Below are 56,219 nucleotides of genomic sequence, written 5' to 3'. Positions count from 1 at the left end.
ATTCCGGGAGTGACGCATGAGCCAGAGCACCGACCCCGCCGTTCCCGCGGACCCGGCGGACCCGGCCGGAGCTATCGCGGCGGGGTACGCCTTCACCGGGCCCGCGCTCGATCTGGGCGCGCTGATCTGGGACGGAGCCTGCCTGCCGGACCGGCGGATCCGCATCCCGTTGGGGATGCTCAACCGGCACGGGCTCGTCGCGGGCGCGACCGGCACCGGCAAGACGAAGACCCTCCAGCTCATCGCCGAGCAGCTGTCCGCGAACGGGGTGCCCGTCTTCCTCGCCGACATCAAGGGGGACGTCTCGGGGATCTCGGCGCCCGGCGCGGACACCGAGAAGGTCAGGGCGCGGGCGGCGGAGGTCGGCCAGGAGTGGCGGGCCACCGGCTGCCCCGGCGAGTTCTACTCCCTGGGCGGGATCGGCCCCGGCATCCCGCTGCGGGCGACGGTGACCTCGTTCGGCCCGGTCCTGCTGTCGAAGGTGCTCCAGCTGAACCAGACGCAGGAGCAGTCCCTCGGCCTGATCTTCCACTACGCCGACTCCAAGGGCCTGGAGCTGTTCGACCTCAAGGACTTGCGCGCGGTCGTCGCGTTCCTCGTATCGGAGCGCGGCAAGGCGGAGCTGAGGGGGATCGGCGGGCTCTCGACGGTGACCGCCGGGGTGATCCTGCGGGCGCTGACCGCATTCGAGCAGCAAGGCGCCTCGGAATTCTTCGGTGAGCCCGAATTCGACACGAGTGAATTCCTGCGGACGGCCGCGGACGGGCGCGGAACGGTTTCCGTACTGGAACTCCCGGCGGTTCAGGACAAACCGCAACTCTTCTCGACCTTTTTGATGTGGCTGCTCGCCGACCTCTACGCCGAACTCCCGGAAGTCGGCGATCTGGAACGGCCCAAGTTGGTCTTCTTCTTCGACGAGGCGCACCTCCTCTTCAACGGGGCCTCGAAGGCCTTCCTGGATTCCCTCACCCGGACGGTCCGGCTGATCCGTTCCAAGGGGATCGGCGTCTTCTTCGTGACCCAGACGCCGAAGGACGTCCCGGCCGACGTGCTGGCGCAGCTCGGCAACCGGGTGCAGCACGCGCTGCGCGCCTTCACCCCGGACGACGCGAAGGCGCTGAAGGCCACCGTGAAGACCTTCCCCCATTCCGCTTACGACCTGGAGGAGTTGCTCACCGGTCTCGGTACGGGAGAGGCGGTGATCACGGTGCTCAGTGAGAACGGCGCCCCGACACCGGTCGCCGCGACCCGGCTGCGCGCCCCGCAGTCCCTGATGGGGCCGGTCGACGCGGCCGAACTGGACCGGGCGGTGAAGGCGTCGCCGCTGTACTCGCGCTACGCCGAGGCCGTGGACCGCGAGTCGGCGTACGAGAAGATCAGCGCCGAACAGGCGGCGGCCGAGGCGGCCGCGGAGGCGGCGGCGGCCGCGGCCGAGGCGGAGAAGCAGGCGGAGAAGGAGGCCAAGGAGGCCCAGAAGTCGGCCCGGAGGGCGCCGAAGCCGGATCCGTCGCTGGCCGAACAGGTGGTGGGCAGCGTCATCTTCCGCTCGTTGGCCCGCTCCGTCGGCACCTCGTTGGGCCGGGAGATCTCCCGCTCCCTCTTCGGAACGGCCCGCCGCAGGCGCTGACCTGACGGAGCGTCGGTCCACCTCGCGGGCGCCCGGCCCCCCGGTCCAGTCGGATTCGAGTGCACCGGGTGCCGCTGGGGCCGTCGGCGCTGACAGACTCGGGGGCATGCGGACCGAACTCACCGACACCACGTCCAGCAAGGTCGTCCGGGCCTTGCTCGAAGCGCGCCGAGCCGTCGGCAGCCCGGCCATGGGGCTGGTGCTGACCCTCGTCGTGGTCACCGACGAGGAGAACGCCTACGACGCCGTGCGCGCCGCCTCCGAGGCCTCCCGAGAGCATCCGTGCCGCATCATCGCGGTGATCAAGCGGACGGCCCGGGGCCCCCAGCGGCTGCGCCAGACCCGGCTCGACGCCGAGTTGCGCGTCGGCACCGACGCCGGCTCCGGCGAGATCGTGCTGCTGCGGCTGCACGGCGAGCTCACCGGGCAGGCGGGTTCCGTCGTGCTCCCGCTGCTGGTGCCCGACGCGCCGGTGGTGGCCTGGTGGCCGTCCGAGGCGCCGGCCGATCCGGCCCGCGACCAGCTGGGCGCGCTGGCACAGCGCCGGATCACCGACGCGCAGGCGGCGCCCGACCCGGTCGGCGTGCTGGACCAGCGGGCCGCCTCGTACGCCGCCGGCGACACCGACCTGGCCTGGACCCGGCTGACGCCGTGGCGCTCCCTGCTGGCCGCCGCCTTCGACCACAAGCCGCTGCCGGTGACCGGCGCGGCCGTGGAGAGCGAGCCGGACAACGCGAGCGCCGAGCTGTTGGCGCGCTGGCTGGAGGACCGGTTGCAGGTCCGCGTGGACCGGGTGGCCACCGAGGGTCCGGTGATCACCCGGGTCCGGCTGGAGACCAGCGCCGGGGAGATACGGGTGGACCGGCCCGCCGGCGTGCTGGCGACGCTGCTGTTGCCCGGCTGGCCGGACCGCAAGGTGGCCCTCAAGATCCGCAGCACGGCCGAGCTGCTCGCGGAGGAACTGCGGCGCCTGGACGCCGATGTGGTCTACGCCTCGGCGTTGCGCAGCCGGCCCGCCCAGGCCTCGCTCTCCGCGTAGTGGTTGTCGTACACCGGTGAGCTGTCCTTGATGTCCTGGACGGTCGCCTCGCCGGCGCGGACGCGGCCGAGGAGCCGGTAGTAGTCGAAGCGGGCCATGCCCGGGGTGAAGCCGACGAAGACCTCGGCCGTGTGGCCCGCGGCCGGGGCGAAGGCGTGCTTCACGCCGGGCGGGACGGTGAGGAAGTCGCCCTTGCCGAGGGTGTGGACCTCGTCGCCCACCAGGACGTCGAGGCGCCCGTCGGTGACGTGGAAGAACTCGGTCGCCTTCGTGTGGAAGTGCACGGGCGCGCCGGCCGCCCCGACCTCGAAGCTCGCGGTGTTGCAGGTGAGCTCGTCGGTGTCGGTGAGCAGGGTGATGACGCTGCCGGGCCCGTCGGAGATGCTCTCGGCGGTCGCGGCGCGGGTGAGGTTTTCGATCATGCAATCGACCCTAGGGCAGGAACGGCCGCCTCCGGTCGGTGGCGGTACGGCGGGCCGCGCCGACGCCGCTCGGGCTACGCCGACCCCTTGGCCTTCGCGGCGGCCTTCATCTCCTGCTTGTGCGCGCGGACCTTCGCCAGGGACTCCGGGCCGGTGATGTCGGCGGCGGAGCGGTGGATGTTCGCCGGGCCGTAGCCGCCCGCGGCCTCCCGCCAGCCCTTGGGGCGCACCCCGTACCGCTTGCCGAGCAGCGCCAGGAAGATCTGCGCCTTCTGCTCCCCGAAGCCCGGCAGCGCCTTGAGCCGCTCCAGCAGCTCCTGACCGGTGGCGGCGTCGGCCCAGACGGCGGCGGCGTCCCCGTCGTAGTGCTCGACCAGGTACGCGCACAGCTGCTGGATCCGCTTCGCCATCGACCCGGGGTAACGGTGCACGGCGGGCTTCTGCGAGAGCAGCGCGGCGAAGGCGTCGGGGTCGTGAGCGGCGATGGCGTGCGCGTCGAGGTCGTCGGCGCCGAGCCGCTGCGCGATCGTCCAGGGCCCGGAGAACGCCCACTCCATCGGCACCTGCTGGTCGAGCAGCATGCCGGTGAGGGCGGCGAGCGGGCTGCGGCCGAGCAGGGCGTCGGCCTCGGGCTGCTGGGCCAGCCGGATGGTGATGTCCATGGCTCCAGCCTCCCCCGCGCGCGGGCCGAGCGCGCGGTCGGCGCGCGGTCGGCGCGCGGTTGCGGGACCCCCCGCCTAGCGTGGGAACGACACACGCGGACGCGGACACGACGACACGGGAGTCGATCGACCATGGCTGAGTTCCAGGAAGGCGCGCCCTGCTGGGTGGACGCGATGTTCACCGATGTGGAGGGCGCCAAGGAGTTCTACGCGGACGTGCTCGGCTGGACCTTCGGCGAGTCCAGCAGCGAGTACGGCAACTACACGCAGGCGTACTCCGACGGGAAGGCCGTCGCGGCCGTCGTCCCGCCGATGCCGGGCGCCGACGCGCCGTCGCAGTGGTGTCTGTACTTCGCCTCGCCGGACGCGGCGGCGACGGCGGAGAAGATCAAGGCGGCGGGCGGCGAACTGCTCATGGAGCCGATGCAGGTCGGCGGGCAGGGCACGATGCTGATCGCGAAGGAGCCGGGCGGCGCGGTCTTCGGCGTCTGGCAGTCCGGCGAGCACAAGGGCTTCGAGAAGACGGGCGAGGCGGGCGCGTACGCCTGGGCGGAGGTCTTCAGCCGGGACGTCGCGAAGCCGGACGCGTTCCTGCCGACGGTGTTCGGGTACGAGGCCGAGCAGATGGAGACGGGCGACGACCCGGAGATCGCCGGGATGGACTTCAAGGTGTTCAGCCTGGGCGGCAGGAGCAACCCGGTGCTCGGCCGGATGGCGATGGGCGACGAGTTCCCGCCCGAGGTTCCCTCCTACATCCAGGTCTACTTCGCGGTCCCCGACTGCGACGAGGCGGTCGCGAAGACGAAGAAGCACGGCGGGCAGCTGCACTTCGGCCCGATGGACAGCCCCTTCGGCCGCTTCGCGGCGGTCGCGGACCCGCAGGGCGCGGCGTTCGCGGTGATCGACCTGACGACGACGGTCGGGGAGATGCCCTCGTTCGAGTAACGGGTACGCGCCGCCCCCTGGCGTACGGACGCCGAGGGGCCCCACCGCCCCGAAGCCGGGCGTCCGCTCAACTCGTGCCGTGCGGTGGGGACATGCGACCGGCGAGGGTCCCCGCTCGCCGCGCGTCGCCTCGCGTCACCAGCGCGGCGATCGTGAGGCCGAGGCAGGCGGCGAGCATGAGGACGCCCAGCATGCCCAGGGCGCAGACGAGGACGAAGCCGTCGGAGGAGTCGGCTACCTTCGCGCGGACGTTCGTCGCGAGGACGGTGCCCTGCTCCTCTCCCATCGGATCCATGGCCGAGTCACGGGAGTTGAGCCGGTGGTCGCCCATCACGAAGATCCGGCCGTCGGGGACGGTCACGTCGAAGTCGAAGGCCGAGGGGCGGTCGGCGTCCCGTAGGTAGGGCTCGACGAGCGGCTCGCCGTTGAGGGTGAGCGTGGTCGCGCCCGCGGTGGAGGAGACGCGGTCGCCGCCCACCGCCACCACGCGGGTCAGCAGGTCGCCGTCGGGTACCCACGGAACGGGAATGCGGACGACGTCCCCGCGCTCGACCGCCCCGACCGGGCCCTGTTCGAAGTGGACCCGCCGGTCGAGGGGCAGGGTGGGCGTCATCGAGTCGCTCACGGCGGTGACCGGCCGGACCACCCCCAGGGCGAACCCCGCCACGAGAGCCGCTCCGACCACCGCCAGAACGGCGGCGGCCATGCCGCGCCTGCGCCCCGGCCGTCTGATGCGCCGCGCCATGTGAGCCCCCCGGGTCGACCGTGTGGCCGGAATTCTACGAGGGCTCCGCGCAGCCGCGGCACCGGCCGGGGGTGGGGCTGCGGAAGGCGAGTCCGCAGGTCGTGCAGTTCTGGAAGGGGTCCGGGGGGACGTGGGCGGGCCGTCTGAACTCGGCCGCCAGGGCGGGCGGGACCTGTGTTCGGAGCCGGTGGGCGATGAACCCGGCCGGGTTGGTCAGCAGGTCGGGCAGGCGGGCCACCAGGACGCTGGTGATCGCCTCGATGCTGCCGCCGCGCTCCAACCAGACCTCGGCCGGGCCCGCGAGGCGCTCGATGTCCCGTTGCCCGAGGAGCAACCGGTGGTCGACGCGGCGCAACCGCGCGAGCAGGGCCATGGCCGCGAGGCGGCGCGGCGAGGGCGGGTCGGGCTCGGGGGCGGGGGCGGGTTCGGGGCGGTGCTGCGGCTCCGGCTCCGGGCCGGGCCGCTGTACGGCCGTCGGCTCCGGGTCCGGTGCGGGCTCCGGGTCGGGCTCCTGTAGGGCCGTCGGCTCGGGCTCGGGCTCCGGCTCGGGCTCCGGCTCCGGCTCGGGGGTCGGCCTCGGGGCCGGCCTCGGGGCCGGTTGCGGGTTCGGTGGTGGCGGGGGCGTCGCCCGCGTCATCGGCCGGGGTCGGTTCCAGGACATCGTCCGGGTGACGCACCGCCCGTCGGGCAGCCGGTCCACGGTCCGTTGCAGGTACCCGTGGGCCTCCAGCTCGCGCAGGGCCCCCGCGATCCGGCCCCTGCCCTCCGGGACCCGTCTGGCCAGGTCCTTGATGCCGATGGGCGTTCCGGCCGGGAGGGATTGGATGTACGCGCCGAGTCCGCGCGCGAACAGCGTCATCCGCGGGTTCTGGAGCAGGTGGTTCCCGATCACGGTGAACCGGGTCGTGAGTCGGACGTTCGCGTGGCGAACGCCGTACGGCGCGGGTGAGGGCGCGGTAGCCTGCGGAGAAGCCATGGGAAGCGTCTACTTCCTGCTTGGTGAGGCCCTCGTCCGGGATTGCCGTCCCGGCGGGGGCCGTCTTCGTTTGCGGGGTGGTCGGGGCGAGCATATGCCCCGCAACCCGTGCGAAATCCAGCTGAGTTGGACCTGTTCACCCGTGTGAGTGACAGCGTTCCCGGGGAGGCTGGTGGGGTGGGGAAGGTTGTTTCTCCCGGTTCTTTCCACCCAAAGAAAGGTCCGGGCCGACCGGGTCCCGGTTGGCCGGGTCCCGGACGACCGGGACCCGGTCCCACCTCAGCGAACGGTGAGTTGGTCGTACGTCCGGTAGGTGTACTCCCCGGCCAGAGTGATCTTGTTGCCGGTGGTCGCCGGGAGGCCGAGACGGTCGTTCACGAGCCGGGTCATCGGGCCGCATCCGGTGGCCGCCGGAACACCGAACTCGGTGTCGGTCGCCGCGTACTTGATCACCGGAGGGTTCTTGGACACCCGCTCGGAGTCGCCCACCCGCTTCAGTCGGATCTCGATGGGGGCGTCACCGGCGCCGATGACGCAGCCGGCGGGCAGGAGCGGGCTGACGGCGCGGTAGCGCAGGGTGAAGAAGCCCATGCTGTCGCCGACGGAGTAGAAGTCGGACCGGCCGCCGTACTCGGGTTGCAGGGACAGGCCGAGCAGCGGGCTCCGGTCGGCGGCGGCGGTGCCGAGCAGTCCGCCGGGGACGACGGAGGGGGCGCCGCGCAGGGATCCCCAGGCCTGGCCGTTGCTGCCGTCGGGCATCGGTCCCTCGGCGAAGGTGAGGGTCATCGGGGCCAGTGCGGGGATTTCGCGGTTGCCGAGGCGGAGCGACCCGGAGGCGGTGTGCAACTCGCACTTCCAGCGCGCCGCGTCGACCCCGGCGGGGAGGGCGGGGCAGTCGGAGAAGTCGTAGGCGGGAGCGGCGGCGGGCGCGGGGGCGACGGGCGTGACGGACCCGGGGTCCGCCGACGCGCCGGCCGTACCGGTGACCGTGAGGGCGAGCGCGGCGGCGAGGGCGAGCGCGGCGGCGGTGGTGATCTTCATGCCCCTACGGTGCCGCCGGGCGCCCACCGGCCGCACCGGGGAGACCCCCGGCCCGCCCCTGACGCGTCCCCGAGTCGGCGTCAGGGCCAAGTGCCGTCCCCCGCAAGGGCGGTTCCGCCCGAACGGGCTGCCGCAGAGCCGGGCCCCGGGGCGGAGTCCTCGACGGGCGCCCCCGGGGTTGCGGTGGCTCGACGGCCCGCCGGCCGGGGGTTCGCGCAGGGGCCGGCCGGGTGGGTGGTTCCGGCCGGCGGATGCGAGGGGTGCGGAGCGGGGCGGCGCGACGGCTCGTACGGTCGATCTTGTGCGGATCCCCCGATCCGCACGAGTCGATGACGTAAGAGGTCGAAGCGCCATGAGCCTGAGCATCCGCAACCAGATCGCCGGAACCGTCACCGCCGTCACCACCGGTGAGGCCATGGCGACGGTCAAGGTGCGCCTCGACGGCGGTCAGGACATCACCGCCGCCATCACCGCCGACGCGGTCAAGGACCTCGGTCTCGCCACCGGATCCGCCGTGAAGGCCCTGGTCAAGGCGACCGAGGTGGCGCTCGCGACCGGGCCCGTCGAGGGGCTGTCCATCCGGAACCGGATCGCCGGGACCGTCGTCGACGTCGTCACCGGTCCGGCCATGGCCTCCGTGAAGGTCGACGTGAACGGGGGCGGGCTGACCGCCGCCATCACCGCCGACGCCGTCGAGGCGCTGGGCTTGGCCGCCGGTACCTCCGTCGTCGCGCTGATCAAGGCGACCGAGGTCTCCCTGCAAGTCGCGTAAGGCCGCGGGCTCCCGGAGCCGCCGTCAGACCCCCACCGCCACCGGGGCCGGCAGCGCCGGCGCGACCGGCGCGGCCGGAACCGGCTGCGGTCCCTGCGGCGCCGGCCGTCCAGATCGGGACAGGCCCGGCTGACCACGTCCCGCAGCAGCCGCCCGGCGAGGTGGCGGGCTTTCGCTCGCACGGTTGCGAACACTGTACGCATCAGCGTACGTTGTGCACATCGACAGCGTGCGAACGGTGTACGCATCAAGCGGCGCAAGGGGAGAGGTCGTCATCATGGGCGGAATCGCGGGGGGCAGCGGTGCGGGTGGTGCGGGTGGTGCACGTGGTACTGGGGGTGCTGGAGGTACGGGGGATACGACCGGCACCGGGGCCAAGGGCGTCGCGGGGGCCGAGGGCGCGGCGCCCGGACGGGACCCGCGCCGCTGGCTCATCCTGATCGTGCTCTGCCTCAGCACGCTCGTGCTGGTCGTCGACAACATGGTGCTCACCGTGTCCATCCCGCCGATCGCCGAGGACCTCGGCGCCAGCGCCGAAGCCATCCAGTGGATCATCGAGTCGTACATCCTGGTCTTCGCCGGCCTCCTGCTCACCGCCGGTAGCCTCTCCGACCGGTTCGGCCGCCGCCGCGTGATGATCATCGGGCTCGCGCTGTTCGGGATCGCCTCCCTGCTCGCCGCGTACGCCGAATCCCCCGCCCAACTCATCGCGGGACGCGTGGTCATGGGCATCGGCGGCGCCCTCGTGATGCCGAGCACGCTCTCGATCCTGATCACCGTCTTCGACGAGGAGGAACGCCGCAAGGCCATCTCCGCCTGGGGCGCGGCCGCCGTCGTCGGCCTCGTCGGCGGCCCGGCGGTCGGCGGGATCCTGATCGCCCACTTCTGGTGGGGCGCCGTCTTCCTGATGAACGTGCCGATCGTGCTGCTCGCCATCGCCGCCGCGCTGGTCCTGATGCCGGAGTCCAAGGGCCCTTGGCGCAAGCCCGACTTCGCGGGCATGGCCCTGTCCGTCACCGGTATGACCGCCCTGATCTGGACGATCATCTCCCTCCCGAAGGACGGCCTCACCGACCCCTCGACGCTGGTCTGTCTCACCCTCGCCGTCGGCGCGCTGACGGGCTTCGTCGTCCACGAGGTTCGTACCGCACACCCGATGGTCCCGATGTCCCTCTTCCGCGACCGGATGTTCAGCGGGGCGAGCTTCTCGCTGGTGCTGCTGACCTTCGCCAACGGCGGCCTGATGCTGGTGCTGACCCAGTACCTCCAGTTCGTCGCCGGCTACAGCCCCACCGAGGCCGGGCTCGCCTTCACCCCGCTCGCCGTCGCCACCCTGCTCTTCAACGGCCTCGGCGCCGGCCTCGGCAACCGGATCGGCAACCGGATCATGACCGCCGTCGGCCTCGCCGTGATCGCCGCCGGCTTCGCGGTCCTCGCCACGCTGGAGGCCGGCGACGGCTTCACCCCGCTCGGCGTCGCCATGACGGTGATGGGCATCGGCGGCGGCCTGGCGATGCCCGCGGCCACCGCGGCCCTGATGGGCGCCGTCCCCGAGGAGCACGCCGGCGTCGGATCCGCCCTCAACGACACCGTCCAGCAGGCCGGCGCCGCCCTCGGCGTGGCCGTCCTCGGGGCCCTGCTCACCTCGGTCTACTCCGGGGCGATGCCCGCCGGTACGCCGGACGCCGCCCGGCACTCCGTGGCCGCGGCGCTGTCCGACCCGGCGCTGGCCGGAGCCGCCCGCGACGCCTTCACCTCCGCCATGTCGGCCACCTTCACCGCGGCGGCGGCGGGCGTCCTGGCCGCGGCCGGCCTCGCCCTGGTCCTGATGCGGGACCGGGGGCGGGCCGCGCACCCCGAGCCGCGGACGACCCTGGCGGCGTAGCGCGGGGGCGCTGCGGTGGGGGCGCTGCGGTGGGGGACCCCTCACCGCCTCCCCGCGGTTCGGGTCCTCGCGGCCCGTGGCCGTGGCTCACCAGTCGCCGGTGGCGGCGTCCCCCTCGACCGGCGCACCGACGGCCCGGCCGTCCCGCTCGACGCCGACCACCGCGGGGTGCGCGCGCAGGGCGGCCAGCTGCGCCGCGTCGAGGTCGGCGGCGAAGCCCCGTACGGTGCTGCGGTACACGTACCGGGCCTTCGTCACCCCCGTCTCGTCCATCACCCGCTGAGGGTCGGCGTCCGGAGCGAGGGTGACGATGTACGGCTCGGTCCGCGCCTCGTCGCCCGGACGTACGGATTCCACCACCTGCGCCGCGTACGCGACGGGCACCCCCGCGAGCGGGACGACGAGAACGGCGGCGGCCACCAGCACGGGCCGCAGGATCGGACGGCGCAGGCCCACACCCGGGATCGAACGCATACGGAACTCCCTCTCAAAAATCGACCACCCCCACCTTCGGCCCCCACCCCACCCACCTTGAACCGGGCGCCCCACCCCGGCGCCCGCGGTCGCGGCGGAAGCCGGTGCGCGCCGTACGACTCGCGCGGGTCGGTGATCGCGTCGGACCGGCGGAGGCGGCCTCGGTGGCCTGTCGAGACGTTGTCGTCGCGTTCATGGTCAAGGCATCGGACCGTGACACAGCGTCAGGATCGGGCCAGGGGTGAGCGTTCCGAGTCACGACCCCTCCGGGGAGCCTACGTGGAGGCGTGCGCACCGGCCGTGGACGGCGCGCGTAGCCCTGGCAGGTACGGCGACGGTCGGAGGTGGGGGGCCTCGGCCCCACGAATGGAGCCGCGTACGGGGCTCGACCGAGTTGGTCGAGGTCCCGCAAGTCGCTCCTAGCCGGGAATCCCGAGCTCCTTCAGATACGTGAGCCGGGCGTTTATCGCCGCTGAGAAGTGTCGCCAGTCAAGGCTCTCCACCAACTCGATGGGCTTGGGCTCCTCGGCCGATGACGTGACGTAGCAAGCGGCGTCGTACAACTGCTCGGCCACGAGGCGCTCACAAAAGATCCCGAAGCGGTCCTGGTAGGAGGTTCCGCGCCAGGGTGAGTCGACAGGCAGAGCGCCTTTCGCGATCCTGACCGGCTTCCGGGACTTCTGGTGGTCTTCCATGATGAAGAAGTAGCCGAGCCAGGGCTTCTCCTTCGGATACAGGTCGGCAAGGGCAGCTCGCCGCAGATCGACCGCGCTGCCGAGCGCTTCCTCGACCCTGTTGTTGTAGTTGTTGCCGAAGGAGGGGGCACCCAACGCCTTGAGTTCGAAGGCGGCGACAAGTACGCCCTCATGGACGACCACCAGGTCCCACTGCTTCTGAGGGCGGTAGTGGCCGGGGAGTTCGAGCCCTTGCTTCTTGGTGACCCGGATGCTGTCGGGCGGATAGCCGGCCTCCAGGAAGAACTTCGCCAAGAGGATCGCGATCGCATCGAAGTGCTTACCGCCGCGCACCGATCCGGCTGTGCCGGCGCCGACCGCAGCCTTGATCGCGGACTGTTCGCGCTGGAGCTTCTTGGCACCCCAGTAGGTGGCTATCGCGTCTTCGAAATCCTGGCGGGTGACCGTCAAGATCCGTCCTCCTAGTCAGGCAGTTCGACAAGTCCGTAGACGCGCAGGGCGGCCTCGGTGGCTGCCCTCACGTCTCGCTTGTCGAAGGCTGCCGCCAGGGCGTCCCGGTCACGCTCATTGATCGCTTCCGGGTGAGGTACCCGGATCTTACGGAGGTACTGCGCCTGGAAGCGAAGGGTCCCCCCTCGCATCTTGACCGCGTACGCCTCCACGAAGGCTTCTGCGACCTTGGAGAGCAGCAGACCACCCAGAACGCGCATGTCCCAGACATCCGAGACGATGAAGTACAGGTTGTGGTGAGGGTACAGTCCGCCCTCGTCGAGTACCGGATGGATCGTCAGCTTCATGTCCGGGAACAGCAGCTTGGGCCGCCGGGTCAGCGCGTGATCGACCTTGTCGATGGTCTTGTACCAGCGGTGGGGCTGCTTTACCGCCACGTAGCGCCGGCGCAACGCTGCTCCGTGTTCATCGAGATACCTGGAAAGTCGCGGATAGGCCGCGAGGTCGACCAGGTCGCCGCCGGCCGTCCAGGGATTCACCAAGTAGGTGCCGTTCCAGTTCAAGGTCCCGCTCGTGGTGTCGCGGACCATGGCCATCGGCAGGAGACGGTCATCCTCGATCAACTTGCCGTCGTTGGTGAGGAAGACCTTGTCCGCGCCGGTGGCGATCCCGATGCCGACCCGGGTGCCGGTGCCCTTGTTCTCAAGCAGTTGGAAGCGCTCCGTCAGCTCCTCGAGTACGGCCAGCCGGGCGGGAGAGGCGCTTGGCCAAGAGTCCTCCTCCGGGAACCAGTGCGGCATGCGCGCGGCCTGGAAGGATTCCGTCGCGACCCTTTCAGTCCGACCGCTCGCGTACCAGCGCGCGAAGTCGGTGGCTTGGGCAGCACCGAAGGCTCGCGTGGTGTCCGCTGCTACGGCGGTTCCCTGGCTCCGCTTGCTGATGAGCGTGATGGCCGGGTAGGCGGAAACCTGCTCGTCGAACGCGTCGACGTCGTGCATGACCAGGACCAGGTCCATGCTGAAGCTCTTCGTAACCAGTTGCCGCAGTCGCCGGCCGTACTGGTTGCGCATCCAGCGGTCCGCGCAGATGAAGCCCAGCCGACCTCCTGACCCGAGGCTTCGGAGCGCTACTTCGAAGAAGCCGACGTAGATGTCTGCACGGCCGCCCATGGTGGGGCACGCGTGACGGTAGACCGCCATCCGGTCCGCGGGTACGTCCTCCAGGCGGATGTAGGGCGGGTTGCCGACCGCGTAGTCCGCGTACTGGGTCGCTTCCGGCTGGAGCAGGTAATCACCCTGTTCGACCCAGGATGCCGCCACCAGCTGGGCGTCCTCCGGGTCCCAGCCGTCGCCGACCAACTGCTTCTCAACGACGTCGCGGCTGCTCTGGACGTTGCGGTCCAGCAGATCGAGCGCTCGTACGGCCCCACGCGCGTCGCTGATGGGACGCTTCTGCTCGCGGCAGGACGCGCTGATCCGTGATGCCACAGCCCCCAGGAACGCTCCCGAGCCGCAGGCCGGCTCCACGAGCTTAAGGTCGCAGAGGGCTTTGTCCGAGGTGTAGCCCACGAGGTCGAGGATCAGGTCGACGACCCAACGTCGCGTGAACACCTCGCCGTGCTCCACGGCCTCCGCGGGTACCGAGGGGAGGGTGTGGAGGGTGGTGTCGAAGAACAGGGGAGTGGCCACGTCTTGACACTACTAGGGACGATTTCGGCCACGAGAGTTATCCACAGGCAAGCTCTGTGGTCTGCTGCGGTCCTGCCACGATCTCGGACAGGGCGGCGATGACAGTTTCCTGGTGGTCGCCGGTGCCCAGCACCTGGGCGGCACGGCGGAGCAGAACGGCATCCACGTTGACCGAGTGGCTCGACTGCGGCGCGGAAGGGGTGGTCGGCTCAGGGGCTGGCCTGGCCTTGCGGCGGGGTACGGATGGTGCCGGAGCGGGCGTGGGCTCGGCCGATGGCGGCGGTTCGGGCGCAATGGTGTCGGGGCTGCCGAGTACCGTGACCACCGGCTTTCGGTAGCAGACGCTCCTGCCCGTCTTGGTCGTATAGACGACGAGCTCCATGGTGAGGTCGCAGACGGCCGGGCCGTCGACACGTTCCAGCGCCTCCAGCAGGTCGGATAGCTGTGCGGCCATCTGCCATGAGGTCGTCACGAAGTGGAACGGGCCCAGCACAGGTGTCGCTGCGATCCGGAAAGTGATGTCGATGGACGGCATCGGGCCGCGGCCATTTTTGGCCGCCAGCTTCTTGTTCTCAAGCAGCGGCGGGCAGCCGCAGGGCTGGCCCTTCTTCTCTTCCGGTGACAGGAACTCCACGCCGTCGCACTCGTGGATGATGCCCTTACCGCCCCGGAGGACCATACGAGCCGCCACCGCGGCATGCCCATCCAGCAGAATGCGTACGCTCTCGCGGCTCGTCAGCACTTCGTAGGCAAGACCGCCTCCTCCCCCTTCGTTCGGTTGAGGTTCGCCACCCAGGAAGCTGGCGACACGCGCGGCCACATCGGCATCGTCTGTGGTGACACGCCAGGAGTCCAGGGCCTGCGGCCGCCCCTCGGACAAGCGCCCCATGTGGAAGCGTCCGGCTCGGGCGGCTGAGCTCTGTGTCATTCGCTACCTTCGATGGAGGGGACGGCAGTTGATCTTCGCCACGTACCGATGCCGCGGTGCACGCGACGTGTCACGAAACCGGCTACAGGGCGGCGCTCCCCATTGTGTCCAGCCCGACAGCTTCGTTCAGCTGGTTCCAACCAAAGGGGCGTTGCTGTCGCTGGCAGACGGCGGCTGCCGGACACAGCTGGCGGCGACTCGGCGGACGGGTCCCGTCAAAGCTCGGATTCGGGTCGTTTCCGACCCTCTCCAGGACAGCCCGGCCTAGGGTGGTCTTCAGGCATGAGCCCGTGACCACAGCGTGGAGGAGCCGATCATGAGCACTGCCCCGAATCTGCCGCTCCCGCCGCGCAGACCCGAGGAGTCGCATCCTCAATCCCATCCGCTACGGACGATCCGGGAGATCCGGGAGTCCCTGCCACAGCATCAGCTTGGGCACTTCGATGCCGAGCTCGCCGACACCGACATCGATGCCTTGCCTGACATGCTTCACCGCTGGGCGACGCTGGGCAGCGACGGGTTCCTTGAGCGACTTACGGCGGCCCCGTTCGAGGGTCTGGAGTTCGGGCAGCGGTCCTATGACGATGCGGCGGACGGCGAGTGATCCATCTGCTCGACACCAATGTGGTCGCCGAGATCACCACCCGGCCGAAGCCTGCCCCTGCCGTCGTCGCCTGGGCTCGCTCGGTTCCGTCTCCTGCCCTCTACCTGAGCGTCATCACGGTCGCGGAGATCGAAGCAGGCATTGCCGGAACACTTGATCCGGTGCGGCGTACGGCTTTCGAGCAGGCGCTCACGGACCTCCGTGATCAATACCGCGACCGGATCGCCGCCGTCGGCGAGCGGGAGGCACTTGCCTACCTCGCTCTTCACCGGAGGCTCAAAAATGCCGGAACCAGCATCGATCCACCCGATGCGCTGATCGCCGCCACTGCCCTGGCGAACGGCTGGACGCTCGTGAGCCGCAACATCAAGCATCTGGCGCGATCAGGCGCACTGCTGCTGAACCCTTGGGAGTACGAGGGATAGGCCTAGGCCATCGAGGCGGGAACGCGGGGAAGGTCCGGTTTTGAGGCAAATAAACGAGACTGCGACTGAGACCACGGAACGCAGAAGGCCCCGGCCGGTTTCCCGGTCGGGGCCTTCAAGTGCCCGGTGAGGCACTGGCGGAGGATACGAGATTCGAACTCGTGAGGGGTTGCCCCCAACACGCTTTCCAAGCGTGCGCCCTAGGCCACTAGGCGAATCCTCCGCCGCAAACAATACAAGACGTTGAGGGGTGCTCGCGAACACGATCCGGATCACGGGTTCGGAAGTCCTCCCTGATCGGTCCTTGATCCCCGCCGGCCCTGCTCCGGGTCGGGTCGGAGCCGGACGGGATCCGACGTCGACCCCCGATCGGGATCGGGGTCCGGACGCCCGCCACCACCCGCTCGGGGTCGGCAGCAGGCCCGGGGCCCGTCGCCCCGGATCCGGTCGCCGAAGCGGTACGGGTCGTCGTCCCGGCTCGGGGCAGCGGCGTCAGGGGTGTCCCGCGCGGACCCCCGTCCCGGCTCCGGAAGCGGCGTCAGGGGCGGTCCCGCGCGGACCCGAGGTGGGGCGCAGGGGACCCGGCAGCCCGGGCCGAGGATCGCCAGCCCGGCTGACCGCCCGGCCGGCCCGGGGTCACCGACCGGTCGGCCCGGGTTCGGGCGCCGACCCCGAGCCGAGGCCCGCTGAGGCCTTGGGCCCGTGAGCCCGTAGCCCGGCGCGACCCGACCCGACCCCGCCCCGCCCCCGCCCCCGCAGTCCGCCTCCCGCGACCCCTCCCCGGCCGTCGGAATGCGGCCCGTGCGGGTCCGGGTCGATAGCGGGGGTCGGTATCCGCTAGGGTGGGGCCCAGCCCCTCACGTGGCGCTATCTCACCCAACTCCCCCAGGGCCGGAAGGCAGCAAGGGTAAGTGGGCTCTGGCGGGTGCGTGGGGGGCGCTTTGCGTTCCGGGCCGGGTCGCCGCGGCGGGTCCGGGGCGTCGGCGGGCCGCCGTTGTCGGCGGGCCCGGATAACCTCGTAGACGTGTCGTCCCTTGCGCTGTACCGCCGCTACCGCCCCGAGTCGTTCGCCGAGGTCATCGGGCAGGAGCATGTCACTGCCCCGCTGATGCAGGCCCTGCGCAACAACCGGGTCAATCACGCGTACCTGTTCAGCGGTCCGCGCGGCTGCGGGAAGACCACCAGCGCGCGCATCCTCGCCCGCTGCCTGAACTGCGAGAAGGGCCCCACGCCCGACCCGTGCGGGGAGTGCCAGTCCTGCCGCGACCTCGCCCGGAACGGCCCGGGCTCGATCGACGTCATCGAGATCGACGCCGCCTCGCACGGTGGTGTGGACGACGCCCGTGACCTGCGGGAAAAGGCGTTCTTCGGGCCGGCGTCGAGCCGCTACAAGATCTACATCATCGACGAGGCCCACATGGTCACCTCGGCGGGCTTCAACGCCCTGCTGAAGGTGGTCGAGGAGCCGCCGGAGCACCTCAAGTTCATCTTCGCCACGACCGAGCCCGAGAAGGTCATCGGCACCATCCGGTCGCGCACGCACCACTACCCCTTCCGGCTCGTCCCGCCCGGCACCCTGCGCGACTACCTCGGCGAGGTCTGCGGCCGTGAGGGCGCCACCGTCGAGGACGGCGTGCTGCCGCTGGTGGTGCGCGCCGGCGCCGGGTCGGTGCGTGACTCGATGTCCGTGATGGACCAACTCCTCGCCGGCGCCGCCGATGACGGTGTGACGTACGCCATGGCGACCTCCCTGCTCGGCTACACCGAAGCCTCCCTGCTCGACTCCGTCATCGACGCCTTCGCCGCCGGCGACGGGGCCGCCGCCTTCGAGGTCGTGGACCGCGTCGTGGAGGGCGGGAACGACCCGCGCCGCTTCGTCGCCGACCTGCTGGAGCGGCTGCGCGACCTGGTGATCCTGGCCGCCGTGCCCGACGCCGGGGAGAAGGGCCTCATCGACGCCCCGGCCGACGTCGTGGAGCGGATGCAGGCCCAGGCCTCCGTGTTCGGGGCCGCCGAGCTGTCGCGCGCCGCCGACCTGGTCAACACCGGCCTCACCGAGATGCGCGGGGCGACCTCGCCGCGGCTCCAGCTGGAGTTGATCTGCGCCCGGGTGCTGCTGCCGGCCGCCTTCGACGACGAACGGTCCTTCCAGGCCCGCCTCGACCGGCTGGAGCGCAGCGGACCCCCGGCCGGGGCGGCCGCCGCGTTCGCGGCCCCGCCCGCGATGGCCTACGTACCGGCTCCAGAGGCGCACGGCATGGCTCCGGCCGGTCCCGGCGGGGGCGTGGCCGCCGCGCGCGCCGCCGTACGCGCCGAGGAAGCGCCCGCTCCGGCCCCCGCGCAGGCCGCCCAGGCCCCCGCACCGCCCGCCGCAGCCCCCCAGGCCCCCCAGGCCCCTCAGGCCCCTCAGGCCCCCGCCGCCTCCACCCCGGCCCCCGGCGCCTGGCCCGGCGCCGCCCAGCCCGGCAGCGGGGCCCCCGGGGCCTGGCCCGGCGCCGCCGGCCCGGCCGCGCCCCCCGCAGCCGCCCCCGCAGCCGCTCAGGCCCCGGCCCCGGCTGCCGGTGCCTGGCCCAGCGCCGCCGCCCCCGGCAGCGGCGCGCAGCCGCCCGCCCCGGCCCCGTCCGCCCCCGCGTCCCGGTCGGCCGCCGCCGCCCCGGCCGCGCCCTCCCCCGGCATGGCCGCCGGCGCGGGTCAGGTCCAGGCGATGTGGCCCGGCGTCCTGGAGGCCGTCAAGAACCGGCGCCGCTTCACCTGGATCCTGCTCAGCCAGAACGCCCAGGTCACCGGCTTCGACGGGACCACCCTCCAGCTCGGCTTCCCCAACCCCGGCGCCCGCGACAACTTCGCGAGCAGCGGCAGCGAGGAGGTCCTGAAGGCGGTCCTGGCGGAGCAGTTCCAGGTCAACTGGAGGATCGAGGCCGTCATCGGCCAGGCCGGCGCCCCCACCCCCGTGGCGCAGGGCTCGTACGCGGGCCCGCCCGCCCCGGCCCACAACCCGCCGCCCGCGCAGCAGCCGCAGGCCCCCGCCGGGCCGCAGCAGTCGTACGAGCAGTCCCACCGGCCGACCCCCGAGCAGCAGCCCCCCGCGCACCAGGCGCCCCCGCCGGTGGCCCCCGAGGACGACGTCGCGGAGGCGGACGATCCGGACCTCGTGGAGAGCGCGCTGTCCGGCCACGACCTGATCGTGCGCGAGCTCGGAGCCACCGTTGTGGAGGAATACACGAATGAGTAGCGCCCCGTAGTTGGGTGGCCGCACGAAACCGGCCGCGCCGTCCGGGCTACCCTGGGCGGCGTGAAGGTCCTCGTCATCGGCGGCGGCGCCCGCGAACACGCCCTGTGCCGCTCTCTGTCCCTCGACCCCGACGTCAACGCGCTGTACTGCGCTCCCGGCAACGCCGGCATCGCCGAGGTGGCGGAGCTGCGCCCGGTCGACGCCCTCGACGGCGACGCCGTCGCCCGGCTCGCCGGCGAACTCGGCGCCGACCTGGTCGTCGTCGGCCCGGAGGCCCCGCTGGTCGCCGGCGTCGGCGACGCCGTCCGCGCGGCCGGCATCCCCGTCTTCGGCCCGTCCGCCGCGGCCGCCCGGCTGGAGGGGTCCAAGGCCTTCGCCAAGGACGTCATGGCCGCCGCCGGGGTCCCGACCGCGCGCAGCCACGTCTGCGCCACCCCGGACGAGGTGGACGAGGCCCTCGACGCCTTCGGCCCCCCGTACGTGGTCAAGGACGACGGCCTCGCCGCCGGCAAGGGCGTCGTCGTCACCGACGACCTGGCCACCGCCCGCGCCCATGCGCTGGCCTGCGACCGCGTCGTCATCGAGGAGTTCCTCGACGGCCCCGAGGTGTCCCTCTTCGCCATCACCGACGGCGTCACCGTGCTGCCGCTCCAGCCCGCGCAGGACTTCAAGCGCGCGCTCGACGGCGACGAGGGCCCCAACACCGGCGGCATGGGTGCCTACTCGCCGCTCCCGTGGGCCGACCCGAAGCTCGTCGACGAGGTGATGGAGCTGGTGCTCCAGCCCACCGTCGACGAACTGCGCCGTCGCGGCACCCCCTTCTCCGGACTGCTCTACGCGGGCCTGGCCCTCACCGGCCGCGGCACCCGGGTCATCGAGTTCAACGCCCGCTTCGGCGACCCCGAGACCCAGGTGGTCCTCGCCCGGCTGCGCACCCCGCTGGCGGGCGTCCTGCTCAACGCCGCCAACGGCACCCTGGACGCCGGATCCCCGCTCGCCTGGAGCGACGAGGCGGCCGTCACGGTCGTCATCGCCTCGCACAACTACCCGGAGACCCCGCGCACCGGCGACCCCATCGAGGGCCTGGCCGAGGTCGCGGAGCAGGACGGCCCCGACGCCTACGTGCTGCACGCCGGCACCCGGAGCGAGGGCGACGCGGTCCTCAGCGCGGGCGGTCGCGTGCTCTCCGTGACGGCGACCGGAACCGATCTGGCGCAGGCCCGCGAGAAGGCGTATAAGGCCGTCGCGCGCATCCGGCTCGACGGATCGCAGCACCGTACGGACATTGCGGCCAAGGCGGCCGAAGGCCGCTGACCGGCACGACAGCGACAAGGCGGGCCCGGGGCGCGAACGGTGCGCTCCGGGCCCGCGCGCATGTCCGCGTGCGACTGCATCCGGCCGCGTTCGAACGCACCCACCTTTACCCAAAGCCATTCCATCGGGTGATCGTCACTCGGACTGCCTGACGGCCGCCCCCGCCCCAACTAGGGTGCGGCGCAAGCATTCCGGCACATGGCCCACCGGCATTGCGATGTCGGTGGCGGGTGTCACAGTGGGGGAGTGAGCTACGCCGCCGTAGGGCAGAGGGGGTGAGGTCCGGCGTGTCCGGAACAGGTTCGATCGCAGAAGTGGGCGCGCCCTCCGCGCGTTCACGGGCCCTCGCCGTGCTGCGGGTCCGCAGCAGGGCGCTGGCCGCCGTGCTGCTGCCCGCCGCCCTCGCGGTGGTCCTGGTGAGCGCCCGGATGACGGGCCGGCTGGTCGGGGATCCCTGGCCCGCTGTGACCCTGGTCGTCTGCGCGGTCGCCGTGCTGGTGCTGCTCGTGGGCGGGATCTTCGCCGCGGTGGTGCTGCGCGCCGGCCCCGCCGTGACACCGACGGTGCCCCTCTCCGAGGCCGCCGCGCCCGACCTCTACCGGCTCGTGCGCGATCTGGCCGACCGGATGGACGTGCCGGCGCCCTCGGCCATAGCCCTCACCCCGGACTGCGACAGCTGGCTGGAGGACCGTACGCACCCGGCCCACCGCCGCGCCGCCCCGGCTGCCGGACCCGAATCCGCGCCGGGCGCCGCTCCCGTGCTGGTGATCGGCTCCCCGTTCCTGTGGTGGATGCGCGTCGCCGAACTGCGCGCCGTCCTCGCCCCGGTCGTCGCCGGTACGGGCCCCTCCGCGCACCCGGACATAGCCGACGCGCGCGGCTTCGTCCGCGGGCTCGACGCCGCGGTGGACGTGGGCGGGCGTCGCGGCCTCGGCTGGATCGCGCCTCCCGCCCGGCTGCTGCTGCGGCTGTGCCGCACGGACGCCGCCGAGATGGAACGCGGCGTGGCCGCGGCCGCCTCCGACCGCGCCCACGGTGTGGACTACGGGCTGCGCATCATCGCCCAGGAACAGGTCGGCCTCGCCTACGCGGGCTGGGACCGGCTGCTGACCCGCGTCGCCCTGCCCGCCTGGCGGATGGGTCGCTGGCCGGCGCACCTCGACGCCGGGGTGGTCTCGGCCCTGACCGAACTGTCCCGCCGGGACCGGCTGGCCGACGGCTTCACCTCGCGCCTCGGCGACCGGCCCGCCTGCGACCTGCTGGAACAGCCCGGCGCGATCGACGAGGCCACCTCGCTGTTGGCCGCCCGGCTCTTCCACGGCGGCCCCGCCGAGACCGGCCCGGACTGGTCGCCGGTGGACTGGACGGCGTACCCGGAGGAGGTCGTGGACCGCAAGTGGCGTACGGAGGCGGCCCGACTGCACACCGCGTTGGACTCCCTGTCCGTCCCCGCGGGCCCGCCCACGGGCACGCCGCCCACCGACTCCCGGCACCCCGCCGAACCCCGTCCCGCCGAGCCCCGTCTCGCCGAGCCCCGTCCCGTGAGCCCCGCCGCCCCGGTCGGCGTGCCCGCCGGGGCGACCGCGGCCGCCTCCGCCGCCCCGAAGGCGTACGCCTCCGCGACCGCCCCACCGGCGGCCCCGCCGGCCTCCGCCGCCCCCGCCCCGACCCCGACCGGCGACGCCTTCGACGGCCCCACCCTCGAACGGGTCCTGGGCCACCTGACCGACCCGGCCGGCGACTGCGTCGCCGCCGAGGCCCTCGCCGGCCGGCTCAGCGGCGACCTGGCCCGCGAGGAGCACGCCGCGGGCAGCCGCGTCGCGGACGCCGCCAAGGTCCGGGGCGCCGACACGGTGCCGCTGTTCCCGCTCCAGCCGCCGCGCAGCGGCCGGGACCTGCTCGCCGACCACGTCACGGCCCTGGTCTGCTGCGCCGCAGTGGACTCGGCCGGCGCCGGCCCGGGCCTGGACTGGCTGGACGGCCCGGTCCTGCTGGTCGGCGGCGAACGCCGCTCCGACCTCGCCCCCCGGGTGCTGTCCCTCGTGGAGGACGGCGATCCCGGCCCCCTGCGCGACTGGCTCGCCGAACTCGGCGTCCGCCCGGACAAGCCGGTCCGCCTGGTCTGACCCGTGCCCGGCGAACCGCCCCCGGGCCCTGCCCGGCACGGCCCTGCCCGGCCCGGCACGGCCCGCCCTGCCCGGCACGGCCCCGCCCTGCCCGGCACGCCCCTGCCCGGCACGCCCCTGCCCGGCCCGGCCCGGCACCCGGATCCGTACGACGACGACGTCCCGACGCAGGCCAGAAACCGCCATCGGCCCCCGCGCACCCCGCGCCCGAGCCCGCCGCGTCCCGCCCGCCGGCGCCCCCCGAAAGCCACCCCGACCACCCCAATCCGACCCACCCAAGCGGGGGCAGCCCTTCCACTCCTGCTTTCGAGCCCGTCAATTCGCGACGAACGGTGACGGGCTGCGTGCGTAATGTGATGTGCTGGGACCGGTACCGGCAGGTGTCCGAAAGCTGTCGTGCACCGAAGCGAGGGAAGACGCGTTCGGGGGAGCGAGGGAGGGGAGCGGAATGGGTGCGGACCAGATCCGGCGTTGGGAGTCAGGTGCGCTCGCGCACGCGGTGAACGACCCCTTCGGGCAGGGCCCCCTGCCCTGGTTCCGGGGCAGCGAGCTCTACTACGACGACTCCGGCCAGGTCGTCCCCTGGTACGTCGACCCGGCCGTCGCCGCCGGCCAGATCCCGCGCGCCCGCTCCGGCGGCCCCCGTACCGCCGACGACGTGCACCGCCAGATCAAGGGCTTCGCCTCCACCGGAGCCGTCTCCCCCGGCGAGGCCATCGACTTCCACATCACCGTCGACCCGCCCCAGCAGTTCTCGGTCGACGTGTACCGGATCGGCCACTACGCCGGCGACGGCGCCTTCAAGATCACCACGAGCCCGCGGCTGTCCGGCATCGTCCAGCCGCCCCCGCTCGCCGCGGACCGCACGGTCTCCTGCCACCACTGGTGGCTGTCGTGGCGGCTCCAGGTCCCCTCGTACTGGACGGTCGGGGCCTACGTCGCCGTCCTCACCACCGCCGACGGCTACCGCTCGCACATCCCCTTCACGGTCCGCGACGACCACCCCGCCGACCTCCTGCTCCTGCTGCCCGACATCACCTGGCAGGCCTACAACCTCTACCCCGAGGACGGCCGCAACGGCGCCAGCCTCTACCACGCCTGGGACGAGGAGGGCCGGCTGCTCGGCGAGCGCGACGCCGCCGTCACCGTCTCCTTCGACCGCCCCTACGCGGGCGCCGGCCTGCCCCTGCACGTCGGTCACGCCTACGACTTCATCCGCTGGGCCGAGCGCTACGGCTACGACCTCGCCTACGCCGACACCCGCGACCTGCACGCCGGCCGCGTCGACCCCACCCGCTACCGCGGCCTGGTCTTCCCCGGCCACGACGAGTACTGGTCGGCGCCCATGCGCCGCACCGTCGAGCGGGCCCGCGACCACGGCACCTCCCTCGTCTTCCTGTCCGCCAACACCATGTACTGGCAGGTCGAGCTCGGCCCCTCGCCCTCCGGCGTGGCCGACCGGCTCCTGACCTGCCGCAAGCGCCGGGGCCCGGGCCGGCCCAGCCTCTGGCGCGAGGTGGACCGCCCCGAACAGCAACTGCTCGGCATCCAGTACGCGGGCCGCGTGCCCGAGCCGGCGCCGCTGATCGTCCGCAATTCCACGCACTGGCTGTGGGACTCGACCGGAGCCGTTGAGAACGACGAGCTGGCCGGCCTCGTGGCGGGCGAGGCCGACCGGTACTTCCCGCGCACCCAACTCCCCGAGCACCAGGCCCGGATCCTGCTCGCGCACTCCCCGTACCTGGACACCGAGGGTGCCAAGCGCCACCAGGAGACCTCCCTCTACCGGGCGCCCAGCGGGGCCCTGGTCTTCGCCTCCGGCACCTTCGCCTGGTCCCCGGCCCTGGACCGCCCCGGCCACGTCGACGAGCGCGTCCAGCGCGCCACCGCCAACCTCCTCGACCGGATCTGCAAGCGCGACTGACCCCGCGCCGCGAGCGCGACGGAGCCCGCGCCGCACAGCGCGACCGACACCGGGCCGCAGAGCGCCACCGACCCCGCCGGTGGCCCCCTGGGCCGGGCACGGGGCCCGGTGCGGGAGAATGGGCAGGCGCTCGTACAGAACCACAGGGAGACCCCGTGTCCGGATTCGTCGAAAAGCCCGAGCCGGTCCAGGTGCCCGGCCTCGTCCACCTCCACACCGGCAAGGTCCGCGACCTCTACCGCGACGAGGACGGCCGGCTCGTCATGGTCGCCAGCGACCGCATCTCCGCCTTCGACTGGGTGCTGCCTTCCGAGATCCCGGACAAGGGCCGCGTCCTGACCCGGCTGTCCCTGTGGTGGTTCGACCAGCTCGCGGACCTCGTCCCGAACCACGTGATCAGCACCGAGCTGCCCGCCGGCGCCCCCGCCGACTGGGCCGGCCGCACCCTGATCTGCCAGAACCTCGACATGGTCCCGGTCGAGTGCGTGGCCCGCGGCTACCTCACCGGCTCCGGCCTCGCCGAGTACGAGCAGACCCGCACCGTCTGCGGACTCGCCCTCCCCGAGGGCCTCGTCGACGGCTCCGAGCTGCCCGCCCCGATCTTCACCCCGGCCGCCAAGGCCGAGGTCGGCCAGCACGACGAGAACGTCTCCTACGAGGAGGTCGCCCGCACCACCGGTCCCGAGACGGCCGCGCTGCTGCGCCAGGCCACCCTGGCCGTGTACGGACGGGCCCGCGACATCGCCCGCGAGCGCGGCATCCTCCTCGCGGACACCAAGTTCGAGTTCGGCTTTGACGCCGACGGCGTCCTGGTCGCGGCCGACGAGGTCCTCACCCCGGACTCGTCCCGCTTCTGGCCCGCCGACCTGTGGGAGCCGGGCCGCGCGCAGCCGTCCTTCGACAAGCAGTTCGTCCGCGACTGGCTGAAGTCCCCCGCCTCCGGCTGGGACCCCAAGGGCGAACTCCCGCCGCCCGCGCTGCCGCAGGAGGTCGTCGACCGGACCCGCGCCAAGTACGTCGAGGCGTACGAGCGGCTCACCGGCCTGTCCTGGACCTGACCCCTGCTCCCGGACCCGGGCGGAGCCCCGGGTCCGGGCCCGGGGGAGCGCCAAAGGCCCCGAGTACGCCAAGGGCCCCGGGGTACGAGGAAAGCCCCGATCGATGATCGGGGCCTTCGTCAACTGAGCGGACAACGCGACTCGAACGCGCGACATCCACCTTGGCAAGGTGGTGCTCTACCAACTGAGCTATGTCCGCCTGTGCGCCGTGGCGCGAGGACAACTATACCCAACCCCGCTCGCGTGCGAGACGCACGGCCGTGTGCCGGTTCTCGGCTCCCAGCTTCGTCGCCGCCGAGGACAGGTAGTTCCGTACGGTCCCCTGCGAGAGCGAGGCCCGCTCCGCGATCTCGGCGATCGGCGCCCCGTCCGCCGCGAACTCCAGCACCTCGGCCTCCCGGGCCGTCAGCGGCGAGTCCCCCGCGCTGATCGCGTCGGCCGCCAACTCCGGATCCACGTAACGCCCTCCGCCGTGCACGGTGCGGATCAGCTCGGCCAGCCGCTGCGCCGACACCGTCTTCGGCGCGAAGGCGCGCACCCCGGCCGCCAGGGCCCGCTTCAGGTGCCCGGGCCGGCCGTGACTGGTCACGATCATGGTCTTGCAGTCGGGGAGTTCGGACCGCAGCGCTGTGGCCACGCTCACACCGTCCGCCCCCGGCATCTGGAGGTCCAGGACCGCCACGTCGGGCCGGTGCGCCCGCGCCATGGCCAGCGCCTCCGGTCCCGAAGCCGCCTCGGCGACGACCACCAGGTCGTCCTCCAGACCCAGCAGCGCGGCCAGCGCGCCCCGGATCAGGTGCTCGTCGTCCGCCAGCAGTACTCGTACGGGGTTCACGCCCGCGCCTCCACTCGTCGCGCTTCCGGGCCGGGAACCTCGGCCCGCAGTCGGAACAGGCCGCCGCCGGCCGGTCCCGCCAACAGGGTCCCGCCCACCGCCGCGAGCCGCTCGCGCAGCCCGGCGAGGCCGGAGCCGGGCGGCCCGGCCGGGGTGTCGGGCGCCCCGTCGTTCTCCACCAGCAGGGTCACCGGGCCCGCGCCCTCCGGAACCGTCAGCCGGATCAGGCAGCTGCGCGCGTCCCCGTGCCGCAGCACGTTCGTCGTCGCCTCGCGGACCACCCAGCCCAACGCCGACTGCACCTCGCCCGGCAGCGTCCGCCCCCGCGGCCCCAACTCGACGCGGCAGTCCATGCCGGCCGCGCTGAGCACCCCGCGCGCGCCCTCCAGCTCCACCGCGAGGTCCGCCTCCCGGTAGCCGCGCACGACGTCGCGGACCTCCCGCTGGGACTCGCGGGCGATCCGCTGCACCTCGATCATCTGGTCCACCGCCTCCGGGCGCTCCCGCCGCGCCAACTGCACCGCGAGCTCGCTCTTCAGGGCGATCACCGCAAGGTTGCGGCCCATCACGTCGTGCAGGTCCCGGCCGAACCGCAGCCGCTCCTCGGCGACCGCCAGCTGGGCCTGGAGCTCCCGGGCGTGGTCCAGTTCGTAGACGGTCTTCAGCAGCCACCGGGAGAACCCGCAGGTGAAGGTCAGCAACAGGCTGACGATCAGGTACCCGACGGCCAACCCGAAGGAGTCCGGCACCGGTTGCCCGGTCGCCAGACCCATGGCGGCCACCGCGACCCCGCCGGCGGGCGCCAGCAGCAGCATGTGGCGGACCTTGACCAGCGTCAGCGTCAGCGCACCGGAGGCGAAGGCCATCGTGTTGATCACGAGGGTGGGGACGACGTTCTCGTGGGTGATCAGCCCGGCGGACCGCAGGGCCATCATGGCCACGCAGATCGCGGCGGTGAGCGCCACCAGCGCCACCGTGATCCGCAGCGGGCGGTTCCGGCGGCCCAACGCCCAGTCCAGGGCGCGCGAGGACAGCAGTCCGCACAGCGCGACCTGCGCGGCCAGCGGCAGCGCCAACACGGCGGTGAGTGTCCCGCCGCCCTGGGGCGCGAGCCCCATCAGCACCGCGAAGGCCTCGACCGCCATGAAGAAGTGGAACGACCAGCGCGTGTACAGCTCGACCTTCGCCGCGCTGCTGCGGTCCTTCCACCATCCGGTCAGCTTCGACACGTCGTCCCCACGTCCCCCGTCGTACGCGCTAGCGGCGCGGTTCCCAACGGAACCACCGCTGGACAGCAAACACGGTCACCATGATCCAGGCCACCGTGACGGCCGCGGCCGTCAGGAGGTCCCCGCCCGTCGCGCCGGCGTCCCAACCGGCTCGTACGAGGGTCATCACCCCGCTGAGCGGCAGCAGTTCGCACACCGTGGCCATCGCGTCGGGCAGCGAGTCCAGCGGGACGAACAGCCCCGAGCCGAGCGCGGTCAGCAGGAACAGCGGCAGCGTCGTGATTCCGGCGGTCTCGACGTTGCGGGTGACGGCACTGGTGGCGGCGGCCATCCCGGCGAGCAGCGGCAGCGCGGCGAGCACGCCCACGACCAGCGGCAACGGGCGGTCCGGCGCGGGCGCGTCGAGCACGGCCGCCCCGGCCAGGGCGAGGGCGCCGATCTGCGCGAGGGCGATGACGGCGGCGGGCAGCGCGGTCCCGGCGAGGATCTCCAGGTCGCCGGCCTCGCCGGTGCGCAGCCGCTTCAGGACGAGCTCCTCGCGCCGGGCGACGTAGGCGGAGACCAGGTTCATGTAGACGACGAGCAGCAGCACCATCCCGATGCCGCCGGTCAGCGTGGCCACGGCCACCGAGCCCACGGTGTCGGCGCTCAGGGTCGAACGCAGGACGAAGACCATCATCACCGGCATGAGCAGGGCCACGCTCAGGGCGGCCCGGTTGCGCACCAGCAGCGTCAGTTCGGAGCGGCCGAGCGCGGTCAGCCGGCCGGGGTTCAGGGTCGGCGTGCTCATCGGGTCCCCGCCATCAGGTCGTCGTGGTTGTGGCCGTGGTTGTGGCCGTGGTCGTCGCCGGCGCCGCCGGCGGAGAACGCCCCGGCCTCGCGCCGGCTCCGTGCGATGTCCAGGAAGGCCTCCTCCAGGGAGGCGGAGCGGGCGTCGAGCCCGCCCAGTTCGACCCCGGAGTCGTGCGCCCAGCGCAGCAGTTCGCCGAGCGCCCCCTGGAGTCGGTCGGTACGGATCTCCACCCGCGGCCCGTCCGCCGCCGCCCGCAGCCCCAGCGGGAGCCGCCCGGCGGGCACCCCGGCCGGCAGGGTGAAACGGATCCGGGACGGCCGGGTCGCCGTCACCTCGGCGGGGGTGCCGGTCAGCACGAGCTCCCCCTCGTGCAGGATCGCCAGCCGGTCCGCGAGGGCCTCGGCCTCCTCCAGGTAGTGCGTGGTCAGCAGCACCGTGGTGCCCTGCGCCCGCAGTTCCCGTACGAGGGCCCAGGTGTCCCGGCGCCCCTCCGGGTCCATGCCGGTGGTCGGCTCGTCCAGGAACAGCACCTCGGGCCGCCCCAGCAGGGCCAGCGCCAGGTCCAGCCTCCGCCGCTCGCCCCCGGACAGCTGCTTGACCCGTACGGAGGCCCGCGCGCCCATCCCGACCAGCTCCAGCACCTCCGCGGCCGGCCGGGCCCCGGAGGTGACCCCGCTCCACATCCGGACGGTTTCGGCGACGGACAGGTCCGAGGGGAAGCCGCCCTCCTGGAGCATGACGCCGGTCCGCGGCCGGACCTCGCTCCGGCGGGCGTACGGGTCCAGGCCGAAGACGCGGACCTGCCCGCCGGTCGGCGCGCTCAGCCCCTCCAGCAGTTCCACCGTGGAGGTCTTGCCGGCTCCGTTGGTGCCGAGCAGCGCGAAGATCTCGCCGCGGGCCACCGAGAAGGAGACGCCCCGCACCGCCTCGAATCCGCCGGTGTAGCCGCGGCGCAGTCCCTCTGCCTGGATCACTGTGTCGGTCATGTCCCCAGCCTCGCGGCGGCCGGCCGGGCCGGTCAGTGCGCGCTGTCACGGCTCCCGATGACATTTGTCATCGCTGGTGATCCACACCACACGGCCCCCGGAACGGGGAACGGGACCGGGAACGGAAGGGGGGGTACGACAAAGGCCCCGATCAAGGATCGGGGCCTTCATTCGCTGAGCGGACGACGCGACTCGAACGCGCGACATCCACCTTGGCAAGGTGGTGCTCTACCAACTGAGCTACGTCCGCATGCTTGCACGACACGAGTGCCGTGGGCTGCGAGCATCACTCTACCTGATCCACAACCGTGGCCGGTAAAGCGTGCAGAGCGGGTGACAGGGATCGCACACTGCGCCTCCCCCCTGGAAGGGGGGTGTTCTGCTACTGAACTACACCCGCACGACTTCGGGTTCCGGCCTTCCGGCTGGCCCCTCGGCGTGATCCACACATTAGCCGATCGGTGGGGGTGCTTGGCAAATCCGCTCTCAGTGGGCTGCGTTGTACGCCTCGTAGACCCGCTTGGGGATCCGTCCGCGGGGCGGCACGTCGTGCTGGTTGGCCCGGGCCCAGGCGCGGACGACCGCCGGATCGGGGGCCACCGATGTGTGCCGGAACACCTTCCCGGAACGGGACTGGCGACGGCCGGCGGCCACGAAGGGGGCCAGGCCCTTCCGCAGTTTCTTTGCGTTGGCCGCATTGAGGTCGATCTCGTAAGACTTACCGTCCAGAGCGAACACGACCGTTTCCGCCGCTTCCCCGCCGTCGAGGTCGTCGGAGAGCGTGACTACTACGTGCTGCGCCACGGATATCGGTCCCTTCGTACGCGGTCACCACCCGTTGACGTGCGGTGATGTCGCGTGTGTGGATGTTTCGGTGGAATGCATCAAACCGCCGGAATCCCGGCAGATTCCTTTGTACCGTGATTCTCATTGAATAGCGAAGCCCAGTTAATTCTCCCCGCGTGTCCCGCCGCAATGGCGGGTGCGTGGTTTTCCGGTGGATTTTGCGAAGCGTTGGTGAAGCCGAAACGACGGGATGATCGGCGGCATCCGATATCTACCCGCGTAGAAATTTTGGCCGGGTACGCTGATGGAACCGCCTTCGCACCAACCACCACACGGGAGTGCCAGTGGCACGCGTCGTAGTCGACGTCATGCTCAAGCCGGAGATCCTCGACCCCCAGGGCCAGGCGGTGCAGCGTGCACTGCCGCGTCTGGGCTTCGAGGGGATCGCCGACGTCCGCCAGGGGAAGCGCTTCGAACTGGAGGTGGAGGGACCGGTCGACCAGGCCGCCCTCGACCGCATCCACAAGATGGCCGAAACCTTCCTCGCCAACACCGTCATCGAAGACTTCACCGTCCGCGTCGAGACCGTGAAGGTCGAGGCCTGACGGTGACCACTCGCATCGGAGTCGTCACGTTCCCCGGAACGCTCGACGACCGTGACTCGCTGCGCGCCATCCGCCTCGCGGGGGCCGAGCCGGTCTCGCTCTGGCACCGCGACAAGGACCTGCACCAGGTCGACGCGGTCGTCCTCGCGGGCGGCTTCTCCTACGGGGACTACCTGCGCGCCGGGGCCATCTCCCGCTTCTCGCCGGTCATGGAGACCATCATCGAGCAGGCCAGGGGCGGCATGCCCGTCCTCGGCATCTGCAACGGCTTCCAGGTCCTCACCGAGGCCCACCTGCTGCCGGGGGCGATGCTCCGCAACAACCACCTCCACTTCATCTGCCGCGACCAGACGCTGCGGGTGGAGAACGCGGAGACCGCGTGGACCGGCGACTACGCCGTCGGCCAGGAGATCTCCGTCCCGCTCAAGAACATGGACGGCCGCTACACCGCCGACGAGCGCACGCTCGACGAACTGGAGGCCGAAGGCCGCGTGGCCTTCCGGTACGTGGACGTCAATCCGAACGGTTCGCTGCGCGACATCGCCGGCATCACCAACGCCGCGGGCAACGTCGTCGGCCTCATGCCGCACCCCGAGCACGCGGTCGAGCCGCTGATCGGGACGGGCCGCACCGACGGCCTCCCGTTCTTCACGTCGGTCCTGAAGAAGCTGGTCAGCGCATGAGCCTCGATACCGTCAAGAACGCCACCGGCACCCCGGACGCCGCGCAGCCCTGGAAGGAACTCGGCCTCAAGGAGGACGAGTACGCGCGCATCCGCGAGATCCTCGGCCGCCGCCCCACGGGCGCCGAGCTCGCCATGTACTCCGTCATGTGGTCCGAGCACTGCTCGTACAAGAGCAGCAAGGTCCACCTGAAGCAGTTCGGCGAGAAGGTCCCGCAGAACGACGCCATGCTCGTCGGCATCGGCGAGAACGCCGGCGTCGTCGACGTCGGCCAGGGCTACGCGGTCACCTTCAAGGTCGAGTCGCACAACCACCCCTCGTACATCGAGCCCTACCAGGGCGCGGCCACGGGCATCGGCGGCATCGTCCGCGACATCCTCGCGATGGGCGCCCGCCCGGTCGCGGTCGTGGACCCGCTGCGCTTCGGCGCGGCCGACCACCCCGACACCAAGCGCGTCCTGCCGGGCGTCGTCGCCGGCATCGGCGGCTACGGCAACTGCCTGGGCCTGCCCAACATCGGCGGCGAGGTCGTCTTCGACGCCTGCTACCAGGGCAACCCGCTCGTGAACGCCGGCTGCATCGGCGTCATGAAGCACGAGGACATCCACCTCGCCAAGGCCTCCGGGCCCGGCAACAAGGTCATCCTCTACGGCGCCCGCACGGGCGGCGACGGCATCGGCGGCGTCTCGGTCCTCGCGTCCGAGACCTTCGACGCCGCGTCCGACAGTGCCGATGGCACGGGCAAGCCGAAGAAGCGCCCCGCCGTCCAGGTCGGCGACCCCTTCCAGGAGAAGCTCCTCATCGAGTGCACCCTGGAGATCTTCAAGGAGAAGCTGGTCGCCGGCATCCAGGACCTCGGCGGCGCCGGGCTCTCCTGCGCCACGTCCGAACTGGCCTCGGCCGGTTCCGGCGGCATGCGCGTCGAGCTGGACACCGTGCCGCTGCGCGACGCGACGCTCTCGCCCGAGGAAATCCTCATGAGCGAGTCGCAGGAGCGCATGTGCGCGATCGTCGAGCCGCAGCACGTCGCGCGCTTCATGGAGATCTGCGAGAAGTGGGACGTCATCGCCACCGTCATCGGTGAGGTGACCGAGGGCGAGCAGCTGGAGATCTACTGGCACGGCGAGCTCATCGTGGACGTGCCCCCGGGCACCGTCGCCCACGAGGGCCCGACCTACCACCGCCCGTACGCGCGTCCCTCCTGGCAGGACGCCCTCCAGGCCGACGACGCGGGCAAGCTGCCCCGTCCGCAGACCTCCGAGGAGCTCCGCGCGCAGGTCCTGGCGCTGGTGTCGTCCCCGAACCAGGCCTCGAAGTCCTGGATCACCGACCAGTACGACCGGTTCGTGCAGGGCAACACGGTGCTCTCGCAGCCCGAGGACGCGGGCATGGTCCGCATCGACGAGGAGACCAACCTCGGCGTGGCCATGGCCACCGACGGCAACGGCCGGTTCGCCAAGCTCGACCCGTACACGGGCGCGCAGCTGGCGCTGGCCGAGGCGTACCGCAACGTCGCCGCGACCGGTGCGAAGCCGCTCGCTATCTCCGACTGCCTGAACTTCGGCTCCCCCGAGGACCCGGACGTCATGTGGCAGTTCGCCGAGGCCACCCGCGGCCTCGCGGACGGCTGCCTGGAGCTGGGTACCCCGGTGACCGGCGGCAACGTCTCGCTGTACAACCAGACCGGCGAGACCGCGATCCACCCGACCCCGGTCGTGGCGGTCCTCGGCGTGATCGACGACGTCAACCGCCGCACGCCGATGGCGTTCGCGGAGGCCGGTCAGCTGCTGTACCTGCTCGGCGACACCGCCGAGGAGTTCGGCGGCTCGGCCTGGTCGCAGGTCGTCCACGACCACCTCGGCGGCCTGCCGCCGAAGGTGGACCTGGGTCGCGAGAAGCTGCTCGGCGAGATCCTGATCTCCGCCTCGCGCGACGGCATGGTCGACGCGGCGCACGACCTGTCCGACGGCGGCGTGATCCAGGCGCTCACCGAGTCCTGCCTGCGCGGCGGCAACGGTGCGCGGATCGTGGTCCCCGAGGGCCTGGACGCGTTCACCTTCCTGTTCTCCGAGTCCGCGGGCCGCGCCATCGTGGCCGTCCCGCGCAGCGAGGAGCTCCGGTTCACCGACATGTGCGGTGCCCGGGGTCTGCCGGCCGCCCGCATCGGTGTGGTCGACGGCGACGCGATCGAGGTCCAGGGCGAGTTCACCCTCCCGCTGGCCGAGCTCCGCGAGGCCCACGAGGCGACGATCCCGGCGCTGCTCGCCTGATCCCGCCCGCCCGCTCCACGTACGAGCCCCCGTCCGGACACCGTCCGGGCGGGGGCCCGGTCGTTCCCGGGGCCACCTGTTGTACGGAGCGCCCCCAACAGCCCGGCCGACGAGGCCCCCGGCCCCGGCCCCGACCCCGCTCGGGGCCTGCCCTTGCCCCGGCGCGGCGTCGACGTCCCGGCCGGGGGCGAGACCTTCGACGCCGGAGCCGGCCGGGCGATCCGGCCGTAGCGATTCCGTGGCACGCCCGGCATCCGCGCCCACGGGGGGCGTCCGCATACTGACGCCGTGAGTGACTTCGTCAAGTACCTGCCGCCCACGGCCATACCCGTGGGCGGCGCCCCCGCATGGAAGGCCGCCGACGCCGAACGCTGGCTCGCGGCCCGCGTCCCCGCCGTCCTCGGACCCGTCGCCGGAGGCTGGATCCTCCTGCCCCTGATCCTGTGCGCGGTCGTCCTGCTCGCCTGGAACACCCCCGAGGACACCTCCGTCGGCACCGAATGGGCCGGCTACCCGGCGGCCGTCCTGCTGCTGGCCCTCCCCGCCTGGTACCGGTTCCTGCCCGGTGCCACCGCCGTCGCCGCGCCGCTCATCGCCCTGGACGCGGTCCTCGTCCTCGGCGAACTCGCCCCGGACGACGCCGCCGGCCGCGCCGGCGCGGGGCTGATCCTCGTCGTCTCCGTCCTCGCCCTCACCGGCGCCCTGCTGCGGCTGCGCTCCCGCGGGATCCAGCGGGCCCTGATCCTGGAGGCGGCCGGCGACGCCCGGAGTCCGCTGCCGGCCGGCCTCCCGGACAGCCACCGCACCCGCGGCCGCACGATGCTCCTGACCGGCGCCCCGCTCTGCGCGCTCGCGGCGGCCCTGCTCCTGACCGCCCTCGCCCAGGACCTCAACGCGCCCCCGGGACAGCCCTACGACGCCACCGGGCAACAGGTCCTCGCCCTGCTGCTGCTCGTCCCCGGCACCCCGTTGCTCGGCCGCGGCGTCACGGCCGGCGGCGCCGCCCGCCGGCTCCACCCTGGCCCGCAGCCCGTGCTGCGCGTCGGCGTCCGCCGCTCCGCGGACACGGTCTGGATCCTCCCCGACGCCCGGACCCCCACCGCCCCGCCGCTGGTCGCCTTCCGCAACCGCTTCGACGACAGCTACTCCGCCGGCCCCGGCCGCATCCTCGTGGGCGGCCCGTCGGAGCGGCTGCGCGCCGAGCACCACGACATCGACCCGGACGCCGAACCGTACGAGGCCCTGCTGTACGGCGTGCCCCGCGAAGGCGCCGAGGTCGTCCTGGAGTACGCCGTCAACACCCACGACGGCCGCGTCGTCACCCGGTACACGGCCGCCCCCCTCATGCCGTTCCGCCGCCACGGTCTGCGCCCGTGGCGACCGGCCGGCGCCTCGTACGCCCAGCGGCGCGAGGAGCGGGCCGCGCGCCGCCGCGAGGAGCGCTCCGCGTCGTCCTCCGGGGGCTGCGGCTCCTCCGGCGGCTGCGGGAGCAGTTGCGGCAGCGGCTGCGGCGGGGGTTGCGGCGGCGACTGACGCCTCCCGGCCCGCGGGGCCGGCCCCCGAGTAGGGTCGGCCCATGCCGCCTGGGAAGAAGAAGCCGCGCACGTACGACCCCGCCAGGATCCGTACGGCCGTCACCACGCAGTTCGGGCACGTCGCCGCAGCCGTACGGGGCCTGACGCCGGAGCAGCTCGCCCGGTCCAGCGGGCTCGGCGACTGGACCGTGGCCGACCTCGCCGCCCACGTCGCCTGGATCGCCGACTCGCTCGCGGCCGGCCTGGCCCGGCCACCCGCCGCCGTCGCCGAACTCCCCGCCGTCGAATGGCCCTTCGCCACCGCCTCCCTCGCCGGGAAGATCTCCGAGGCCGCCCGCGAAACCCTGGACGGCGCCCCGCTGCCCGAGCTGTACGAGACGGCCGCCGCCCGACTGGCCGCGCAGCTGGAACGCAACGCGGGCAGCCGGGTGCTGGACCTGTGGATCGGCGACATGACCCTCGCCGACTTCCTCGTCACCCGCACCGTCGAGCTGGTCGTCCACACCGACGACCTGAACCGGGCCGTCGGCCTGGACATCCCCCTCGACCGGCAGGCGCTGGCCGCCTGCACCCGGCTGCTCGCCGACGCGCTCGCGGTCAAGGCACCCGGCGGCTCGGTGGAGGTACGGATCCCGCCGTTCGCGGTGGTCCAGTGCGTCGCCGGTCCCCGCCACACCCGCGGTACCCCGCCCAACGTGGTGGAGACCGACCCGCTCACCTGGATCCGGCTCGCCACCGGCCGCACCGGCTGGGCCGAGGCCCTGGACTCCGCGCGGGTCAGCGCCAGTGGGGAACGCGCCGACCTGGCGGCCCTGCTCCCGCTGATGAGCTGACCCGGCGGGCCGGGGGAACCGTCCGGCCGCCCGGCCCGTCCCAGGAGCATGCGTACCCTCAGGCACCTCACGACCGGCCTGGCCCTCCTCGGCCTCGCCGCCTGCGGCCAGTCCGCGCAGAGCGGTTCCGACCCGCTCCCCGACCCCACGGGCTCCTGGGCCGTCGAGTCCCTGACCACCGGCGGCCGGACCCTGCACGCGCCCGCCGCCGCCCGCGTCGACCTCGGCCCCGACGAGGCCACCGGCAACTACGGCTGCAACGGCTTCACGGCCCGGATCGCCCGCGACGGCGCCTCCGTCCTCATCGTCACGCCCGGCCAGAGCACCACGATGGCCTGCGAGAACATGGAGTTCGAGACGGCCTTCGCGAAACTGCTCACCGGCCGCCTCACCCTCGACCGCGGCCCCGACCGGCTGACCCTGAAGACCGCCGACGGGAGCACCATCGCCATGAGCTCCAAGCCCCCGGTCCCCGACGCCCCCCTCGTCGCGACCCACTGGAGCGTCGACTCCCTGATCGACGGGCAGAGCGTGTCCTCCCTCGCCCCCGAGGCGGCGGGCCGGGCCCGGTTCACGCTCGCCGCCGACGGCGCCGCGAGCGGCAACCTCGGCTGCAACCGGTTCAGCGCGCCCGCCACCGTCGACGGCCCCTCGCTCACCTTCGGGCCGCTCACCGCGACCCGGATGGCCTGCGCGGGACCGACCGGCGAGGTCGAGCGGGCGCTGACCGCCCTGCTCGGCAGCGGCCCGCTCGCCTGGAAGGTCCAGGGCACCTCCCTCACCCTCACGGCCCCCGACGGCAAGGGTCTCGGCGCCAAGGCGGTCACGGCCGTCGAGTGACGGCCCGCCGCCCCGCCCGGCGCCCCGCCCGGTGGCTCAGGCCGGGTACGGCAGCAGGCCCGCGTCGGTCTTCTCCCACGCCGCCCGCAGCTGCGCCAGCCGGGCCGGCTCCACGGCCGCCTTGTCGGCCTGCTCCCTGATGTCCCCGGCCAGGTTGAACAGCTGGTCCCGGCCCGACCTGCCCCGGTAGTACTTCCATTCGCCGCGCCGCAGCGCCCGCTCCCCGCGCACCCGCCAGAAGATGTCCCGCTCGGCCGGCTCCTCGCCCCGCAGCAGGTACCCGGCCAGGCTCACCCCGTCCAGCGGGTACGCGCGGTGCGGGCGGGTACCGGCCAGCTCCAGCAGCGTCGCCGTCCAGTCCGGGCTGAACACCGGGACGTGGCTGACCTGGCCGCCGTCCACCCGGGCCGGCCAGCGCAGGATGTTCGGCACCCGGATCCCGCCCTCCTGGAGCGAGGCCTTGTTGCCCGACAGCGGCCAGTTGTACGAGAACCGCTCGCCGCCGTTGTCGCTGGAGAACACGACCACCGTGTTGTCCTCCTGCCCGGAGCGCTTCAGCGCCCTGAGCACCTCACCGATCGACCGGTCCAGGTCCTCCACCAACTGCTTGTACTTCTCGACCGAACCGCCGTCCTGGTGCCACAGCGCCCGCCCGTCGCCCGCCTTGATCCGCCGGACGATCTCGGCGCTCTCCTTCGTGTCCCCCTCGGCGATCCACGGCCAGTGCGGGGTGGTGAAGTTGAGGTTCAGCAGCCACGGCTTGCCGTCGTGGTCGCGGGAGACGTACTCGCTCGCCCGCTCGGTCAGCACCTTCGTGTAGTACCGCAGGTCCTTGTACTCGGCGTCGCCCTCGTACAGGTCGTACTCGCCGCCCAGACCCAGCTTCGAGTAGTACTCCAGCGCCCCGCCGAAGTTCCCGAAGAACTCGTCCCAGCCCGACCGGGTCGGGCTGTAGTCCGGCAGGTACCCCGCGTGCCACTTGCCGATCAGCGCCGTGGCGTACCCCGACTCCTTCAGCAGCGAGGCCAGCGTCGGGTGCGTCGGCTCCAGCCCCACCGACTTGTCGGCGATCGGCTCGGCCAGCCCGCCCTTCGTACGGGCCGGGTAGCGCCCGGTGTACAGGCTGAAGCGGGTCGGCGAGCAGGTCGCGGAGCCCGAGTAGGCGTCGGTGAACCGCACGCCCTGGCGGGCGAGACGGTCCAGGTTCGGGGTCTTGATGTGGGGCGAACCGTACGAGGACAGGTCCGACCAGCCGAGGTCGTCACCCAGGATGAACAGGACGTTCGGGCGCCTCGACCTCCGCCCCCGGGCGGCCCTGAACTCCCGCTCCTCGGGTCCGGCGTGCTCCGCCCCGGCGGCCGCGGCCGGGCCCGCGCCCAGCCCCACCGCGGCGGCGGCCGCGCTCACCCCGACCGCGCCGCCGAAGGCACGCCGGGACAGGTTCGATTCGTACGAAGACACAGGTACTCCAAGGCATGGCCGACCGGCCTGCCCGGGGCGGCGCGGGACGGCGCACGGCACGGCGGGGCGGGCTCGGTCAGGACGGGAAGGCAGAGCGGAAGGGGTCGGCGCGCGGCGTCACAACAGCGGTCGGTGCGACGGGAGGAGCCGGAAGGAGGGAACACGCGCGCCGCGGCGCGCGGCGATGCCTACGCGCAGCCGCGACAGATGGCGCTGGCGACACGGACCAGGTCCACGTGTCGGCGCTCGACGAGGGTGACGGAGCGGTCACCGGAAGGCTGCATGAGTCGGAACCTTGTACGAACCCACAGGCACCTGTCAACCAGGGCATTCCGGATGTCGAGACGACCGGAGAAGGCCCACGTCACAGCGGTTTTCGCGGTCACCCTCCGCAGGGGTTACCCGACTGTCCGCACTGTGACTTTTTTGGGTCCTTCTCAATTCGGACCGGTGGTCGATCTCGCCTACACTCGGAGCGTGCCTCGTGGTGATGGACGACTCAACCACGACCTGCTCCCCGGTGAGAAGGGCCCCCAGGACGCTTGCGGCGTCTTCGGTGTCTGGGCTCCGGGTGAAGAGGTCGCCAAGCTCACCTACTTCGGACTGTATGCACTGCAGCACCGCGGACAAGAGTCCGCGGGCATCGCTGTGAGCAACGGTTCCCAGATCCTCGTCTTCAAGGACATGGGCCTCGTTTCCCAAGTCTTCGACGAAACCTCTCTCGGCTCGCTCCAAGGTCATATCGCGGTCGGTCACGCCCGCTACTCGACCACCGGAGCCTCCGTCTGGGAGAACGCCCAACCGACCTTCCGCGCGACCGCCCACGGCTCCATCGCCCTGGGTCACAACGGCAACCTGGTGAACACCGCCGAACTCGCCGAGATGGTCGCCGACCTCCCCCGTCAGGACGGCCGCGCCACCCAGGTGGCGGCCACCAACGACACCGACCTGGTCACCGCCCTGCTCGCGGGGCAGACCGACGAGGACGGCAAGCCGCTGACGATCGAGGAGTCGGCCACCAAGGTCCTCCCGAAGGTCAAGGGCGCCTTCTCCCTCGTCTTCATGGACGAGGGGACCCTCTACACCGCCCGTGACCCGCAGGGCATCCGCCCGCTGGTCCTCGGCCGCCTGGAGCGCGGCTGGGTGGTCGCGAGCGAGACCGCCGCCCTCGACATCTGCGGCGCCAGCTTCGTCCGCGAGGTCGAGCCGGGCGAGCTCATCGCGATCGACGAGAACGGCCTGCGCACCTCGCGCTTCGCGGAAGCGAAGCCCAAGGGCTGTGTCTTCGAGTACGTCTACCTGGCGCGCCCGGACACCGACATCGCGGGCCGCAACGTCTACCTCTCGCGGGTCGAGATGGGCCGGCGCCTGGCCAAGGAAGCCCCCGTCGACGCCGACCTGGTGATAGCGACGCCGGAATCCGGCACGCCCGCCGCCGTCGGCTACGCCGAGGCGAGCGGAATTCCGTTCGGAGTGGGCCTGGTCAAGAACGCCTACGTCGGCCGGACCTTCATCCAGCCCTCGCAGACGATCCGCCAGCTCGGCATCCGGCTCAAGCTCAACCCCCTCAAGGAAGTCATCCGGGGCAAGCGCCTGGTGGTCGTCGACGACTCGATCGTCCGCGGCAACACCCAGCGCGCCCTGGTCAAGATGCTCCGCGAGGCCGGCGCGGCCGAGGTCCACATCCGGATCTCCTCCCCGCCCGTGAAGTGGCCGTGCTTCTTCGGCATCGACTTCGCCACCCGGGCCGAGCTGATCGCCAACGGCATGACGGTCGACGAGATCGCCACCTCCATGGGCGCGGACTCGCTCTCGTACATCGCGCTCGACACGATGATCGAGGCGACCACCATCCAGAAGCCCAACCTCTGCCGCGCGTGCTTCGACGGCGAGTACCCGATGGAGCTGCCCGACCCGCAGCTCCTGGGCAAGCAGCTCCTGGAGACCGAGCTGGCCGGCGGCAAGGACGCCGCCGACGCGCTGCGCCGCCCGTAGCCGGATCCCCCGCGCGGCCCGCTCAACCTGCGCGGGGCCCTGTCTTTCAAGCTTCTCCCGGGGCCCCGCACCACCCGCAGTAACGACACGAAAGCTCTCTCCTGTCATGACAGAGAAGACCACCGGTGCCAGCTACGCAGCCGCGGGCGTGGACATCGAAGCGGGCGACCGCGCCGTCGAGCTGATGAAGGAGTGGGTGAAGAAGACGCAGCGCCCCGAGGTCCTCGGCGGCCTCGGCGGCTTCGCCGGCCTCTTCGACGCCTCCGCCCTCAAGCGCTACGAGCGTCCCCTGCTGGCCTCCGCCACCGACGGGGTGGGCACCAAGGTGGACATCGCCCGCCGGATGGGCGTCTACGACACGATCGGCCACGACTTGGTCGCGATGGTCATGGACGACATCGTCGTGTGCGGCGCCGAGCCGCTCTTCATGACGGACTACATCTGCGTCGGCAAGGTCCACCCCGAGCGTGTCGCGGCCATCGTCAAGGGCATCGCCGAGGGCTGCGTCCTCGCCGGCTGCTCCCTGGTCGGCGGCGAGACCGCCGAACACCCCGGCCTGCTCGGCCCGGACGACTTCGACGTGGCGGGCGCGGGCACCGGCGTGGTCGAGTACGACCGCCTCCTGGGCGCGGACCGCATCCGTACGGGGGACGCCGTCATCGCGATGGCCTCGTCCGGCCTTCACTCGAACGGGTACTCGCTGGTCCGCCACGTCCTCTTCGACGGGGCCGGAATGTCCCTGGAGCAGCACGTCGAGGAACTCGGCCGGACCCTCGGCGAGGAACTCCTGGAGCCGACCAAGATCTACTCGTTGGACTGCCTGGCGCTCACCCGTACGGCCGAGGTCCACGCGTACTCGCACATCACCGGCGGCGGCCTCGCGGCCAACCTGGCCCGAGTCATCCCGGACCACCTGCACGCCACCGTCGACCGTACGACCTGGGCCCCGGGCGCGATCTTCGACCTGGTCGGCCGGGCCGGCAAGGTCGAGCGGCTGGAGCTGGAGAAGACCCTGAACATGGGCGTCGGCATGATGGCCGTCGTCCCGCAGGAGTCGGTGGACGTGGCCCTGACCGCCCTCGCCGACCGGGGCCTCGACGCCTGGGTCGCGGGCGAGATCCTGGACCGCGGCGACCACACCGAGGGCGCGACCCTCACCGGCTCCTACGCTGTCTGAGCAGCACTGAAACCCGGTCCGGGGCCATGCCCCGGACCGGGTTTCGATGTATGTCAGCCGACTCGGACGCCGCTGTGCAGGAGTTCCTGCGCGTCAAGCCCCGCGACGGTGCGCCGACGGACCGGACTCTTCGTCCTCGTCGTCGTCGTCATCGCTGTTGTACAGAGCCGCGTACTTGGCGTACGGGTCGTCGTCGTCATCGTCCTGATCGTCATCGACTTCGACCGGCGCGCTGATAGGCAGCGGCTCTGTCGGCGATGCGCCCAGCTCATTGGCCAGACGCGAGAGGTCAGTCCCGCCGCTGTTGTACTTCAGCTGGCGGGCGACCTTTGTCTGCTTGGCCTTGGCCCGGCCGCGCCCCATGGCTCGACCCCCTCGGTGACGGGGCTCGACGGCCCCAGAGTCTGACACGCGTTCATGGTTCGGAGCGGGCTCTCCGTGGAGAGACCGTCCGTAGGGGTTTAACGGTACCTGCTTCCGCGGCCATACGGTACGCCGCCCGCATGACGCGCCCCGGTGCAGAACCAGCGGGACACCCCGTACTCGCTGGTCAGCTGCGATTTTAACCCTTTCCTGGCGGGCGACCCGCCGAAGTGCAGTGAGTTCCGTCTCGCCGCACCCCGACGGGCCCCCATTCGGGGTTACTACGCCGTACGCGCGCCGCCTGCCCGGGCGGCGGCGCGGGCCGCGAGCGCCTCGGACATCCGCTGCTCGGCGATCCGGTCGGCCGCGGCGGCCGGCGGGATCCCGTCGGCCTTCGCACGTGTGAATATGGCCAGGGTGGTGTCGAAGATCTTCGAGGCCTTGGCCTTGCAGCGGTCGAAGTCGAAGCCGTGCAGCTCGTCGGCGACCTGGATGACACCGCCCGCGTTCACCACGTAGTCCGGCGCGTAGAGGATCCCGCGGTCGGCGAGGTCCTTCTCGACGCCCGGGTGGGCCAGCTGGTTGTTCGCCGCGCCGCACACGACGGTGGCGGTGAGCACCGGGACGGACTCGTCGTTCAGCGCGCCACCGAGGGCGCACGGGGCGTAGATGTCCAGACCCGGGGTGCGGATCAGGGCGTCCGTGTCGGCGACCGAGGTGACCTTGCCGCCGGGGTGCTTGTCGAGGATCTCCTGGACGGACTCCGCGCGGACGTCGGTGATGACGACCTCGGCGCCGTCCTCCAGCAGGTGCTCCACCAGGTGCCGGCCGACCTTGCCGACACCGGCGACGCCGACCTTGCGGCCGCGCAGCGTCGGGTCGCCCCACAGGTGCTGTGCGCTGGCGCGCATGCCCTGGAAGACGCCGTAGGCGGTGAGGACCGAAGAGTCGCCGGCGCCGCCGTTCTCGGGGGAGCGGCCGGTGGCCCAGCGGGTCTCGCGGGCGACGACGTCCATGTCGGCGACGTACGTGCCGACGTCGCATGCGGTCACGTAGCGACCGCCGAGCGATTCCACGAACCGGCCGTAGGCCAGCAGCAGTTCCTCGCTCTTGAGGGCGCTCGGGTCGCCGATGATCACGGCCTTGCCGCCGCCGAGGTCGAGACCGGCGAGGGCGTTCTTGTACGACATGCCGCGCGCGAGGTTCAGCGCGTCGAGGACGGCCTCCTCGTCGGAGGCGTACGCGTGGAAGCGCGTGCCGCCGAGGGCGGGGCCCAGGGCGGTGGAGTGGATCGCGATGACGGCCTTGAGGCCTGAGGCTCGGTCCTGGCACAGCACGACTTGCTCGTGGCCGCCCTGTTCCGTGCGGAACAGGGTGTGCAGGACGCCGTCGGTCATTTCGGTCACGGTGGTGACTCCCATGGAAGAGATGCGGCGGAAAGACGCCCGCCCTGCGGGTGGGGGAGGGCGCGCTGGGAGCAGCGTAAGACCTGTGGGTCGCCCGGGAAGGGCCTGTCCGGGGATCGGAACACTCCCGTGTCACACCGGCCCCGCGGGCCTGTCGGGAACCGTACGGAACGAGGGGTTCCGGGCCGCGCGCGGAGGGTCGCGGGCGCCGCCGTTCGGGCCGCGGGCGCCCCGGAGGTGAGGGAGCCCGGAAAACGGGGAGGTACGACAGCGTGAGCGAATCCCCCGAAGTGCGGCCGCCCTCGGCCCGCCCCGTACCGATCGTCCCGTACGCCTCCTACCTGCGTGTCTACGAGCCATTGGCGGCCTTCTCGGAACCCGAGCGGGCGCACTGGGCGGACTACGTCCGGCGTGGGGTGGTGGCGACGGCGCAGGACGAACTGCGCCGCTCGCTGGTGGACTTGGTCCGCGTCCCGGTGGTGGGGGTGCCGGCGCACGAGAGCGCTGACGCGTTCACGGCCGAGCGGGACGGGGTGGTCCTGGTCTGTCCGTGGCGCACCCGGCTGCGCGGCTGGCTGGCCCTCCGGGAGCTGACGGAGTCGTTCCCGCCGCCGGTGCTGGACGCGGCGCTACCGGCGTCTGCGCGCGAGCGGGCGGCGGCGGAGTACGAGGAGTGGCGCGAGCGGAACCCGGACGCGCGGCCGTGGATCCGTACGGGGGTGTGGCAGGTTCCGCTGCGCTGGTTCGTGTTGGTCGGCGACGAGGAGCGGGAGTACGTGCCGGGCGAACGGCTGCGGTACCGGACGCCGATGGTGCAGGCCCGCCGCCGGCTGGCCCGGGGGCTGCGGACCCTGCGGCAGGCGGAGGGGTACGCGCCGCTGGCCGAGGGGTTGGTGGAGGTCGGGAGCTGGCTGGAGGAGTTCCATCCGCGGTCGATGGTCGAACTGGATTACGGGGGGCTGCTGCACGCGCTGCCGGCTGACGACCTCGCCGACGACCGCTCCGCCCGCGACCTCGCGGCCGGGATGGACGCGCTGCGGGCCGGCGACCGGGAGGGCGCCTCTGAGGTGTACGGCGAACTGGCCCAGCGCTGGCGGTCGGTCAGGGAAAGACTGTTCGCGAACTGATCCACCTGGCAGGGTGTCCTTCGCCACCCCCGTCGGGAGGCCCGCGCCGGGCCCTGGGCGTATCACCCGTATCGGTCGTATCGGCCGATCGGCCACAAGGTGCAGATCAGGGCCTTGATCGGCACATTGGGGTCTTAGTTCCAGGACCTACGTCCCGATACGGGCCATTGGCCCAAGGGTGACGGACCGCACTATCTACACCCTTGCGCCCTTCCCCTACCCTCGTGCCAAAATAGGACAAGGAGTCCGGGGAGGGTTCCTTCCGTCCAACTAAGGGCGGAATGCTCGGTATTGCACTCTATGGGGGGTCTGACGACTCCCGATCGCCCTGTGACTGATCGTCACAGTGGGGTGACTGTCCGCTATGGGGCGGTCCATCGGCTTCCGCCGCTGATGAACACCTCGGAGGGCAATTCCATCGGTTTGGCCCTTGGGGCTGGACGGATGGTGTAGTTGTAGTGCCGAGGACAAGCCGTTCGTCCTATAACCGACTCGGCCTGCGTATGTCCATTTCGGGCAACGCGGGCCAAGGTGCAGAATTTAGAGGAAAGAACCGAGATGGTTCGGTTCTCCCGAGGAGGCCGCTCATGACCGCTCGCACCCCTGATGCCGAGCCGCTGCTGACCCCGGCTGAGGTTGCCACGATGTTCCGCGTGGACCCGAAGACGGTCACCCGCTGGGCCAAGGCTGGCAAGCTCACGTCCATCCGCACCCTGGGTGGACACCGCCGTTATCGCGAGGCTGAGGTTCGCGCACTGCTCGCGGGAATTCCGCAGCAGCGCAGCGAGGCCTGAGGTCGCGCAGTAGTACCACCGCTTTAACGGGTATGTATCGGGTCCCCCAATCCGATGAAACCCACAACGCTTCAGACGGTTGAGGCTGCCCCAACAGCCTCATTGCCGTTCGATCGCGCTGGACTCCGCCGGGTCCAGCGCGATCTTTTTTATGCCCGCAGGGGTGGAATCGTCGGGGCGTGCGGGGTCCGACGAGGTAGGTGCCATTGCACATATTAAATCGAGCGGGCGTAGGTGTGCGATAAACGTGCGCGTCTCAAAAACTCGTGCGGTGACTCCCGTCACAGTTGATCACTCTTGTACATCCGGCATTGCGCCCGTAAGGGGATGTCCGCCGCAGAGCGCCTCGACCGGGGAGGGGCAACCGCCCCGCGCGGGCCGCGCGCGGACCGGGCCGCGCAGGCGGCCCGCTGGGGGCTTCGCGGGGGCGGCGAGGGGTTGAGGGGCCGCTAGGGGGTGCCGGCCCCTCCTGGGGGCCTTCAGCGGCTTCGGCGGCCGCCCAATGATCATGGCGCGGGTCCGACTCGGGGCCCGCCCGGAGTCGGAGCCGAACTCCGCCCGGAAGCGCCCGCCGAAGCGGCACCGCGAAACGCGTCGGGAAACGCGTCAGGGCCCGTATCCCCTGAGGGGATACGGGCCCTGACGTTTCTGCGAACCTGACGGGACTTGAACCCGCGACCTCCACCTTGACAGGGTGGCGAGCTAACCAACTGCTCCACAGGTCCTCGTTCGCGGCCGCTTTTCTCGGCTGCGAACGCCACTGTACAGCAGCTCAGGGGGTGGGGTCTAACCCGCTCACGGAGCGAGGGCGTCGACCGCCTTCACGATCCTCTTGTCCGAGATCGGGTACGCCGTTCCGAGCGCGTGCGCGAAGTAGGAGACCCGGAGTTCCTCCAGCATCCAGCGGATCTCGGTGACCTCCTCCGGGACCGGCCGGCCCTGGGGGAGCTGCTCCAGGAGCCACAGGTACTCGTCCCGCATCTCGTGGACCTTCTCCATGCGCGTGGTGTCGCGCTGGGCGCCCGTGGGCATTTGCTGGAGCCGCCGGTCCGCCGCCACCAGGTAGCGCATCAGGTCCGGCAGCCGGCGCAGGCCGGTGAGCGTCACGAAGCCGGCCGGTACGAGCGCGGCCAGCTGGGCCTTCACGTCGGCGACGTTGGCCATCAGGGCCAGGCTGTTGGTCGCCTTCAGCCGCCGCTCGCAGGCCTGCCAGGCGGCCAGCACCTGCTGCACCTGGCCCACCGTCCGTACGGTCGTGTCCACCAGGTCGGCCCGTACCGCGTCGTAGAGCCTGCGGAAGCCCGCCTCGTCCCAGGCCGGGCCGCCGTGGTCCGCGATCAGCTTGTCGGCGGCGGCCGTCGCGCAGTCGTCGAACAGCGCCTGGATGGAGCCGTGCGGGTTCCGCGAAAGGGCCAGCTTCTGCTGGTTGCTGAGCTTGTCCGAGGCGAACTTCGCCGGGTTCACCGGGATGTTCAGCAGGATCAGCTTCCGCGTGCCCAGCCACATCGCCCGCCGCTGCTCGGCCTCGGTGTCGAAGAGCCGTACGGAGACGGTCGTCCCCTCGTCCACCAGCGCCGGGTACGCCTTCACCGGCTGGCCGGCGCGACGGGTCTCGAAGATCTTCGTCAGGGTGCCGATCGTCCAGTCGGTCAGCCCGGACCGCTCCAGGGACTCCCCGCCCGCCCGCTCGGCGGTGGCCGCCGCGGCCTGGGACAGGGCCTGGCGGGCCTTGGGCTTCAGGCGCAGCCGCAGGGCCTCCAGGTCCTTGTCCTCGGCGAGGTTCTTGCGTCGTTCGTCGACGATCCGGAAGGTGATCTTCAGGTGGTCGGGGATCCGGGTCAGGTCGAAGTCGTCGGCCGAGACCGGCACCCCGACCATCCGGTGCAGCTCGCGCGCCAGCGTCACCGGCAGCGGCTCCTGCAACGGCACGACCGTGTCCAGGAAGCGCGTCGCGAAGTTCGGCGCGGGCACGTAGTGCCGGCGGATCGGCTTCGGCAGCGAGCGGATCAGCTCGGTGACGACCTCCTCGCGCAGGCCCGGGATCTGCCAGTCGAAGCCCTCGTCGGTGACCTGGTTCAGCACCTGGAGCGGGACGTGCACGGTCACGCCGTCCGCGTCCGCGCCCGGCTCGAACTGGTAGGTCACCCGGAACTTCAACGGCCCCTGCCGCCAGCTGTCCGGGTAGTCGGCCTTGGTGACCCCGGCCGCCTTCTCGGTCAGCAGCATCTCGCGCTCGAAGTCGAGGAGTTCGGGCTCCTCCCGCTTCTTGTGCTTCCACCAGGAGTCGAAGTGCGCCCCCGACACCACGTGGTCCGGGATGCGCCGGTCGTAGAAGTCGAAGAGGGTCTCGTCGTCCACCACGATGTCGCGGCGCCGGGCCCGGTTCTCCAGCTCCTCGACCTCGGTCAGCAGCTTCCGGTTGTCGGCGTAGAACTTGTGGTGCGTGCGCCAGTCACCCTCGACCAGCGCGTTGCGGATGAAGAGCTCGCGCGAGACCTCGGCGTCGATCCGGCCGTAGTTGATCTTCCGCTGGGCGACGATCGGTACGCCGTACAGCGTGACCTTCTCGTACGCCATCACGGCCGCCTGGTCCTTCTCCCAGTGCGGCTCGCTGTAGGTGCGCTTGATGAGGTGCTGCGCGAGCGGCTCCACCCACTCGGGCTCCACCTTCGCGTTCACCCGCGCCCACAGCCGCGAGGTCTCCACCAGTTCGGCCGACATCAGGAACTTCGGCTGCTTCTTGAACAGCGAGGAACCGGGGAAGACCGCGAACTTCGCGGACCGGGCGCCCAGGTACTCGTTCTTGTCGGTGTCCTTCAGGCCGATGTGCGAGAGCAGGCCGGCCAGCAGCGAGATGTGGACGTGCTGCTCCGGCGCGTCCGCCTCGTTGACGTGGATGCCCATCGAGCGGGCGACCGTGCGCAGCTGCGTGTAGATGTCCTGCCACTCGCGGATCCGCAGGAAGTTCAGGTACTCCTGCTTGCACATCCGGCGGAAGGAGGAGGAGCCGCGCTCCTTCTGCTGCTCGCGGACGTAGCGCCACATGTTCAGGTACGAGAGGAAGTCGCTGGTCTCGTCCTTGAAGCGGGCGTGGTTCTGGTCGGCCTGGGTCTGCTTGTCCGAGGGCCGCTCGCGCGGGTCCTGGATCGACAGGGCCGCCGCGATGACCATGACCTCGCGGACGCAGTTGTTCTTGTCGGCCTCGACCACCATGCGGGCCAGCCGCGGGTCCACCGGCAGCTGCGAGAGCTGGCGCCCCATCGGCGTCAGCTTCTTGCGCGGGTCCTTCTCCGCCGGGTCGAAGGCGCCCAGCTCCTGGAGCAGCTGCACGCCGTCGCGGATGTTGCGGTGGTCCGGCGGGTCGATGAAGGGGAACTTCTCGATCTCGCCCAACCCGGCAGCGGTCATCTGCAGGATCACGGAGGCCAGGTTGGTGCGCAGGATCTCGGCGTCCGTGAACTCCGGACGGGAGAGGAAGTCGTCCTCCGAGTACAAGCGGATGCAGATGCCGTCGCTGGTACGACCGCACCGGCCCTTGCGCTGGTTCGCGCTGGCCTGGGAGATCCGCTCGATGGGCAGCCGCTGCACCTTGGTGCGGTGGCTGTAGCGCGAGATGCGGGCGGTGCCCGGATCGATGACGTACTTGATGCCGGGCACGGTCAGCGAGGTCTCGGCGACGTTCGTCGCGAGGACGATCCGGCGGCCGGTGTGCTGCTGGAAGACCCGGTGCTGCTCGGCGTGCGAGAGGCGCGCGTAGAGGGGGAGGACCTCCGTCAGGCGTAGCTTGCGCTTCTCCAGGGCGTCCGCGGTGTCGCGGATCTCCCGTTCGCCGGAGAGGAAGACGAGGACGTCGCCCGGCCCCTCGGACTGCAGTTCGTCGACGGCTTCGCAGATCGCGGTGATCTGGTCGCGGTCGCTGTCCTCGGAATCCTCTTCGAGGAGCGGGCGGTAGCGCACCTCCACCGGATACGTACGGCCGCTGACCTCGATGATCGGCGCGTCCCCGAAGTGCCGGGAGAACCGTTGCGGGTCGATGGTCGCCGAGGTGATCACGACCTTCAGGTCGGGACGCTTCGGCAGCAGCCGGGCCAGGTAGCCCAGCAGGAAATCGATGTTCAGGGACCGCTCGTGGGCCTCGTCGATGATGATCGTGTCGTAGGCGCGCAGTTCGCGGTCGGTCTGGATCTCGGCGAGCAGGATGCCGTCGGTCATCAGCTTCACGTAGGTGGCGTCCGGGTTCACCTGGTCGGTGAACCGGACCTTCCAACCGACGGTCTGCCCGATCTCGGACTTCAGCTCCTCGGCGATCCGCTCCGCGACCGTGCGGGCCGCGATCCGGCGGGGCTGGGTGTGCCCGATCATGCCCCGGACGCCACGGCCCAGCTCCATGCAGATCTTGGGGATCTGCGTGGTCTTGCCGGAGCCGGTCTCGCCGGCGACGATCACGACCTGGTGGTCGCGTATCGCCTCGGCGATCTCGTCCTTCTTCTGGCTGACGGGAAGGTTCTCGGGATACGTGACCTCCGGCATCCGGGAGGCACGGCCGACGAGCCGCTCGGCGGCCTTCGCGGCCTCCGCGGCGATCTCGTCGAGCACGGCCTGCTGGGCCTCGGGCTTGCGGATGCGGCGGGCGCCCTCAAGGCGGCGGCCGAGGCGGTGCGCGTCACGGAGGGAGATCTCACCGAGAAGCGTCTGCAGGGCGGCGAAGGAAGTAGACATACCTGATCGAGGATCTCACCTGCGGCCTCCGGCCGGCGAACGCATTTGTGGGCCTCCCCGTACCATTTCGGGACGAGTCCCCCGGCCGTACGAGTGAGAGGCAGCCCACCTTGTCCCGCCGCCACCGCGTGTGCTGCCTGTTGGCGGCCGTCCTCGCGGTGCTGTTCCCCGCGGTGACACCGGCTGCGGCCGCGCCGCCGCCGGGGCGCGCGGTTCCGGTTCCGGCCGTACCGGGTGCGGGGGCCGGGGCAGCCGTCCGGTCGGCCGGCGCCTCCGTCGACCCGCGCGTGATCCCGGCCGCCGCCCTGGCCGACCCCGCCGGGCCCCGCGGGCCGTCCTGCGCCCCCGGCTCCCCCGACACCGGCCGGACCCCGGCCCTCCCGCCGCGCGCCGGGCAGGACCACGCGCCGCTCCCGGCGGCCCGGCCCGCGCCCGAGGAGGGCCGGCCGCACGGCACGATGCCCGTACGGGGCCCCGTACGCGGGCCCGACCGGCCCGCGCCGGGTCCGGTGGAGCTCTCGGTGATGCGGATCTAGGAGGGGCCGCCCGCCGGTCCCACCCCACCCGTACTCCTGGAGCACCCGCATGCCTTCCCCCGCCCGTTCCCCCCGCCCCTCCCGCACGCCCCTGTTCGCCGCGGCCGGCGTGGCCGTCGCCGCGATCACCCTCGGCCTGGTCTCCTGGCAGGCCACCGCCCCCGACGACAGGTCCCGCGACACCTCCGCCGAAGCCCCCGCGGCCTCCGCCCACGCCGGACCCCGTACGGACGTCGCCCCGGAACTGCTTGCCCTGGCCCGCCGCGACGGCGCCGACAAGCTCGCGACCGGTCGCGCCGACGCCCCCGTCGTGCTCATCGAGTACTCCGACTTCCGGTGCGGCTACTGCGGCAAGTTCGCCCGCGACACCGAACCCGAACTGGTGAAGAAGTACGTGGAGGACGGCACCCTGCGCATCGAGTGGCGCAACTTCCCGATCTTCGGCGCCGAGTCCGAGGCCGCCGCCAAGGCCGCCTGGGCCGCCGGCCGGCAGGACCGCTTCGCCGCCTTCCACCGGGCCGCGTACGCCGACGGCGCCAAGGAGGCCGGCTTCGCCGGGGCGCGCCTGATGGAGCTGGCCCGCGAGGCCGGGGTCCCCGACCTGGAGCGGTTCAAGCGGGACATGGCCGGCGAGGAGGCCGCCGCCGCCCTGAAGAAGGACCAGGACGAGGGCTACCGCATCGGCGTCAGCTCCACCCCGTCCTTCCTCGTCAACGGCCGCCCGATCGCCGGGGCGCAGCCCATCGACGCCTTCCGGGCCGCGATCGCCGCGGCGAAGACCGAGGCGACGAAGACCGAGGCGGCGGCGGGCCGGTGACCGGCATCGGATACCTGGCCGCCCTGCTGGGCGGCCTCCTCGCCCTGCTCAGCCCGTGCAGCGCGCTGCTGCTGCCCGCCTTCTTCGCGTACTCGATCGACTCCCGCTCCCGGCTCCTCGCGCGCACCGGGATCTTCTACGCGGGCCTCGCGAGCACCCTCGTACCGCTGGGCGCGGCCGGTTCGTACGCGGGGCGGTTCTTCCACCAGAACCGGGACGCCCTGGTGCTCGCCGGCGGCTGGTTGATCATCGCGCTCGGCCTCGCCCAGATCCTCGGCCTCGGCTTCGCCCCGAAGCGGCTCGCCGAACTGTCCGGCCGGATCCGCCCGACCACCGCCCTGTCGGTGTACGCCCTCGGCGCGGTCTACGGGCTGGCCGGCTTCTGCGCCGGTCCGATCCTGGGCAGCGTCCTCACGGTGGCGGCGGTCGGTGGCAGCCCGGTCTACGGGGGCCTGCTGCTGGCGGTGTACGCGCTGGGCATGGCCGTGCCGCTGTTCCTGCTGGCGCTGCTCTGGGAGCGCTTCGACCTGGGCGGCCGGCGTTGGCTGCGCGGCCGGGCCTTCCGGGTGGGCCGCCTGGAACTGCACACCACCTCGCTGCTGTCCGGGCTGTTCTTCCTGACCCTGGGCGTCCTGTTCCTCGTCTACGACGGGGCGAGCGCGCTGCCGGGGCTGCTCGACGTGGACGACTCGTTCGCGGTGGAGCGGTGGGTGGGCTCCGTCGCCGACGCCGTACCGGACCGGGCGCTGCTCGGGCTGGTCGTGGCGGCCGCGACCGCCGTCGGCCTGATTCGGTGGCGGCGCGCGGTCCGCGCGGAACGGCCGGAACCGGAGGGGTGACGCACGGAAGGCCCCGTCCGATGGACGGGGCCTTCCTCTGGTGGCTGGGGCCGGGGTCGAACCGGCGACCTATCGCTTTTCAGGCGATCGCTCGTACCAACTGAGCTACCCAGCCACGAGACCGTTTCCAGCCTCAGCGAACCTGACGGGACTTGAACCCGCGACCTCCACCTTGACAGGGTGGCGAGCTAACCAACTGCTCCACAGGTCCTTGCAATGTGCGAGCACAAGTCTCGCACACAGTTAATGCGTACCCCCAACGGGATTCGAACCCGTGCTACCGCCTTGAAAGGGCGGCGTCCTGGGCCACTAGACGATGAGGGCTAAAGGCCCGCCGGGCACTTCTCAGCGCGTCGGGGACGTGAGAAGCATATGGGATCCGGGGAGCTATCGCCAAAACGGTTTCCCGCGGAGCGACAATGGCCGGGTGCTGGAGATGACGCGCGAGGAGTTCGAAGAGCTCGTCGCAGAGGCCCTGGACCGCATTCCGCCGGAGCTGACGCGGCTGATGGACAACGTGGCGGTGTTCGTCGAGGACGAGCCACCGGCCGACGACCCCGAGCTCCTCGGGCTCTACGAGGGGACCCCCCTGACCGAGCGCGGCGAGTGGTACGCCGGGGTGCTGCCGGACCGCATCACGATCTACCGGAACCCCACGTTGCGCATGTGCGAGGACCGGGAGAGCGTGGTCGCGGAGACGGAGGTGACCGTCGTGCACGAGATCGCCCACCACTTCGGCATCGACGACGAACGGCTGCACGCCCTGGGCTACGGGTGAGCGGACCCGCCCCCGCCGGCGAGCCGGACCCCGTCGACCCGGACGTCGACCTCCGGTCGCCCGGGGAACGGGCGCGCCCCCAGGGCCCGGTGCTCGCGGCCGTCGCCGCCGGCGGCGTGCTCGGGGCCTGCGCCCGGTACGGGGCCGCACTGCTGTGGCCCGCCGGGCCGACGGCCTTCCCGTGGACCACCCTGGGGATCAACGTCCTGGGCTGCGCGCTGATCGGCGTACTGATGGCGGCGATCGCCGAGGACGGGCGCACCGCCCACCCGCTGCTGCGCCCTTTCGCGGGCACCGGCGTGCTCGGCGGCTTCACCACCTTCTCGGCCTACGCCCTGGACGTCTCGCGACTGCTGGACGCCGACGAGGCCGGGGTGGCGCTCGCGTACGCCGCGCTCACGGTGGTCGGGGCACTGGCGGCCGTACTGGCCGGCGCGACCCTGACCAGGCGGTTCCTGCGGCTCCCGGCCCGGCGGGGGCGCGGATGAACTGGCTGTGGGTGATCGCGGGGGCGGCCGTGGGCGCGCCGCTGCGCTACCTGACCGACCGCGCCGTGCAGGCGCGCCACGGCTCCGACTTCCCGTGGGGGACCTTCGCGGTCAACGCGGCCGCCTGCCTTCTGCTGGGCGCGCTGACCGGGGCGGTGCTGGCCGGGGCCGCTCCCCGGAGCCTGTCCCTGTTCCTCGGGACGGGGCTCTGCGGGGCGCTGAGCACGTACTCGACCTTCTCCTACGAGACCCTGCGCCTGGCCGAGCGTGGCGAGCCGTTCCTGGCGGCGGCGAACGTCCTGGGATCGGTGCTGGTCGGGCTGGGCGCCGTCCACCTGGGCTCGCAGGTGGCCCGGCACCTGTTCGCGTAAGGGGCGTGTCTCTTACGGGGTAAAGGGAGTTGGGCAACTTGACCCGCTCATCGCGGACCCCGCCGCCGTGTTCCGGAGGTGCCCCCGTGCGCCAGTTGACCACTTCCCTCAGACTGGCCGTCTCCGCGCTCGCCGTGGCGGCGACGGCCGGCTGCATGAGCGTCGGCGAGGACGCCGCGAAGCCCGGTCCGGCCGCGTCGGCCGGCGCCAAGGACACCGCCGGTACGGGGGCGGCCGCCGGCGCCGGGCGCGGCTCCGGGGCCCACGGCAACGGGCACGGGGCGAAGGACGCCGCCGGGAACCGGGACGGCAAGGCCGGCGAGCCCGGCAAGGCCTCCGGTGCGGCCGGGGCCTCCCCCAGCCCGGGCGCCCCCGCCGGCCGGCCCGGCGCTCCGACGCCCTCGGCGGGTCCGGGTGGCGGCGCGGGCGGCCAGGGGCCGCAGGAACCCTCAGGGGGCGGCGCGGGCGGTGCGGGCGGCTCCGGCTCCGGCGGCTCCGGCTCGGGGTCGGCCTCCGGCGGCTCCGGTGCGGGCGGCTCGGGTTCGGGCTCGGGGTCCGGTTCCGGGTCCGGGGGTTCCGGCTCCGGGGGCTCCGGAGGGTCGGCCACCGTGCCGCCGGTCGATCCCCCCGTCGACCCTCCTGTGACGGAACCCACTCCGACCCCGCCCGTCGACCCGGGCCCCGACCCGACCCCCGGGACGGGCGGCACGTCGTAGTTCCCGCCGCCTCCGGGTGGGTCGGCGGCGCTTCCCCGAGGCACGCTGCGGTGGGATCGTCCCAGGTCAGACGGGTTTCTGCCGGAACGACTTGCCAGACCCCCAGGAGGGTGCGTATGGTTATAGATCGTTTGATCCCATTGCCCGGCGCCGAATCCGAAGAGCGCCGTGTGGCGCGTACTCCCTAGCCGTGGCTGACCGCATTGAGGCGGTCGATTTGCGATTCACGGAGTTTGGGCGCGTGCCGAGACTCCGGAAGGTTTCGCATTTCGCATGTCCATTTCCAGTTCTGACCGTTCCGTCATGCCCGAGAACGACTCCAACGACGAGATCGTCACCGCCGAGACCCTCGCGGTCACCGAGGCCATGGCGGCCATCGAGGCGGAGGAGATCATCGAGGCCCTTGAGGCCGACGTGACGTCCGACGGTTCCCCCTCCGACGACGCCGCCGACGAGGCCGACGCGGAGCCCACCATCACCTTCGGCGAACTGGGCCTGCCGGACGGCATCGTCCGCAAGCTCGCCCAGAACGGCGTCACCGCCCCCTTCCCGATCCAGGCCGCGACCATCCCGGACGCCCTGGCCGGCAAGGACATCCTGGGCCGCGGCCGCACCGGCTCCGGCAAGACGCTCTCCTTCGGTCTGCCGACCCTGGCCCTGCTGGCGGGCGGTCACACCGACAAGAAGAAGCCCCGCGCGATCATCCTCACGCCGACCCGTGAGCTCGCGATGCAGGTCGCGGACGCCCTCCAGCCCTACGGCGACGTCCTCGGCCTGAAGATGAAGGTCGTCTGCGGCGGTACCTCCATGAGCAACCAGATCTACGCCCTGGAGCGCGGTGTCGACGTCCTCGTCGCCACCCCCGGCCGCCTGCGCGACATCATCAACCGCGGCGCCTGCTCGCTGGAGAACGTCAAGATCGCGGTCCTCGACGAGGCCGACCAGATGGCCGACCTGGGCTTCCTGCCCGAGGTCACCGAGCTGCTCGACCAGATCCCCGGCGGCGGCCAGCGCATGCTCTTCTCCGCCACCATGGAGAACGAGATCGGCACCCTGGTCAAGCGCTACCTGTCCAACCCCGTCACGCACGAGGTCGACAGCGCGCAGGGCAACGTCACGACCATGACGCACCACGTCCTCGTCGTGAAGCCGAAGGACAAGGCGCCGGTCACGGCCGCCATCGCCGCCCGCAAGGGCCGCACCATCATCTTCGTCCGCACCCAGCTGGGCGCCGACCGCATCGCCGAGCAGCTCATCGAGTCCGGCGTGAAGGCCGACGCGCTGCACGGCGGCATGACGCAGGGTGCCCGCACCCGCGTCCTCGCCGACTTCAAGGACGGCTACGTCAACGCGCTCGTCGCGACCGACGTCGCCGCCCGCGGCATCCACGTCGACGGCATCGACCTGGTCCTGAACGTGGACCCGGCCGGTGACCACAAGGACTACCTGCACCGCTCGGGCCGTACCGCCCGCGCCGGCAAGTCCGGTGTCGTCGTGTCGCTGGCGCTCCCGCACCAGCGTCGCCAGATCTTCCGCCTGATGGAGGACGCGGGCGTCGACGCCTCGCGCCACATCGTCCAGGGCGTCGGCGCGTTCGACCCCGAGGTCGCCGAGATCACCGGTGCGCGTTCGCTCACCCAGGTCCAGGCCGACTCGGCGAACAACGCCGCCAAGCAGGCCGAGCGCGAGGTCGCCGACCTCACCAAGCAGCTGGAGCGCCTGTCGCGCCGCGCCGTGGAACTGCGCGAGGAGGCCGACCGCCTCGTCGCCCGTTCCGCCCGCGAGCGCGGTGAGGACCCGGAGGCCGCCGTCGCCGAGGTCGTCGAGGCAGCCGAGGCCGAGGTCGCGGCAGCCGTCGCCGCCGTCGCCGAGCCGGTCGCCCAGGAGCGCACCGTCGAGCGTCGCGACGATCGCGGCAACTACGAGCGCCGCGACAACCGCGGTGGCGACCGCGACAGCCGTGGTGGCGACCGTGGTGGCTTCCGCCGCGATGACCGTCCGTCGGGTGGTTTCCGTTCCGGTGGTGACCGTCGTGACGACAACCGTGGTGGCGGCTTCCGTCGCGACGACCGTCCGTCGGGTGGCTTCAACCGTGACGACCGTGGCGGTGACCGTGGTGGCTTCCGCCGCGATGACCGTCCGTCGGGTGGTTTCCGTTCCGGTGGTGACCGTCGTGACGACAACCGTGGTGGCGGCTTCCGTCGC

The 56,219-nt window shown here is 72.1% G+C and carries 49 protein-coding genes, 8 tRNA genes and 1 other RNA gene; 31 read left to right on the top strand and 27 right to left on the bottom strand.

The window, feature by feature from the left end; translation table 11 throughout:
• The first annotated feature begins 16 nt into the window (after positions 1-16).
• Positions 17-1,627 (top strand): helicase HerA-like domain-containing protein, encoded by a 1,611-nt coding sequence (locus AB0D46_RS00415; protein WP_362875013.1) that lies wholly within the window; start codon positions 17-19, stop codon positions 1,625-1,627.
• 106 nt (positions 1,628-1,733) lie between these two features.
• Complete coding sequence (opcA, locus tag AB0D46_RS00410; RefSeq protein WP_362875012.1) at positions 1,734-2,666, top strand: glucose-6-phosphate dehydrogenase assembly protein OpcA; 933 nt, start codon at positions 1,734-1,736, stop codon at positions 2,664-2,666.
• Here opcA and AB0D46_RS00405 read toward each other — a convergent pair.
• Both AB0D46_RS00405 and AB0D46_RS00400 read right to left on the bottom strand, forming a co-directional pair.
• The gene (locus AB0D46_RS00405; RefSeq protein ID WP_362875011.1) at positions 2,615-3,088 is read right to left on the bottom strand and encodes a cupin domain-containing protein; all 474 of its coding nucleotides are present in this window, start codon (positions 3,086-3,088) and stop codon (positions 2,615-2,617) included. The genes opcA and AB0D46_RS00405 overlap by 52 nt on opposite strands.
• Before the next feature lie 74 nt (positions 3,089-3,162).
• The gene (locus AB0D46_RS00400; protein WP_362875010.1) at positions 3,163-3,750 is read right to left on the bottom strand and encodes an HhH-GPD-type base excision DNA repair protein; all 588 of its coding nucleotides are present in this window, start codon (positions 3,748-3,750) and stop codon (positions 3,163-3,165) included.
• A 132-nt stretch (positions 3,751-3,882) separates the two neighbouring features.
• On the opposite strand from AB0D46_RS00400, the gene AB0D46_RS00395 reads away from it, so the two are divergent.
• Positions 3,883-4,695 (top strand): VOC family protein, encoded by an 813-nt coding sequence (locus tag AB0D46_RS00395; RefSeq protein ID WP_362875009.1) that lies wholly within the window; start codon positions 3,883-3,885, stop codon positions 4,693-4,695.
• A 67-nt stretch (positions 4,696-4,762) separates the two neighbouring features.
• On the opposite strand, the gene lepB is transcribed toward AB0D46_RS00395, so the two are convergent.
• The 3 genes from lepB to AB0D46_RS00380 all read right to left on the bottom strand — a co-directional run bounded on the left by lepB (position 4,763) and on the right by AB0D46_RS00380 (position 7,457).
• Complete coding sequence (gene lepB / locus AB0D46_RS00390; protein ID WP_362875008.1) at positions 4,763-5,401, bottom strand: signal peptidase I; 639 nt, start codon at positions 5,399-5,401, stop codon at positions 4,763-4,765.
• Positions 5,402-5,474: 73 nt separating this feature from the next.
• Positions 5,475-6,416: a helix-turn-helix domain-containing protein gene (locus AB0D46_RS00385; RefSeq protein ID WP_362875007.1), complete on the bottom strand. Its 942-nt coding sequence runs from the start codon at positions 6,414-6,416 to the stop codon at positions 5,475-5,477.
• A 279-nt stretch (positions 6,417-6,695) separates the two neighbouring features.
• Positions 6,696-7,457, bottom strand: a complete 762-nt coding sequence (locus AB0D46_RS00380; RefSeq protein ID WP_362875006.1) for a hypothetical protein — start codon at positions 7,455-7,457, stop codon at positions 6,696-6,698.
• 352 nt (positions 7,458-7,809) lie between these two features.
• On the opposite strand from AB0D46_RS00380, the gene AB0D46_RS00375 reads away from it, so the two are divergent.
• Together AB0D46_RS00375 and AB0D46_RS00370 are read left to right on the top strand one after the other, a co-directional pair.
• Positions 7,810-8,229, top strand: coding sequence for a TOBE domain-containing protein (locus tag AB0D46_RS00375; protein WP_362875005.1), 420 nt, complete (start codon positions 7,810-7,812; stop codon positions 8,227-8,229).
• A 277-nt stretch (positions 8,230-8,506) separates the two neighbouring features.
• On the top strand, positions 8,507-10,114 hold the full coding sequence (locus AB0D46_RS00370) for an MFS transporter (protein ID WP_362875004.1): 1,608 nt from the start codon (positions 8,507-8,509) through the stop codon (positions 10,112-10,114).
• Between the two features lie 87 nt (positions 10,115-10,201).
• On the opposite strand, the gene AB0D46_RS00365 is transcribed toward AB0D46_RS00370, so the two are convergent.
• The 4 genes from AB0D46_RS00365 to AB0D46_RS00350 all read right to left on the bottom strand — a co-directional run bounded on the left by AB0D46_RS00365 (position 10,202) and on the right by AB0D46_RS00350 (position 14,310).
• On the bottom strand, positions 10,202-10,588 hold the full coding sequence (locus tag AB0D46_RS00365) for a protease inhibitor I9 family protein (RefSeq protein ID WP_362875003.1): 387 nt from the start codon (positions 10,586-10,588) through the stop codon (positions 10,202-10,204).
• Between the two features lie 419 nt (positions 10,589-11,007).
• The gene (locus tag AB0D46_RS00360) at positions 11,008-11,733 is read right to left on the bottom strand and encodes a PaeR7I family type II restriction endonuclease (protein WP_362875002.1); all 726 of its coding nucleotides are present in this window, start codon (positions 11,731-11,733) and stop codon (positions 11,008-11,010) included.
• A gap of 11 nt (positions 11,734-11,744) precedes the next feature.
• Positions 11,745-13,421 (bottom strand): Eco57I restriction-modification methylase domain-containing protein, encoded by a 1,677-nt coding sequence (locus AB0D46_RS00355; protein WP_362875001.1) that lies wholly within the window; start codon positions 13,419-13,421, stop codon positions 11,745-11,747.
• Between the two features lie 37 nt (positions 13,422-13,458).
• Positions 13,459-14,310, bottom strand: a complete 852-nt coding sequence (locus AB0D46_RS00350) for a hypothetical protein (RefSeq protein WP_362875000.1) — start codon at positions 14,308-14,310, stop codon at positions 13,459-13,461.
• A 355-nt stretch (positions 14,311-14,665) separates the two neighbouring features.
• Here AB0D46_RS00350 and AB0D46_RS00345 point away from each other — a divergent pair, with 355 nt between their 5' ends.
• Together AB0D46_RS00345 and AB0D46_RS00340 are read left to right on the top strand one after the other, a co-directional pair.
• Positions 14,666-14,953: a hypothetical protein gene (locus AB0D46_RS00345; RefSeq protein ID WP_362874999.1), complete on the top strand. Its 288-nt coding sequence runs from the start codon at positions 14,666-14,668 to the stop codon at positions 14,951-14,953.
• Complete coding sequence (locus AB0D46_RS00340; RefSeq protein ID WP_362874998.1) at positions 14,950-15,378, top strand: type II toxin-antitoxin system VapC family toxin; 429 nt, start codon at positions 14,950-14,952, stop codon at positions 15,376-15,378. Before AB0D46_RS00345 ends, AB0D46_RS00340 begins: the two co-directional genes overlap by 4 nt.
• A 135-nt stretch (positions 15,379-15,513) precedes the next feature.
• Here AB0D46_RS00340 and AB0D46_RS00335 read toward each other — a convergent pair.
• Positions 15,514-15,601, bottom strand: a tRNA-Ser gene (locus AB0D46_RS00335).
• 625 nt (positions 15,602-16,226) lie between these two features.
• Between AB0D46_RS00335 and ffs the strand changes: the two genes are divergently transcribed.
• The 6 genes from ffs to AB0D46_RS00305 all read left to right on the top strand — a co-directional run bounded on the left by ffs (position 16,227) and on the right by AB0D46_RS00305 (position 25,032).
• An RNA gene (gene ffs, locus AB0D46_RS00330) (signal recognition particle sRNA small type) lies at positions 16,227-16,325 on the top strand.
• A 77-nt stretch (positions 16,326-16,402) separates the two neighbouring features.
• Positions 16,403-18,610 (top strand): DNA polymerase III subunit gamma and tau, encoded by a 2,208-nt coding sequence (locus AB0D46_RS00325; protein WP_362874997.1) that lies wholly within the window; start codon positions 16,403-16,405, stop codon positions 18,608-18,610.
• A 60-nt stretch (positions 18,611-18,670) separates the two neighbouring features.
• Positions 18,671-19,924 carry a phosphoribosylamine--glycine ligase gene (purD, locus tag AB0D46_RS00320; protein ID WP_362874996.1) on the top strand — a complete coding sequence of 418 codons (1,254 nt, stop codon included), beginning with the start codon at positions 18,671-18,673 and terminating at the stop codon, positions 19,922-19,924.
• 287 nt (positions 19,925-20,211) lie between these two features.
• Entirely contained in the window at positions 20,212-22,050 is a 1,839-nt protein-coding gene (locus tag AB0D46_RS00315; RefSeq protein WP_362874995.1) for a hypothetical protein, read from the top strand.
• Between the two features lie 448 nt (positions 22,051-22,498).
• Positions 22,499-23,974 carry a N,N-dimethylformamidase beta subunit family domain-containing protein gene (locus AB0D46_RS00310; RefSeq protein ID WP_362874994.1) on the top strand — a complete coding sequence of 492 codons (1,476 nt, stop codon included), beginning with the start codon at positions 22,499-22,501 and terminating at the stop codon, positions 23,972-23,974.
• A 155-nt stretch (positions 23,975-24,129) separates the two neighbouring features.
• Positions 24,130-25,032 carry a phosphoribosylaminoimidazolesuccinocarboxamide synthase gene (locus tag AB0D46_RS00305; RefSeq protein WP_362874993.1) on the top strand — a complete coding sequence of 301 codons (903 nt, stop codon included), beginning with the start codon at positions 24,130-24,132 and terminating at the stop codon, positions 25,030-25,032.
• Between the two features lie 126 nt (positions 25,033-25,158).
• On the opposite strand, the gene AB0D46_RS00300 is transcribed toward AB0D46_RS00305, so the two are convergent.
• The 8 genes from AB0D46_RS00300 to AB0D46_RS00265 form a co-directional block, all read right to left on the bottom strand.
• Positions 25,159-25,231, bottom strand: a tRNA-Gly gene (locus AB0D46_RS00300).
• Between the two features lie 24 nt (positions 25,232-25,255).
• A complete protein-coding gene (locus AB0D46_RS00295; protein WP_281208694.1) occupies positions 25,256-25,867 on the bottom strand; it encodes a response regulator transcription factor in 612 nt (203 codons plus the stop codon).
• The gene (locus tag AB0D46_RS00290; RefSeq protein WP_362874992.1) at positions 25,864-27,096 is read right to left on the bottom strand and encodes a histidine kinase; all 1,233 of its coding nucleotides are present in this window, start codon (positions 27,094-27,096) and stop codon (positions 25,864-25,866) included. The genes AB0D46_RS00295 and AB0D46_RS00290 overlap by 4 nt, the downstream gene beginning before the upstream one ends.
• 28 nt (positions 27,097-27,124) lie before the next feature.
• Positions 27,125-27,886, bottom strand: coding sequence for an ABC transporter permease (locus tag AB0D46_RS00285; RefSeq protein WP_362874991.1), 762 nt, complete (start codon positions 27,884-27,886; stop codon positions 27,125-27,127).
• A complete protein-coding gene (locus tag AB0D46_RS00280) occupies positions 27,883-28,875 on the bottom strand; it encodes an ABC transporter ATP-binding protein (RefSeq protein ID WP_362874990.1) in 993 nt (330 codons plus the stop codon). The genes AB0D46_RS00285 and AB0D46_RS00280 overlap by 4 nt, the downstream gene beginning before the upstream one ends.
• Before the next feature lie 177 nt (positions 28,876-29,052).
• Positions 29,053-29,125, bottom strand: a tRNA-Gly gene (locus AB0D46_RS00275).
• 78 nt (positions 29,126-29,203) lie between these two features.
• Positions 29,204-29,275, bottom strand: a tRNA-Gly gene (locus tag AB0D46_RS00270).
• A gap of 86 nt (positions 29,276-29,361) precedes the next feature.
• Positions 29,362-29,679, bottom strand: coding sequence for an Lsr2 family protein (locus tag AB0D46_RS00265; protein WP_362874989.1), 318 nt, complete (start codon positions 29,677-29,679; stop codon positions 29,362-29,364).
• Positions 29,680-30,005: 326 nt separating this feature from the next.
• Between AB0D46_RS00265 and purS the strand changes: the two genes are divergently transcribed.
• The 6 genes from purS (at position 30,006) to AB0D46_RS00235 (ending at position 36,427) form a co-directional block, all read left to right on the top strand.
• Entirely contained in the window at positions 30,006-30,266 is a 261-nt protein-coding gene (gene purS / locus AB0D46_RS00260) for a phosphoribosylformylglycinamidine synthase subunit PurS (protein ID WP_362874988.1), read from the top strand.
• A gap of 2 nt (positions 30,267-30,268) precedes the next feature.
• A complete protein-coding gene (gene purQ, locus AB0D46_RS00255) occupies positions 30,269-30,949 on the top strand; it encodes a phosphoribosylformylglycinamidine synthase subunit PurQ (protein WP_362874987.1) in 681 nt (226 codons plus the stop codon).
• The gene (purL, locus tag AB0D46_RS00250; protein ID WP_362874986.1) at positions 30,946-33,219 is read left to right on the top strand and encodes a phosphoribosylformylglycinamidine synthase subunit PurL; all 2,274 of its coding nucleotides are present in this window, start codon (positions 30,946-30,948) and stop codon (positions 33,217-33,219) included. The genes purQ and purL overlap by 4 nt, the downstream gene beginning before the upstream one ends.
• Positions 33,220-33,507: 288 nt before the next feature.
• On the top strand, positions 33,508-34,752 hold the full coding sequence (locus AB0D46_RS00245; protein ID WP_362874985.1) for a hypothetical protein: 1,245 nt from the start codon (positions 33,508-33,510) through the stop codon (positions 34,750-34,752).
• 43 nt (positions 34,753-34,795) lie between these two features.
• Positions 34,796-35,587 (top strand): sterol carrier family protein, encoded by a 792-nt coding sequence (locus AB0D46_RS00240; protein WP_362874984.1) that lies wholly within the window; start codon positions 34,796-34,798, stop codon positions 35,585-35,587.
• 48 nt (positions 35,588-35,635) lie between these two features.
• The gene (locus AB0D46_RS00235) at positions 35,636-36,427 is read left to right on the top strand and encodes an META domain-containing protein (RefSeq protein ID WP_362874983.1); all 792 of its coding nucleotides are present in this window, start codon (positions 35,636-35,638) and stop codon (positions 36,425-36,427) included.
• A 36-nt stretch (positions 36,428-36,463) separates the two neighbouring features.
• Here AB0D46_RS00235 and AB0D46_RS00230 read toward each other — a convergent pair whose 3' ends face one another.
• Positions 36,464-37,888, bottom strand: coding sequence for a sulfatase-like hydrolase/transferase (locus AB0D46_RS00230; protein WP_362874982.1), 1,425 nt, complete (start codon positions 37,886-37,888; stop codon positions 36,464-36,466).
• A 188-nt stretch (positions 37,889-38,076) separates the two neighbouring features.
• Positions 38,077-38,172, bottom strand: a complete 96-nt coding sequence (locus tag AB0D46_RS00225; RefSeq protein WP_362874981.1) for a putative leader peptide — start codon at positions 38,170-38,172, stop codon at positions 38,077-38,079.
• A gap of 193 nt (positions 38,173-38,365) precedes the next feature.
• Between AB0D46_RS00225 and purF the strand changes: the two genes are divergently transcribed.
• The gene (purF, locus tag AB0D46_RS00220) at positions 38,366-39,883 is read left to right on the top strand and encodes an amidophosphoribosyltransferase (protein WP_362874980.1); all 1,518 of its coding nucleotides are present in this window, start codon (positions 38,366-38,368) and stop codon (positions 39,881-39,883) included.
• Positions 39,884-39,989: 106 nt separating this feature from the next.
• Positions 39,990-41,060 carry a phosphoribosylformylglycinamidine cyclo-ligase gene (gene purM / locus AB0D46_RS00215; protein WP_362874979.1) on the top strand — a complete coding sequence of 357 codons (1,071 nt, stop codon included), beginning with the start codon at positions 39,990-39,992 and terminating at the stop codon, positions 41,058-41,060.
• A 93-nt stretch (positions 41,061-41,153) separates the two neighbouring features.
• Here purM and AB0D46_RS00210 read toward each other — a convergent pair whose 3' ends face one another.
• Both AB0D46_RS00210 and AB0D46_RS00205 read right to left on the bottom strand, forming a co-directional pair.
• Positions 41,154-41,423 (bottom strand): DUF3073 domain-containing protein, encoded by a 270-nt coding sequence (locus tag AB0D46_RS00210; protein WP_362874978.1) that lies wholly within the window; start codon positions 41,421-41,423, stop codon positions 41,154-41,156.
• A gap of 281 nt (positions 41,424-41,704) precedes the next feature.
• Positions 41,705-42,844, bottom strand: a complete 1,140-nt coding sequence (locus AB0D46_RS00205) for a Glu/Leu/Phe/Val dehydrogenase dimerization domain-containing protein (RefSeq protein WP_362874977.1) — start codon at positions 42,842-42,844, stop codon at positions 41,705-41,707.
• A 257-nt stretch (positions 42,845-43,101) separates the two neighbouring features.
• Here AB0D46_RS00205 and AB0D46_RS00200 point away from each other — a divergent pair, with 257 nt between their 5' ends.
• Together AB0D46_RS00200 and bldC are read left to right on the top strand one after the other, a co-directional pair.
• A complete protein-coding gene (locus AB0D46_RS00200; protein WP_362874976.1) occupies positions 43,102-43,956 on the top strand; it encodes a hypothetical protein in 855 nt (284 codons plus the stop codon).
• A 587-nt stretch (positions 43,957-44,543) separates the two neighbouring features.
• Positions 44,544-44,750, top strand: a complete 207-nt coding sequence (gene bldC / locus AB0D46_RS00195) for a developmental transcriptional regulator BldC (protein ID WP_003949541.1) — start codon at positions 44,544-44,546, stop codon at positions 44,748-44,750.
• A gap of 651 nt (positions 44,751-45,401) precedes the next feature.
• Here the strand turns inward: bldC and AB0D46_RS00190 are convergent.
• A tRNA-Asp gene (locus AB0D46_RS00190) sits at positions 45,402-45,475 on the bottom strand.
• A 70-nt stretch (positions 45,476-45,545) separates the two neighbouring features.
• Positions 45,546-49,469: an ATP-dependent RNA helicase HrpA gene (gene hrpA / locus AB0D46_RS00185; protein WP_362874975.1), complete on the bottom strand. Its 3,924-nt coding sequence runs from the start codon at positions 49,467-49,469 to the stop codon at positions 45,546-45,548.
• 110 nt (positions 49,470-49,579) lie between these two features.
• Here hrpA and AB0D46_RS00180 point away from each other — a divergent pair, with 110 nt between their 5' ends.
• The 3 genes from AB0D46_RS00180 to AB0D46_RS00170 are packed head-to-tail and all read left to right on the top strand — an operon-like array spanning position 49,580 to position 51,661.
• On the top strand, positions 49,580-50,005 hold the full coding sequence (locus AB0D46_RS00180) for a hypothetical protein (protein WP_362874974.1): 426 nt from the start codon (positions 49,580-49,582) through the stop codon (positions 50,003-50,005).
• Positions 50,006-50,054: 49 nt separating this feature from the next.
• A complete protein-coding gene (locus AB0D46_RS00175; RefSeq protein ID WP_362874973.1) occupies positions 50,055-50,822 on the top strand; it encodes a thioredoxin domain-containing protein in 768 nt (255 codons plus the stop codon).
• A complete protein-coding gene (locus AB0D46_RS00170; protein ID WP_362874972.1) occupies positions 50,819-51,661 on the top strand; it encodes a cytochrome c biogenesis CcdA family protein in 843 nt (280 codons plus the stop codon). Before AB0D46_RS00175 ends, AB0D46_RS00170 begins: the two co-directional genes overlap by 4 nt.
• A gap of 38 nt (positions 51,662-51,699) precedes the next feature.
• Here AB0D46_RS00170 and AB0D46_RS00165 read toward each other — a convergent pair.
• The 3 genes from AB0D46_RS00165 to AB0D46_RS00155 form a co-directional block, all read right to left on the bottom strand.
• A tRNA-Phe gene (locus tag AB0D46_RS00165) sits at positions 51,700-51,776 on the bottom strand.
• Between the two features lie 22 nt (positions 51,777-51,798).
• A tRNA-Asp gene (locus tag AB0D46_RS00160) sits at positions 51,799-51,872 on the bottom strand.
• Between the two features lie 40 nt (positions 51,873-51,912).
• Positions 51,913-51,985 (bottom strand) — tRNA-Glu (locus tag AB0D46_RS00155).
• A 103-nt stretch (positions 51,986-52,088) separates the two neighbouring features.
• On the opposite strand from AB0D46_RS00155, the gene AB0D46_RS00150 reads away from it, so the two are divergent.
• The 5 genes from AB0D46_RS00150 to AB0D46_RS00130 all read left to right on the top strand — a co-directional run.
• Complete coding sequence (locus tag AB0D46_RS00150; RefSeq protein ID WP_030225620.1) at positions 52,089-52,439, top strand: metallopeptidase family protein; 351 nt, start codon at positions 52,089-52,091, stop codon at positions 52,437-52,439.
• Positions 52,436-52,927, top strand: a complete 492-nt coding sequence (locus AB0D46_RS00145) for a CrcB family protein (RefSeq protein ID WP_362874971.1) — start codon at positions 52,436-52,438, stop codon at positions 52,925-52,927. The genes AB0D46_RS00150 and AB0D46_RS00145 overlap by 4 nt, the downstream gene beginning before the upstream one ends.
• Entirely contained in the window at positions 52,924-53,298 is a 375-nt protein-coding gene (gene crcB / locus AB0D46_RS00140) for a fluoride efflux transporter CrcB (protein ID WP_362874970.1), read from the top strand. The genes AB0D46_RS00145 and crcB overlap by 4 nt, the downstream gene beginning before the upstream one ends.
• 86 nt (positions 53,299-53,384) lie before the next feature.
• On the top strand, positions 53,385-54,014 hold the full coding sequence (locus AB0D46_RS00135; RefSeq protein WP_362874969.1) for a hypothetical protein: 630 nt from the start codon (positions 53,385-53,387) through the stop codon (positions 54,012-54,014).
• A 273-nt stretch (positions 54,015-54,287) separates the two neighbouring features.
• Positions 54,288-56,219, top strand: a 1,932-nt coding sequence (locus AB0D46_RS00130; protein WP_362874968.1) for a DEAD/DEAH box helicase, incomplete at its 3' end; no start/stop codon positions are given.

This window comes from Streptomyces sp. NPDC048383 (assembly GCF_040651775.1).
Classification (GTDB): Bacteria; Actinomycetota; Actinomycetes; order Streptomycetales; family Streptomycetaceae; genus Streptomyces.
This window is presented reverse-complemented; position numbering and strand designations above follow the sequence as displayed.

Coding starts and splice junctions, on each gene's coding strand:
- opcA (WP_362875012.1), top strand. CDS start 1,734: ATGCGGACCGAACTCACCGACACCACGTCCAGCAAGGTCGTCCGGGCC.
- AB0D46_RS00235 (WP_362874983.1), top strand. CDS start 35,636: ATGCGTACCCTCAGGCACCTCACGACCGGCCTGGCCCTCCTCGGCCTC.
- AB0D46_RS00385 (WP_362875007.1), bottom strand. CDS start 6,416: ATGGCTTCTCCGCAGGCTACCGCGCCCTCACCCGCGCCGTACGGCGTT.
- AB0D46_RS00350 (WP_362875000.1), bottom strand. CDS start 14,310: ATGGGGCGCTTGTCCGAGGGGCGGCCGCAGGCCCTGGACTCCTGGCGT.
- lepB (WP_362875008.1), bottom strand. CDS start 5,401: ATGGCCGCCGCCGTTCTGGCGGTGGTCGGAGCGGCTCTCGTGGCGGGG.
- purL (WP_362874986.1), top strand. CDS start 30,946: ATGAGCCTCGATACCGTCAAGAACGCCACCGGCACCCCGGACGCCGCG.
- AB0D46_RS00280 (WP_362874990.1), bottom strand. CDS start 28,875: ATGACCGACACAGTGATCCAGGCAGAGGGACTGCGCCGCGGCTACACC.
- AB0D46_RS00210 (WP_362874978.1), bottom strand. CDS start 41,423: ATGGGGCGCGGCCGGGCCAAGGCCAAGCAGACAAAGGTCGCCCGCCAG.
- purM (WP_362874979.1), top strand. CDS start 39,990: ATGACAGAGAAGACCACCGGTGCCAGCTACGCAGCCGCGGGCGTGGAC.
- AB0D46_RS00310 (WP_362874994.1), top strand. CDS start 22,499: ATGGGTGCGGACCAGATCCGGCGTTGGGAGTCAGGTGCGCTCGCGCAC.
- AB0D46_RS00365 (WP_362875003.1), bottom strand. CDS start 10,588: ATGCGTTCGATCCCGGGTGTGGGCCTGCGCCGTCCGATCCTGCGGCCC.
- AB0D46_RS00240 (WP_362874984.1), top strand. CDS start 34,796: ATGCCGCCTGGGAAGAAGAAGCCGCGCACGTACGACCCCGCCAGGATC.
- AB0D46_RS00205 (WP_362874977.1), bottom strand. CDS start 42,844: ATGGGAGTCACCACCGTGACCGAAATGACCGACGGCGTCCTGCACACC.
- AB0D46_RS00395 (WP_362875009.1), top strand. CDS start 3,883: ATGGCTGAGTTCCAGGAAGGCGCGCCCTGCTGGGTGGACGCGATGTTC.
- AB0D46_RS00380 (WP_362875006.1), bottom strand. CDS start 7,457: ATGAAGATCACCACCGCCGCCGCGCTCGCCCTCGCCGCCGCGCTCGCC.
- AB0D46_RS00345 (WP_362874999.1), top strand. CDS start 14,666: ATGAGCACTGCCCCGAATCTGCCGCTCCCGCCGCGCAGACCCGAGGAG.
- hrpA (WP_362874975.1), bottom strand. CDS start 49,469: ATGTCTACTTCCTTCGCCGCCCTGCAGACGCTTCTCGGTGAGATCTCC.
- AB0D46_RS00415 (WP_362875013.1), top strand. CDS start 17: ATGAGCCAGAGCACCGACCCCGCCGTTCCCGCGGACCCGGCGGACCCG.
- AB0D46_RS00375 (WP_362875005.1), top strand. CDS start 7,810: ATGAGCCTGAGCATCCGCAACCAGATCGCCGGAACCGTCACCGCCGTC.
- bldC (WP_003949541.1), top strand. CDS start 44,544: ATGACCGCTCGCACCCCTGATGCCGAGCCGCTGCTGACCCCGGCTGAG.
- AB0D46_RS00370 (WP_362875004.1), top strand. CDS start 8,507: ATGGGCGGAATCGCGGGGGGCAGCGGTGCGGGTGGTGCGGGTGGTGCA.
- AB0D46_RS00405 (WP_362875011.1), bottom strand. CDS start 3,088: ATGATCGAAAACCTCACCCGCGCCGCGACCGCCGAGAGCATCTCCGAC.
- AB0D46_RS00225 (WP_362874981.1), bottom strand. CDS start 38,172: ATGCAGCCTTCCGGTGACCGCTCCGTCACCCTCGTCGAGCGCCGACAC.
- AB0D46_RS00175 (WP_362874973.1), top strand. CDS start 50,055: ATGCCTTCCCCCGCCCGTTCCCCCCGCCCCTCCCGCACGCCCCTGTTC.
- AB0D46_RS00400 (WP_362875010.1), bottom strand. CDS start 3,750: ATGGACATCACCATCCGGCTGGCCCAGCAGCCCGAGGCCGACGCCCTG.
- crcB (WP_362874970.1), top strand. CDS start 52,924: ATGAACTGGCTGTGGGTGATCGCGGGGGCGGCCGTGGGCGCGCCGCTG.
- AB0D46_RS00285 (WP_362874991.1), bottom strand. CDS start 27,886: ATGAGCACGCCGACCCTGAACCCCGGCCGGCTGACCGCGCTCGGCCGC.